The 57671-nt window shown below is 58.6% G+C and carries 48 protein-coding genes and 4 pseudogenes (2 of these 52 only partly in view); 32 read left to right on the top strand and 20 right to left on the bottom strand.

Annotated features, from left to right (window positions below):
• From AC0IXS_RS18790 to AC0IXS_RS18775, 4 genes are all read right to left on the bottom strand, one after another.
• Positions 1–371 carry the 5' portion of an HsdR family type I site-specific deoxyribonuclease gene (locus AC0IXS_RS18790; protein ID WP_471825424.1) on the bottom strand. 2761 nt of this gene lie to the left of the window's left edge, so 371 of the gene's 3132 nt are visible here — the first part of the coding sequence; the start codon lies at positions 369–371; its stop codon lies off the left edge, out of view.
• Positions 364–1599 carry an AAA family ATPase gene (locus AC0IXS_RS18785; RefSeq protein ID WP_471825422.1) on the bottom strand — a complete coding sequence of 412 codons (1236 nt, stop codon included), beginning with the start codon at positions 1597–1599 and terminating at the stop codon, positions 364–366. Before AC0IXS_RS18785 ends, AC0IXS_RS18790 begins: the two co-directional genes overlap by 8 nt.
• Before the next feature lies 1 nt (position 1600).
• Complete coding sequence (locus AC0IXS_RS18780) at positions 1601–3826, bottom strand: type I restriction-modification system subunit M (protein ID WP_471825420.1); 2226 nt, start codon at positions 3824–3826, stop codon at positions 1601–1603.
• Positions 3827–3919: 93 nt separating this feature from the next.
• Positions 3920–4123, bottom strand: coding sequence for a helix-turn-helix domain-containing protein (locus AC0IXS_RS18775; protein WP_471825418.1), 204 nt, complete (start codon positions 4121–4123; stop codon positions 3920–3922).
• Positions 4124–5523: 1400 nt separating this feature from the next.
• Between AC0IXS_RS18775 and AC0IXS_RS18770 the strand changes: the two genes are divergently transcribed.
• From AC0IXS_RS18770 to AC0IXS_RS18755, 4 genes are all read left to right on the top strand, one after another.
• Positions 5524–6072: a hypothetical protein gene (locus AC0IXS_RS18770; protein ID WP_191957563.1), complete on the top strand. Its 549-nt coding sequence runs from the start codon at positions 5524–5526 to the stop codon at positions 6070–6072.
• Positions 6073–6161: 89 nt separating this feature from the next.
• Entirely contained in the window at positions 6162–6497 is a 336-nt protein-coding gene (locus AC0IXS_RS18765) for a YceK/YidQ family lipoprotein (protein WP_122563487.1), read from the top strand.
• A gap of 329 nt (positions 6498–6826) precedes the next feature.
• Positions 6827–7968, top strand: a protein-coding gene (locus tag AC0IXS_RS18760; protein ID WP_241088835.1) for an IS3 family transposase whose coding sequence is annotated in 2 segments (ribosomal slippage) — positions 6827–7079 and positions 7079–7968 — 1143 coding nt in all. Because the reading frame shifts where the segments join, the coding sequence is not laid out codon by codon here.
• 269 nt (positions 7969–8237) lie between these two features.
• Positions 8238–9215, top strand: coding sequence for a DNA replication terminus site-binding protein (locus tag AC0IXS_RS18755; protein ID WP_063625696.1), 978 nt, complete (start codon positions 8238–8240; stop codon positions 9213–9215).
• A gap of 435 nt (positions 9216–9650) precedes the next feature.
• Here the strand turns inward: AC0IXS_RS18755 and AC0IXS_RS18750 are convergent, their stop codons facing one another.
• Together AC0IXS_RS18750 and AC0IXS_RS18745 are read right to left on the bottom strand one after the other, a co-directional pair.
• Complete coding sequence (locus AC0IXS_RS18750) at positions 9651–10436, bottom strand: methyl-accepting chemotaxis protein (protein ID WP_370454373.1); 786 nt, start codon at positions 10434–10436, stop codon at positions 9651–9653.
• Between the two features lie 120 nt (positions 10437–10556).
• Positions 10557–11531, bottom strand: a pseudogene (locus tag AC0IXS_RS18745) (PDC sensor domain-containing protein); the annotation flags it as partial.
• A gap of 505 nt (positions 11532–12036) precedes the next feature.
• Here AC0IXS_RS18745 and AC0IXS_RS18740 point away from each other — a divergent pair.
• Positions 12037–12921, top strand: a pseudogene (locus AC0IXS_RS18740) (methyl-accepting chemotaxis protein); the annotation flags it as partial.
• Positions 12907–13824 carry a methyl-accepting chemotaxis protein gene (locus tag AC0IXS_RS18735; RefSeq protein WP_370454372.1) on the top strand — a complete coding sequence of 306 codons (918 nt, stop codon included), beginning with the start codon at positions 12907–12909 and terminating at the stop codon, positions 13822–13824. The pseudogene AC0IXS_RS18740 and the gene AC0IXS_RS18735, both read left to right, overlap by 15 nt.
• A 78-nt stretch (positions 13825–13902) precedes the next feature.
• Here the strand turns inward: AC0IXS_RS18735 and AC0IXS_RS18730 are convergent, their stop codons facing one another.
• The gene (locus AC0IXS_RS18730) at positions 13903–14523 is read right to left on the bottom strand and encodes a hypothetical protein (RefSeq protein ID WP_137202809.1); all 621 of its coding nucleotides are present in this window, start codon (positions 14521–14523) and stop codon (positions 13903–13905) included.
• Between the two features lie 230 nt (positions 14524–14753).
• On the opposite strand from AC0IXS_RS18730, the gene AC0IXS_RS18725 reads away from it, so the two are divergent.
• From AC0IXS_RS18725 to AC0IXS_RS18715, 3 genes are read left to right on the top strand one after another with little or no spacing between them, the layout of a single operon-like run.
• The gene (locus AC0IXS_RS18725; protein WP_217663965.1) at positions 14754–15752 is read left to right on the top strand and encodes a glycosyltransferase family 2 protein; all 999 of its coding nucleotides are present in this window, start codon (positions 14754–14756) and stop codon (positions 15750–15752) included.
• The gene (locus AC0IXS_RS18720; RefSeq protein ID WP_004883318.1) at positions 15742–16095 is read left to right on the top strand and encodes a DMT family transporter; all 354 of its coding nucleotides are present in this window, start codon (positions 15742–15744) and stop codon (positions 16093–16095) included. Before AC0IXS_RS18725 ends, AC0IXS_RS18720 begins: the two co-directional genes overlap by 11 nt.
• Positions 16096–16126: 31 nt before the next feature.
• Positions 16127–18142 (top strand): DUF7657 domain-containing protein, encoded by a 2016-nt coding sequence (locus AC0IXS_RS18715; protein ID WP_471825414.1) that lies wholly within the window; start codon positions 16127–16129, stop codon positions 18140–18142.
• Positions 18143–18147: 5 nt separating this feature from the next.
• Here AC0IXS_RS18715 and AC0IXS_RS18710 read toward each other — a convergent pair whose 3' ends face one another.
• From AC0IXS_RS18710 to AC0IXS_RS18700, 3 genes are read right to left on the bottom strand one after another with little or no spacing between them, the layout of a single operon-like run.
• The gene (locus AC0IXS_RS18710) at positions 18148–22506 is read right to left on the bottom strand and encodes a glycosyltransferase (RefSeq protein WP_471825412.1); all 4359 of its coding nucleotides are present in this window, start codon (positions 22504–22506) and stop codon (positions 18148–18150) included.
• Positions 22493–23863: an ABC transporter ATP-binding protein gene (locus AC0IXS_RS18705; RefSeq protein WP_471825410.1), complete on the bottom strand. Its 1371-nt coding sequence runs from the start codon at positions 23861–23863 to the stop codon at positions 22493–22495. Before AC0IXS_RS18705 ends, AC0IXS_RS18710 begins: the two co-directional genes overlap by 14 nt.
• Positions 23853–24683, bottom strand: coding sequence for an ABC transporter permease (locus AC0IXS_RS18700; RefSeq protein ID WP_412778840.1), 831 nt, complete (start codon positions 24681–24683; stop codon positions 23853–23855). Before AC0IXS_RS18700 ends, AC0IXS_RS18705 begins: the two co-directional genes overlap by 11 nt.
• A 783-nt stretch (positions 24684–25466) precedes the next feature.
• Between AC0IXS_RS18700 and AC0IXS_RS18695 the strand changes: the two genes are divergently transcribed.
• Positions 25467–26414 (top strand): IS110 family transposase, encoded by a 948-nt coding sequence (locus AC0IXS_RS18695; RefSeq protein WP_057409210.1) that lies wholly within the window; start codon positions 25467–25469, stop codon positions 26412–26414.
• A 92-nt stretch (positions 26415–26506) separates the two neighbouring features.
• On the opposite strand, the gene budC is transcribed toward AC0IXS_RS18695, so the two are convergent.
• Positions 26507–27271, bottom strand: coding sequence for a meso-2,3-butanediol dehydrogenase (gene budC / locus AC0IXS_RS18690; RefSeq protein WP_471825408.1), 765 nt, complete (start codon positions 27269–27271; stop codon positions 26507–26509).
• A gap of 480 nt (positions 27272–27751) precedes the next feature.
• Between budC and AC0IXS_RS18685 the strand changes: the two genes are divergently transcribed.
• The 8 genes from AC0IXS_RS18685 to AC0IXS_RS18650 all read left to right on the top strand — a co-directional run bounded on the left by AC0IXS_RS18685 (position 27752) and on the right by AC0IXS_RS18650 (position 35838).
• The gene (locus AC0IXS_RS18685; RefSeq protein ID WP_029242055.1) at positions 27752–29020 is read left to right on the top strand and encodes an OprD family porin; all 1269 of its coding nucleotides are present in this window, start codon (positions 27752–27754) and stop codon (positions 29018–29020) included.
• Positions 29021–29198: 178 nt separating this feature from the next.
• Complete coding sequence (locus AC0IXS_RS18680; RefSeq protein ID WP_004883300.1) at positions 29199–30026, top strand: NAD-dependent epimerase/dehydratase family protein; 828 nt, start codon at positions 29199–29201, stop codon at positions 30024–30026.
• Positions 30027–30071: 45 nt separating this feature from the next.
• On the top strand, positions 30072–30956 hold the full coding sequence (locus tag AC0IXS_RS18675) for a glucurono-1,5-lactonase (protein WP_449125513.1): 885 nt from the start codon (positions 30072–30074) through the stop codon (positions 30954–30956).
• Between the two features lie 81 nt (positions 30957–31037).
• Positions 31038–32060: a TRAP transporter substrate-binding protein gene (locus tag AC0IXS_RS18670; RefSeq protein ID WP_004883294.1), complete on the top strand. Its 1023-nt coding sequence runs from the start codon at positions 31038–31040 to the stop codon at positions 32058–32060.
• 63 nt (positions 32061–32123) lie between these two features.
• Positions 32124–32651, top strand: coding sequence for a TRAP transporter small permease (locus AC0IXS_RS18665; protein ID WP_057410692.1), 528 nt, complete (start codon positions 32124–32126; stop codon positions 32649–32651).
• On the top strand, positions 32652–33932 hold the full coding sequence (locus AC0IXS_RS18660; protein ID WP_122208556.1) for a TRAP transporter large permease: 1281 nt from the start codon (positions 32652–32654) through the stop codon (positions 33930–33932).
• A 90-nt stretch (positions 33933–34022) separates the two neighbouring features.
• Positions 34023–34994, top strand: coding sequence for an EamA family transporter (locus tag AC0IXS_RS18655; protein ID WP_122668780.1), 972 nt, complete (start codon positions 34023–34025; stop codon positions 34992–34994).
• The gene (locus AC0IXS_RS18650; RefSeq protein WP_471825403.1) at positions 34969–35838 is read left to right on the top strand and encodes an aldose 1-epimerase; all 870 of its coding nucleotides are present in this window, start codon (positions 34969–34971) and stop codon (positions 35836–35838) included. The genes AC0IXS_RS18655 and AC0IXS_RS18650 overlap by 26 nt, the downstream gene beginning before the upstream one ends.
• A 9-nt stretch (positions 35839–35847) precedes the next feature.
• Here AC0IXS_RS18650 and AC0IXS_RS18645 read toward each other — a convergent pair whose 3' ends face one another.
• Positions 35848–36417 carry a hypothetical protein gene (locus AC0IXS_RS18645; protein ID WP_449124355.1) on the bottom strand — a complete coding sequence of 190 codons (570 nt, stop codon included), beginning with the start codon at positions 36415–36417 and terminating at the stop codon, positions 35848–35850.
• Positions 36418–36713: 296 nt separating this feature from the next.
• Between AC0IXS_RS18645 and AC0IXS_RS18640 the strand changes: the two genes are divergently transcribed.
• Together AC0IXS_RS18640 and AC0IXS_RS18635 are read left to right on the top strand one after the other, a co-directional pair.
• Positions 36714–37226 carry a sigma-70 family RNA polymerase sigma factor gene (locus AC0IXS_RS18640; protein WP_025994245.1) on the top strand — a complete coding sequence of 171 codons (513 nt, stop codon included), beginning with the start codon at positions 36714–36716 and terminating at the stop codon, positions 37224–37226.
• Positions 37226–37882, top strand: coding sequence for a ChrR family anti-sigma-E factor (locus tag AC0IXS_RS18635; protein WP_043303291.1), 657 nt, complete (start codon positions 37226–37228; stop codon positions 37880–37882). Before AC0IXS_RS18640 ends, AC0IXS_RS18635 begins: the two co-directional genes overlap by 1 nt.
• 22 nt (positions 37883–37904) lie before the next feature.
• On the opposite strand, the gene aroA is transcribed toward AC0IXS_RS18635, so the two are convergent.
• From aroA to AC0IXS_RS18620, 3 genes are all read right to left on the bottom strand, one after another.
• Positions 37905–39161, bottom strand: coding sequence for a 3-phosphoshikimate 1-carboxyvinyltransferase (gene aroA / locus AC0IXS_RS18630; RefSeq protein WP_471825401.1), 1257 nt, complete (start codon positions 39159–39161; stop codon positions 37905–37907).
• Positions 39162–39256: 95 nt separating this feature from the next.
• On the bottom strand, positions 39257–39736 hold the full coding sequence (locus AC0IXS_RS18625; protein WP_025994242.1) for a PAS domain-containing protein: 480 nt from the start codon (positions 39734–39736) through the stop codon (positions 39257–39259).
• A gap of 4 nt (positions 39737–39740) precedes the next feature.
• Positions 39741–40748 (bottom strand): response regulator, encoded by a 1008-nt coding sequence (locus AC0IXS_RS18620; protein ID WP_122668775.1) that lies wholly within the window; start codon positions 40746–40748, stop codon positions 39741–39743.
• A gap of 318 nt (positions 40749–41066) precedes the next feature.
• Here AC0IXS_RS18620 and parS point away from each other — a divergent pair, with 318 nt between their 5' ends.
• The gene (parS, locus tag AC0IXS_RS18615) at positions 41067–41516 is read left to right on the top strand and encodes a type II RES/Xre toxin-antitoxin system antitoxin (RefSeq protein ID WP_004883269.1); all 450 of its coding nucleotides are present in this window, start codon (positions 41067–41069) and stop codon (positions 41514–41516) included.
• Positions 41513–41986 (top strand): RES family NAD+ phosphorylase, encoded by a 474-nt coding sequence (locus AC0IXS_RS18610; RefSeq protein WP_057410681.1) that lies wholly within the window; start codon positions 41513–41515, stop codon positions 41984–41986. Before parS ends, AC0IXS_RS18610 begins: the two co-directional genes overlap by 4 nt.
• A gap of 501 nt (positions 41987–42487) precedes the next feature.
• Here AC0IXS_RS18610 and mltA read toward each other — a convergent pair.
• Positions 42488–43651, bottom strand: coding sequence for a murein transglycosylase A (mltA, locus tag AC0IXS_RS18605; RefSeq protein ID WP_122550765.1), 1164 nt, complete (start codon positions 43649–43651; stop codon positions 42488–42490).
• A gap of 219 nt (positions 43652–43870) precedes the next feature.
• Here mltA and AC0IXS_RS18600 point away from each other — a divergent pair, with 219 nt between their 5' ends.
• Positions 43871–44344 (top strand): Dps family protein, encoded by a 474-nt coding sequence (locus AC0IXS_RS18600; RefSeq protein WP_004883263.1) that lies wholly within the window; start codon positions 43871–43873, stop codon positions 44342–44344.
• A gap of 128 nt (positions 44345–44472) precedes the next feature.
• On the opposite strand, the gene AC0IXS_RS18595 is transcribed toward AC0IXS_RS18600, so the two are convergent.
• The 3 genes and pseudogenes from AC0IXS_RS18595 to AC0IXS_RS18585 all read right to left on the bottom strand — a co-directional run.
• Positions 44473–45720, bottom strand: coding sequence for a TerD family protein (locus tag AC0IXS_RS18595; RefSeq protein WP_471825396.1), 1248 nt, complete (start codon positions 45718–45720; stop codon positions 44473–44475).
• 199 nt (positions 45721–45919) lie between these two features.
• Positions 45920–46354: pseudogene (locus AC0IXS_RS18590) on the bottom strand (methyl-accepting chemotaxis protein); the annotation flags it as partial.
• A gap of 153 nt (positions 46355–46507) precedes the next feature.
• Positions 46508–47143: pseudogene (locus AC0IXS_RS18585) on the bottom strand (PAS domain-containing protein); the annotation flags it as partial.
• A gap of 352 nt (positions 47144–47495) precedes the next feature.
• Between AC0IXS_RS18585 and gmd the strand changes: the two are divergent.
• Both gmd and AC0IXS_RS18575 read left to right on the top strand, forming a co-directional pair.
• Positions 47496–48527, top strand: a complete 1032-nt coding sequence (gene gmd, locus AC0IXS_RS18580; RefSeq protein ID WP_004883246.1) for a GDP-mannose 4,6-dehydratase — start codon at positions 47496–47498, stop codon at positions 48525–48527.
• Entirely contained in the window at positions 48527–49423 is an 897-nt protein-coding gene (locus AC0IXS_RS18575) for a GDP-mannose 4,6-dehydratase (RefSeq protein WP_029242035.1), read from the top strand. Before gmd ends, AC0IXS_RS18575 begins: the two co-directional genes overlap by 1 nt.
• 96 nt (positions 49424–49519) lie before the next feature.
• On the opposite strand, the gene AC0IXS_RS18570 is transcribed toward AC0IXS_RS18575, so the two are convergent.
• The gene (locus tag AC0IXS_RS18570) at positions 49520–50320 is read right to left on the bottom strand and encodes a DUF6694 family lipoprotein (RefSeq protein WP_471825393.1); all 801 of its coding nucleotides are present in this window, start codon (positions 50318–50320) and stop codon (positions 49520–49522) included.
• 248 nt (positions 50321–50568) lie between these two features.
• Here AC0IXS_RS18570 and atzF point away from each other — a divergent pair, with 248 nt between their 5' ends.
• The 7 genes in view from atzF to AC0IXS_RS18535 are tightly spaced (at most 24 nt apart) and all read left to right on the top strand, a layout consistent with a single transcriptional unit that may run on beyond the window.
• Positions 50569–52377, top strand: coding sequence for an allophanate hydrolase (atzF, locus tag AC0IXS_RS18565; protein WP_471825391.1), 1809 nt, complete (start codon positions 50569–50571; stop codon positions 52375–52377).
• Between the two features lie 15 nt (positions 52378–52392).
• Entirely contained in the window at positions 52393–53502 is a 1110-nt protein-coding gene (locus AC0IXS_RS18560; protein ID WP_191954517.1) for a BMP family ABC transporter substrate-binding protein, read from the top strand.
• Positions 53503–53512: 10 nt separating this feature from the next.
• Positions 53513–54622, top strand: coding sequence for an ABC transporter permease (locus AC0IXS_RS18555; protein WP_122668769.1), 1110 nt, complete (start codon positions 53513–53515; stop codon positions 54620–54622).
• On the top strand, positions 54615–55535 hold the full coding sequence (locus tag AC0IXS_RS18550; protein ID WP_004883229.1) for an ABC transporter permease: 921 nt from the start codon (positions 54615–54617) through the stop codon (positions 55533–55535). The genes AC0IXS_RS18555 and AC0IXS_RS18550 overlap by 8 nt, the downstream gene beginning before the upstream one ends.
• A 24-nt stretch (positions 55536–55559) precedes the next feature.
• The gene (locus tag AC0IXS_RS18545) at positions 55560–56579 is read left to right on the top strand and encodes a formamidase (RefSeq protein WP_122668768.1); all 1020 of its coding nucleotides are present in this window, start codon (positions 55560–55562) and stop codon (positions 56577–56579) included.
• Positions 56580–56581: 2 nt separating this feature from the next.
• A complete protein-coding gene (gene biuH / locus AC0IXS_RS18540) occupies positions 56582–57268 on the top strand; it encodes a biuret amidohydrolase (RefSeq protein WP_191954519.1) in 687 nt (228 codons plus the stop codon).
• A 2-nt stretch (positions 57269–57270) separates the two neighbouring features.
• Positions 57271–57671: the start of an ABC transporter ATP-binding protein gene (locus AC0IXS_RS18535; RefSeq protein ID WP_471825387.1), read on the top strand. 1135 nt of this gene lie beyond the right edge of the window; 401 of the gene's 1536 nt are visible here — the first part of the coding sequence; its start codon is at positions 57271–57273; its stop codon lies off the right edge, out of view.

The raw sequence follows: 57671 nt of genomic DNA, 5'->3' as shown, positions 1-57671 counted from the left end.
AGCAGATATATATTTTGGATGCTCCCATCGTCAAAGACGAAGTCGTGAATATAATCGTCGTGAATCTTACGCGTTTTCTCGACGATGCCATCGCTGGGCTTGTCCAGCCAGGTTTCAACAAATCGCAGCCACTCACCCTCCGCAAACTGCACGTTATTGAGCGCTTGCAGTTGCACGCGCACATTGACCAGTAAAGCCTCCGGCGTGGTTACGCTCTGCAAAAATTCATAACCCTGATTTTTCAAGTCTTGGATGAATTCGCGCTCCAGATCGCCTTCACTCTGGTAGCTTTCTGCGACGCTCCATTCTTTGTTGTATTTATCCAGAACGATAAAACTGTTGGATTCAGCAATAGCTTTGTAATTAGTCATTTAGTGCTTCCTGCTTCCTGAATCCGTAGGTATCAATTAAATACTCCACCAACTCCTCCAGTTTCTTCTTGTCTTTTTCTTCAACATCTGAAACTTCCTCACCTGCATGGGCGGAGTGGCTAGAAAGATTCATAATTCTGCTAGCAAACGGGTTGGGAGTGCCTTCAGCTGTTTTATCGAGAAGGCTCTCCCAGCGATTATGGCCTAGGAATGTGGCGGTTTTTTCCAAGATATTCCTTAAAAAGCCAAAGTGATACTTTTTAACTTGATCTGATTTTATTGCTTTCCTGACCTCTGACAATAAAAACAAATGATAAGAAAATGGATGATCATTAGCTGTGGCAAGATCAAAAGTTCCGTCAACCCTTTTATCTAACCTGTATTTTTCTGATTGGCCGCGCTTATAAATCCACGCAGAAGCTCCATCCTGGCCGAGCTTTTTAAGATCGTTATTCAATTCATTGTGTAAAACATTATAAAATAGCGGGCTATGTGTTGTGATGACAAACCTTAACCCATTGCCTTCAGTGTAGGCACTGCGCTTTATTAAGCTTGCTAAATCAACAGCCAGCTCAATCAAGTGGGTATCGTCGAGCGAGCTCACTGGATCATCAATAAAAACGTACTCTAAACTATCAAACTGATTATCATCACGTTTAGCAGGAATGGGCTCATCCAGGATCGATGTAACCTCCTCCAACAGCGTATAAAAAATACTCCAGACAAAGTTACTTTCTTCGCCTTTAGAGATTTTTATGCTGCCCGTTCGCTCTGTTCCACGATCATAGGAGAACGCTACTTCTGGAAAGGTTTTTGTTACTAACAACTTCCCATCTTTACTTATTTGCTTGTCATGCTCTATGAAAATTGGCGTGAGCTTGTCATCCGTATAGCGCTGAAAGTTCTCAATGATATTTCTATCCTGTCCGCGGTCTCTTAGAATCCAATCCGTAAATGAATTTGGCTGAATTCTCAGTATTGGCTCAGCGTCTTTTTCCAGATCGTTATCCCAATAAAACAAGTCTTCAGTGAAGGCATTGTAATAGAGGATTTTATTGCGCGACAACTCAGACTGATCGGCTCCTCCGCCATTTTCTTTGGGTGCGATTAGCTGCTTGAATTCCCGCGATAGGCGTGTCTTGCCCGTACCATTGAAGGCGTAGATCAACTGCACCTTCTTGTTGGTATCTTTCAGTTGCTGGGCAATTACTGTCAGCGTCTTGCTCATATCAGGCTATCACCTCTTCTGACCTGGGAAGTTTCAACAGTAGATCGCGGTAATACTCGTATTGTTTTTTGCGGATTGTGAGCTCGGTTGTAAGCTCGGTTGTAAGCTCGGTTTTGATCGCTGTAAATGCGTCCAGAATGCGGACGATTTCGGCTTGGCTTTCCAGCGATTTTTTGGGGTTCTCTGGACAGGGAATGGGGATTTTAAAATCCTTCACCTTTGCATCTGAAATAGCGGGATACGCTGATCCACTTTGGTGTTCCTCAACATAAGCCTTGAAGTCAGAAGAGGCAATCCAATGCAAAATCCATTTAGGTAATACTTCTGCTTTCTTTGCGCGCAAAACGCAGTACCCGGTGCTTGCAACTTCACCGGCGTACTCATCATCGATTAAGCAATAGCGTTGTTGGGCTGGACGAGTTGTTGCGAAAATCACGTCATCTTTTTCAACAAGCTTTTGCGCCCGACTTGGTGCATTGCTATGCGTCACTTCGGGTGTTTCGGTTATTGTCTTCGTTTCAATATTTACAGAGGTGAGATCAATATATCGGTAGGTACGATTTGCCTCGCGCCACTTAATATTGATCGTGGGCAGCGTTAATTCCCTCAGCGTTTTCCACTTCACATCAACGCCATCCAGCAGCTTGTCCAAAAAATTCCTGCCGCTCATGCCTCCGGCTAGCTCCTCGCCTTCAATCTCGGCGACGGTGGCGTCAATGTCTTTGCGTAGATGGTCAATTTTGGCGACGGTGGTTTTCAGTTCGGCATTGAGTTTTGCAATATCCACCACCTCGCGGTTGTCCCTGACTTCGATGTAGTTGCTGACCGACAGGTTGTAGTCGCTTGCGGCCACCTTCTCGAACGGGACGGATTGGGCGAAGTGTGCCACGTTCATCTTGCTATCGAAGGCCTGCATGATCTGTTCGATGTGTGCGTCCAGCAGCACGTTGTTATTGGTTTCCTTTTTGAACAAGCTGCTGGCGTCGATGAACTGGGTAGTGGTGTCAGTCTTGTGTTTGGAGAGCACCAGAATATTCACTGCGATGGTGGTACCGTAGAACAGGTTAGGTGCCAGCGAAATCACGGTTTCGACATAGTTGTTATCCACCAGATATTGGCGAATTTTTTGCTCTGCACCGCTCCGGTAGAAGATGCCGGGGAAACAAACAATAGCGGCGCGGCCCTTGCTGGAGAGGTAGCTGAGTGCGTGCAACACAAAGGCAAAGTCGGCCTTGGATTTTGGTGCGAGCACACCCGCCGGAGCAAAGCGTTCGTCGTTGATCAGGGTGGGGTCATCCGAGCCGATCCACTTTACCGAATACGGTGGGTTGGAGACGATGGCATCGAAGGGCTTATCGACACCAAAATGCGGATCGATGAGGGTGTTGCCGAGCTGGACGTTGAACTTGTCGTAGTTGATGTTGTGCAAGAACATGTTCATCCGCGCCAGGTTGTAAGTGGTGTGGTTGATTTCTTGCCCAAAGAAGCCGTCTTCGATGATGTGCGCGGCGAAATGCTTTTTGGCTTGCAGCAGCAGCGAACCGGAACCGCACGCGGGGTCGTAAATTTTGTTGACGCTGGTTTGCTTGTGCATAGCGAGCTGCGCAATCAGCTTGGACACATGCTGCGGGGTGAAGAACTCGCCGCCGGATTTGCCGGCATTGGCCGCGTAATTGGAGATGAGAAACTCGTAGGCATCGCCGAACAGGTCGATGTGGCTGGCATCAAAATGCCCGAAATCCAGTTCGGCCACGCCTTTGAGCACAGCAGCGAGGCGGGCGTTTTTTTCTTTGACGGTATTGCCGAGGCGATTGCTGGTGGTGTCGAAGTCGGCAAACAGGCCTTTGATGTCATGCTCCGATGGGTAGCCGTTGGCGGAGCGCTCAATAGCGGCAAAGATGGAGGCCAGGTCGGTATTCAGGCTCTCGTTGGTGTTGGCACTGGCGGCAATCTTGGCAAACAGCTGGGTGGGGTAGATGAAGTAGCCCTTGGTCTTGATGGCGTCGTCTTTGATGTCTGCGGTGATGACGCTGTCGGGCAGTTCGGCATAGTTGATGCTGTCGTCACCGCCTTCAATGTAGCTGGCAAAGTTTTCACTGATAAAGCGGTAGAAGAGGGTACCGAGCACGTATTGCTTGAAATCCCAGCCATCGACGGAGCCGCGAACATCGTTGGCGATCTGCCAGATCTGGCGTTGCAGGGCGGCGCGTTGTTGGTTGCTGGTCATGCATTCTTCCTGTTAATTTTCTAGGCTTTAGTCGTTTACTGAGTGTCGCTAAGGGCCTTGCTGTGTGATTTGGAGTCGCGGCAGCTGCGCTGCCTATCCTTGTGTCAGCTCAAATAGGTCGCCTACTTGACATTCAAACAGTTGGCACAGCTTCTCAATGGCCTCCAGATCCACTTTCTGCGCCGTTTCTTTGTAGAGCAGCGTTACCGTAGCGCGGCTGAGCCCCGTTTCTCTGGCTACGTCAGCTATACGCATCTTATGCTCGCCCATTATGCGGGCGAGATGGCAGCGGATCATGACTATGCCCCTGACAATTTGTCTTCTCGTGAAACCCTGAGAGTAACACGACGCTTTTCTTAGCGTGACATTTTGTCAGTCAAACTAACATTTTTTAATGAAAACTAACTTTTAATTGGCTTTGGGCTTGCCTGGAGATCGAGCCCAAGCAGGCGATCGGCTCCAGCCGATATTAGGCAAGCGCCTTCGTGGGTTATCCCCGATCCAAGAAGCCGTAACCGACCATGCCACGCGAGACGCTGAAACCTGCGCAAGCACGGGTCGCTGTGCAGCGTATTTATGGCGTGGTAGTTCACACTTTATGACATGACATGATGGCGAGTCGCCCGAGCACCCTAAGGGCTAAAGCGATGTCCCACATTCAGCAGCCTAAACTAAGGCAACTCCCTTCCTTGCGTTAACCGGCAAGTTCGAAGTAGGGATACACCTTGATTATTAGTAGGCACCAGGAGCCTTCTTCTCGTTGATCGGTGACGCGCTTACGTCACCCGAAACCGTCCTGAAGGAATAGCCTCAAAAATCTGTATTCCAAACAGTATTCCATGAAAATTTATTAACAGAAATATACTATTTATATCAGCAAGTTATATTTCCAATTCAGATTACCCCGGCGCAACACCACGCTCAGGTGCTTTCGAAACGCGTTTAGGCTGCACACCAACTCGAAATCAAGCCCTGCCCTCTCCCCACCCACCAAGCCAGCACCAAGCCGCTAGCACATCCGAGCTATAGCCTCAGACGCCCCCATCCCCTACTTTTATCACTGCCGCTTGCCACAGGCGGTCATCCTCAAAACGTATAGGGACTTGTCATGAATAAGCTAACTCGATGGCTAGCCGTCAGCGCAGTTCTGAGCCTGCCGGGCATTACCGCTGTGCAGGCGAGTACAACTCGCGCATCAGTGATCGTTGCTGAGAAGTCTGCGACAGACCATGTCGCTGCCACGCAGGCCGCAACAAGCCCGTTTGTCACTGTGAGTCAGATAGAAAGCGCTCAACCTCTCAAAGTCGCCATTTTCCAAGACAGTTGCCAAGACCCGGATCCTTGGTACATGTTCAGTGGCATTCAAGCCATGACGTGCCTGCTCACAGGGCAGTGGTAGGTCACTGCCCAGACATGCGAGAAAGGTCTTCTGACCTCCAACATCTTCAGATTGGAAAGGCATGTGTTGATGCAGATGAAAGCCGACCCGCCCCGTTGATCGAACTCGACGTGGGCGGGCCGCACTGAATCAATGGTTCAACTGCTTGCGGAAAGCCTTGTACAACACGCCCACCACAACCTTCTCATCAAATGCCAAAATAACGGAGCCAGCGATACACGCCAGAAGCCTGCTACCTCGGTCGAGAAATTGAAGGTCGATATCGCTGACGCACTTCCCACTCGCCAGCGGACACGCCATGCACCCAAGAGCCCTCACCCTCGCCCTGTTCATCACCTTCCTCGCGTCATTCCAAGCCAACGCCGCCGACAAATCCTGCGCCGAGGCCATCGGTCAAAAACGCGCTGAGTCTCTGGTCAAACAATGCATCAACGTCTCCCCAGCAACCCATCCGCCATGCAACGCGGCCAACAGCTGCGGGATGATCAACAGTGAGGTCGACCGCGGTTGTGGTTTGTTGGCCGATGATCCGAACGCGCCTGCCTATTGCCACTTCAACCTGACCAAACCGGAAACCTTGCAGGGCGCGTTGATTACTGGCGGTGGCATCGATGACTACACCATCACGGTGCTCGTCGATGACGGCCGACGGTTCACGGCCTATTGCGATGGGCGATGCGGTGACTGGTTTGTTACCAATGATGAAAGCGAAGCGACCTTGCTGCCGCCCCTGGTTGGCAAGGCTGTGAAGGTCACTGTTGCCAGCGAGCCCAACAACGACCGCATCGCCGGGCCTGCTGCCGAGGACTCGTTGATCTTCGTGAGGAAGATTGAGTTTGTGAAGTAGTCACCGGAGCGCGGCGGCAGCTGGTATCTGTGATGGTCGGCAGAGGCCTGATCCGTTAGCCTTGGAAAAAATCAAAGCAGGACGCTAACGTGAAAACCCTTTGCGCCATCATTTTTTCTGCCGGCCTCGCAGGCTGCGGAACCATCAACACGACCTTCAGCAGTGACTCCGTGGCAGCCAATAAATTGGGCCGCTGGAAATCGAACTGCTCTTACATCCCGCGCGTTTACAGTGGCGTGTCGCTCGATTTCTGCGCGCTTAATGGAGAACCCAGAGCCTTTAGGGGTCAGGAGTTGAGACCCAGTGTGTCGCTGATACTTGCCGATATGGTGCTCTCGGGCGTGGCAGACACGCTGGTTCTGCCCTACACCATTTACCTGCAATCGGAACGTGGATCCGTCGTCGCCAGTCGGTTAAGTGACTGATCGAGGATCAGCCTGCTGATGTATGGAGACAGTAATCTCTCGGCTGATCAACGAAGCTGGCTGTACCATGCCTGATCAATACGAAGGCTTCCCGCTTAGCTGCGGGGAGCATGGTGAAAAGCAGACGCATCGCTCGCCTCGCCAGCAGCCCCCAAGAGATAGCAACCCATGCCCCAAGAAAAACTAGACCTCCTGCGACTCCAGAAACCCATCCGCGATCAGATGAACGACCTCCTCCGCGCCTTGAACGCCACCAGCACTGATGTGGCCTAATCATTCCGGACACACCCAAAGGAGCGGTACCCTACCGCTCAACGATGAGGTGTCCGATGTCAAAACGTCAGTTTCCAACCGAGTTCAGACTTGAGGCTGCGCGCCTTGTTCTTGATGCCAATTATTCAACCGCACAGGCCTGCGAGGCTATGGGTGTAGGGGCGACAGCACTGCGCCGTTGGGTTGAACAGTTAAGACAGGAGCGCGGGGGAGTAACGCCCCAGACAGCTAATGCCATGACCGCTGAACAGCAACAGATTCAAGCTCTGCATGCCAAAATTCGCAAGCTTGAAATCGAGAAGGAAATCCTAAAAAAGGCTACCGCTCTCTTGATGTCCGATTCCCTCGATCGGTGACTCTGATCGAGAAATTGAGTGAGCGCTTTACTGTGACTGACTTGTGCCGCGTGTTTGGAATGAACCGCAGCCGGTATTACGACTATCTGAAGCAGCGGGATCGAGTTGATCCCGACAGAGAACGGCTCAAGGCCGAGGCGATTCGGTTACACGCTCAAAGCCGCGGATCAATGGGCGCTCGCAGTTTGTCAGCAGCCTTGAAGGCCCTGGGCGAGTCGGTTGGCAGGTTTCTGGCAGGTCGCCTGATGGCCGAGACGGATTTGCAAAGTTGTCAGCGTCGGCCAAGGCCTTATCGGCATAGCGTCGTGCAATCCCGATTCGCAGAGAATGTGCTGGATCGCCAATTTGAAGTGTCAGCCCCCAATCAGGTCTGGTGCGGAGATATAACGTATATCTGGGCCGGTACGCACTGGGTGTATCTGGCGGCTGTACTTGACCTGTACGCCAGGAGGATCGTGGGTTGGGCGATTTCCAGCACGCCGGACTCAACGTTGACTTGCAAGGCGCTGGCATTGGCTCACGAAGCTCGAGGAAAGCCACACAAGGTCATGTTTCACTCCGACCAAGGCTGCCAGTACAGCAGCGAAATGTTCCGTACCAAACTTGAATCGCTCGGTATACAGCAGAGCATGAGCCGTCGCGGAAACTGCTGGGACAATGCCCCGATGGAACGTTTTTTTGGAAGCCTGAAGTCCGAATGGATACCCAAAAAGGGCTATCGGACCGAAGAAGAAGCCCGCCCCGATGTGCTTCGTTACGTGATCCATCACTACAATCAGGTCAGGCTCCACAGTTACAACGAATACCGCACGCCGGTGGATCAGGAAAAAATGGCGGCGTAGCTTCTATAACAGTGTCCGGAATCGGTTGACCAGATCACACTCGCGAAGACCTGGAAGCCGAGCGAGCCATCCAGATCGAACTCATCCAAAGCCTGGAAAGCACACGAAAGCTGCGCTCGTCAGACGCTGAGGCGTTGTTCATCATTTTCGATGACGCTGTGGAGGCCAAGTTGGACGAACTTCCCAAGGACTGATCCCGTCCCATACTCCATGCATGTACAAAATCACGCGCTACACTAGGGGTGGTATTAAATTTTTCGGAGATCACCATGTACGTCGATATAACGACTGTCCACGCCCGTCTGGTCAGTAAGATAACGGCATTCAATCAGATGTGGCCTCAGTGGGTGGTTCATGGTCAGGTGTGGCAGTTGCCGGTGCTGGCGCAGCAGAAGGCGCTGGATCTGATCGAGGTGCAGCCGCTGGAGGGTCAGGCGGCGATTGAGGCGGCAATTCGGGCGATGACGTTGTTTGAGCGCCTTCCCGGTCAGGCGCCGGGGACGGTGATGCGCTTGCCGGGTTATTTTGCGTTGAGCCGCAGCGTGTTGCCTTGGGTGAAGGAGATCAATCAGCTGAAGGATGACTTGATGGCGGCGGTCGAGCAGACGCGCATCGAGCTCAATCTGGCGACCACGGCGCGGTCGAAGATTCTGCGTCAGGCATTGGGGCCGATGTTCAGCATGAAGCAGTTGGGGCGTCATACGCAGGTGTTCGATATCTGCCCTCGCCTGATCGTGTTCACCTGGGCTGGCCACACGACCGGCGGCGAGCGGGTGGCGGTGAGCAAGGTTCGGGAGCAGTTGAGCAAGGCGGCCGAGCAGCAGGCTTCGAAAGACCGCGTGGCCATCGAGCAGACGTCGGCGGGTGCCGAATTGCGGCGCATCGTCAATCTGTCGGATCAGGCCAGCCTGATCAAGTACAAGAAAGTGGCGCCGCATCCCAGAGCGATGGTGTATTTCTCGGCCAGTTCCCGTTACGACGCGATGATCCACAGCAACCTGCCGATGTTCGTGCTAGCGGGCGAGGAGCCCATCGACGTGCATGAGCTTCGTCACTTCAACCGACATACGCGCCAGGCTGAGCGGCCTGACAAGAAGCCGCGTATCGAGGTGATTCCGCGCATGAATCTGTTTTTGAATCCGGATGATCTGGTGGGTCAGCGCAAGTCGGCTGCGGTGGTCAGCAAGCCGAGCGCGGTGGCGTCGACTTACTCGGATCGGAATCAGAACAAGTCGGAGGATGAGTAAACCCGGGGACGACTCCTGCCATGGATACATGAGTTGTCTGGCAGGAGCGACTAATAAAAAGAAACCGCTGGTTATTAACCTGCTCGTTCAACAAACATAAAAATCCGATGAACAGTGGTTGCCTTTCTAATTATTGAACAGTTTTGAACGAATACATCTACGATATCTTGATCCATTTTTCCAACTACATCTGGCGAGATGAGCAAAGCCATTTTTAAATACGGCCAAGAGCACAGTAATAAGTCAGACTTTTCAAGTCGTTAATTACCTTCACGAATAACGTTAAAACAACCTTCACTTCCCTCGAAATTCACCCAGTCGGTACTCGATAACGGTCAGTTCCACACTTGATTTCCATACAGAACGTTATCACCACTAACCAACAAAAAAGGGCCGTCACATGGACGGCCCTTTTCGTTACGATGACGGCTCGAGTTATATCTTGAAGCTGGCCACCAGCTGTTTCAAACGTCCGGCCTGTTGGGAAAGTGCCGCGCAATCCTTGAGGGTTTCGTTGAGGTTGGCGACGCCCTGCTGGTTGAGCGAGTTGATCTGGTTGATGTCGATGTTGAGCGTTTCCACCACGGCGGTCTGCTCTTCGGTCGCGGCGGCAACCGACTGGTTCATGCCGTCGATTTCGCCGATGCGGCGGGTCACATCGCGCAGGCGGTTGCCGGCCTGGTTGGCGACTTCGACGCTGCCCTGGCTGGATGCCTGGCTCTCGTTCATGTTCACCACCGCGTCCTGCGAGCCGGTCTGCAGCTCGCCGATCATCTTGTGGATCTCGTCGGCAGACACCTGAGTGCGGTGCGCAAGGTTACGCACTTCATCGGCCACCACGGCAAAGCCACGACCGGCTTCACCGGCGCGCGCAGCTTCGATGGCGGCGTTGAGGGCCAGCAGATTGGTCTGCTGCGAGATGCCTTTGATCACGTCCAGAATCTGCCCGATGTTGTCGGTGCTGGCGTTGAGCTGGGCGATCTGGGTGCAGGAATCGCTGATCTTGGTCGACAGCTCGCTCATGGCATGGATGGTTTTTTCCACCACCACCTGACCGTCTTCGGCCTGGGTGCGCGCTTCGCTGGCCTGGATGGAGGCATCCGAGGCATTGCGGGCGATTTCCTGGGTGGCAGCGCCCAGTTCGTTGATGGCTGCGGCGACGCTGTTGGTGCGCGCGCTCTGCTCGTCGAAGCCGATGATCGATGAGTTGGACGACTGCACCACGCGCTGCGACAGGTCATGCACCTGCAGCGTGGCGGAGGACACTTCCACGATGGAGGCGTGGACACGCTCGACGAACTGGTTGAACGAGCTGCCCAGATCGGCGAACTCGTCGCGGCCCTGAATGCTCAGGCGACGGGTCAGGTCGCCCTCGCCCTGCGCGATGTCCTGCATGGCACGGCCCATGTCGGTCAGCGGGCGCATCAGCGCACGAATCAGCAGGCTCAGCAGCATGGCAATCACGATCACTGCGATCAGGCCGGCAACGATGGCAGAGCTGCGGAACTGGCTCAGAGGTGCATAGGCCTTGTCCTTGTCGATCGACAGGCCGATGTACCAGTCAGCCGATGGCAGGCCGGTAATCGGGGTGAACGACAGGATGCGTTGCTGGCCATTCAACGTGACCTCACGCATACGCTTGTCCAGGCTCAGCGTCTGGCCGGGGTAGATGTCCTTCAGGTTCTTCATGACCTGTTCCTTGTCTGGGCTGACGATCACCTGACCGTCGCCGCTGACCAGGAACGCGTAGCCCATGCCGCCGAATTCCACCGAGTTGATGATCTTCACCAGCGTATCGAGGCTCAGGTCGCCGCCCGCGACACCGGCCAGTTGGCCGTTGACCTTGATCGGGCTGGCGATGGTCACGACCAGGCCGCCCACCGAGGCCAGATAGGGTGCGCTGATGATGGTATTGCCAGCATCGACCGTCGATTTGTACCAGGGACGCTGACGGGGATCGTAACCGGCCGGCATCTCGACATTGGGACGCTGGGTGAAGGTGCCCTTGCTGTCACCGACGTAAGTGAACTGGAAGGTCGAGACCAGCGACGACTGGGAAACCAGCCCGCTCAGGTCCGAGCCAACGCCTTGATAGGCCACGTCCTGGGTCAGGTTTTCCAGGACCAGAATGCGTCCGCTCAACCAGTTCTGCACGCTGCTGGCGGTCAGTTGTCCGGCCTGCCCCACTGAGGATTCGAGGTTCTGGTTGATGGTCGCGCGTTGCAGATAATCGTTGTAAAGCGTGAACAGAACGAACGCCAGAACGACAACGCCCGATGCCGCCAGCAGGATTTTATGACGAAACTTCAAAGTCATTTCAAAGCATCTCTAAGATATAGGCAGGTCCGAAGACTCGGATAAGGGGCCATACAAAGTTGTTTTCCATGAACACTCCATGTGTTCAAACTTCTACAGCCTTTTCACGGTGCGAGCACAGGCAGCATTCTGGCGACTGTTTAATGACAGGGCCAGGCTGTTTCAATGTTCTCGAGGCGCCCTTTATAGCCGCGTCGGGCAACGAAAGAAAGCCTGTGAAAGGGGGACAGACGGTTTTAATTAATTGTATTTTTTAATTTCAGCTTGGCGGGATGCTGCCGATAGGGTCTGTATCCAATGCCTCGGCGGTCGTATTCACGTTAAATCCCCCAAAGGCCTTACTTTTTACAATGTTGTACTGGAGAACATCATGAACAGCTGGTTCGCGAACATCAGCGTGAATATGAAGCTGGCCCTCGGATTCGGGCTTGTACTTGTTTTTACTGGCATTCTTGCGCTCACGGGATGGAGCAGCCTGAGTGGGCTGATCGACCGCAGCAACTGGATGAGCGACATCACGTCGCTCAACGCGCAGCTGACCAAGTTACGGGTAACACGCCTGCAATACATGGTGGCCGATGGCGATGAAAAGGTCGCCGAAACCGTTCAGGTCTCGCTGGACGGCTTCAAGGCCTATCAGGAAAAGCTGCTGACCTCGTTCAAGAGCCCCGCGAACGTGCAAATGCTCCAGCAGCTGGGTGTGGTGATCGCTGATTATCAGAAATCCCTGAACAACATGCGCAGCGGCTACAAAACCAGCATCGCATTGCGCAAGGATCTGACGGTTCATGCCACCAAGGCCACCGAAATGCTGGACCGGATTCTGGCCGACGTGAAGAAGCTGGACGCCACCGATGAAAGCCGTTTCGACCAGTACGAGCTGATTGTCGGTGCCAAGGAAGATCTGATGCAGGCGCGCTATGAAGTCCGCGGTTACCTGACGGACATCTCGCCGGAAAACGAGCAGTCTGCCGCAGGCAAGCTGGATGACGCGATCAAGAACCTCGATCAGTTGAAAGCAACATTCGGCGCTACCCATGCCGACGCGCTCAAGCAACTGGAAACGTCCCTGATGGCCTATCGCACCACCTTGCAGAACTTCAAGACGTCCAGCGGCGACATCGCCCAGGCGCGTAAGGAAATGACCGTACAAGGACAGGACATCGTCAAGCTCAGCGAGGCCATGTATCAGCTGCAACTGGATCGTCGCGACGTGGAAAGCGCTCAGGCCCGCAACATGCAGATCGGCTGCACACTGCTGGCGATGATTCTGGGCATCATTGCCGCTGTGATCATCACGCGTCAGATCACCCGTCCTCTGCAGGAAACCATGGCGGTGGTCGACCGGATCGCGTCGGGCGACCTGTCGCAGACCATGGTTGTGACCCGCCGTGACGAACTGGGCGTGCTGCAACAGGGCATCCAGCGCATGGGCACAACCCTGCGCGAGCTGATCGGCGGTATCCGCGACAGCGTGGTGCAGATCGCCAGCGCCGCCGAGGAATTGTCGGCCGTGACCGAACAGACCAGCGCCGGTGTGAACAGCCAGAAAGTCGAAACCGATCAGGTGGCGACAGCCATGCACGAAATGTCGGCCACGGTCGCCGAAGTGGCGCGTAACGCCGAACAGGCTTCCGAAGCGGCGTCGACCGCCGACAAGGAAGCGCGTGCAGGTGATCAGGTGGTGAGTGAAGCCATCGGCCAGATCGAAAAACTGGCCGCCGAAGTGGTGCGTTCCTCTGACGCCATGACGTTGCTGGAGCAGGAAAGCGACAAGATCGGCAAGGTGATGGACGTGATCAAGGCGGTCGCCGAGCAGACCAACCTGCTGGCACTCAACGCCGCCATCGAAGCCGCGCGTGCCGGTGAAGCAGGACGTGGTTTCGCAGTGGTGGCGGACGAGGTGCGTGGCCTTGCGCAACGCACTCAGCAGTCCACCGAGGAAATCGAGAATCTGGTCGCCGCGCTGCAGAATGGTACACGCCAGGTGTCCAGCATCATGCTCAGCAGCCGTGATCTGACGGTCAGCAGCGTGCAGCTCAGCCGCAAGGCCGGCACCTCGCTGAACAGCATCACGCAGACGGTTTCCAACATTCAGGCGATGAACCAGCAGATCGCGGCAGCCGCCGAAGAGCAGAGTGCAGTGGCCGAGGAAATCAGCCGCAGCATCATCAACGTTCGCGACGTGTCCGAGCAGACCGCTTCGGCCAGTGAAGAAACCGCCGCCTCCAGCGTCGAACTCGCACGCCTGGGCGGACAACTGCAGACGATGGTCAGCCACTTCAAGATTTGAGGAAAGTTGCAAGTTCAATCAAGCCCGGTTTAGCCGGGCTTGATTTTTTCCGGATCAGAATTTTATGCGTAGCATTCATTAACGCGATAACCGCTCAATATAATCAACCACCGCAATATGATCGGCCTTCCTTTTCCCCGCCTCCAAAAAAGCACGGTAATAATCGCTGACCATCAACTGATCGATATCCTGCCGGATCTTCTTCTGTATCGAATAAGGAATATCAGGTCCTTCATGGTGGATGGCATAAGCGCTTTCGAGCACGTCTATCAAGCGGGATCGAAACTTGTCCAGACCCCGTCCGCTGGCCACTCGTTTGTAGGTCGAAAGAAAGAACGTTTCACCACGGCCCGGTCCCGGGCGGGTCACGTAGGCCACGGCGCACAGGCCGACCCCGCTGCGCTTGCGCCAGTGCACGGCCGCGTGCTCGTTGAGCTGCAGCACGTCCTCGCGCCGCCAGGCGTGGCCGCTGTGGATCAGGTGAATGATGGCTGCGTTCAGCGCCCGGCGGGTGCCGCTGTAACGCAAATCCGGAAAACGTGCGTAGACCTGCACCTGTTTGTTCTTCAGGACACGGACGATCCAGACACGACCGCGAGCCTCTCGGGTAATGCCGCGTGGAACGCTATAGGTGACAGCTTCGACAGTTTTGTCGTAACACCTCAGACCTGAAATATCGATTTCAGACGATGTGTTCATGGGTAGCTTCGACTTGAAGTTTAAAAATCTGACGCAGGAAGCCTGATAAACCGAGCCGGCAACAACCGACCTGCGCTGTTATATAAATGGACACTGTTCCATCGATGAACGAATCAAACAGTGTTCAATTCTTTAACACTGCTCAGCTCTGGAACTTCGTCGCGCACTGTACTTAACTGTAGTCCATCAGCCGTACCCGCTAATGCTTCCTGAACAGTCAGGTTCATTTCATGATGGCGAATACGATCACCCTTGATGCATTGAAGGTTGCCGTAGTCATTCCTTGCTTCAACGTAAGAAAGCATATAAACGACGTCATTAACGGTATTGGCAAGGAAGTCGATCGCATCTACGTAGTCGACGACTGCTGCCCCGAGCGTTCCGGCAAGGAGGTCGAGCAGCACTGCCGCGACGCACGTGTGGTCATTTTGTTCAACACCGCCAATCTGGGTGTGGGCGGCGCGGTGATGGCTGGTTACGCCGCTGCACTGGCCGACGGCATGGACATCATCGTCAAGCTCGACGGTGACGGCCAGATGGATCCGGCCCTGATTCCTGCGTTCGTCGCCCCGATCACCACCGGCGAAGCGGATTACACCAAGGGCAATCGCTTCTTCAACCTCGAAGAAATCAGCCGCATGCCGGGACTGCGCATCGCTGGCAACGCGACCCTTTCGCTGCTCAATAAGCTCTCTTCCGGGTACTGGGACCTATTCGACCCGACCAATGGCTACACCGCCATTCATCGAGACGTTGCCCGTCAGTTACCGATGAGCAAGATCAGCCAGCGTTACTTCTTCGAGAGCGACATGCTGTTCCGTCTGGGCACCCTGCGCGCCGTGGTGGTGGACATCCCGATGCACGCCCTCTACGGCGACGAGGTCAGCAACCTCAAGGTTTCCCGCGTTCTTGGCGAGTTCATGGCCAAGCATGCCCGCAATCTGTTCAAGCGCCTGTTCTACAACTACTACCTGCGGGATATGTCACTGGCGTCGTTCGAACTGCCTCTGGGCATGTTGCTGTTGATATTCGGCAGCGTATTCGGTGCGTTTCACTGGGTGCATGCCTGGCAGACCGGCGTCGCCAATTCGGCAGGGACCGTGATGGTCTCGGCGCTGCCCGTTCTGGTCGGTATCCAGCTGATTCTGGCCTTCATCGGACATGACGTTCAGGCGGTGCCCAGACGCCCCATTCACCTCCAGACCCGGTACCTGAACAGTGGCGCCTGATCGGGCGGTGTACCTGGCAGCCCTGCTCTGCGTGCTGGGGATTTCCATCGGGCAAATTCTGTTCAAGGTCACTGCGCGGACCTATGACAGAAGCGGCGACCTGCTCGACCCGGTCATGCTGACCTGGTTCTTTCTGTCCCTGGCGCTCTACGGCATCACCACCCTGGGCTGGATCTGGGTGTTGCAGAAAGCCGATCTGGGAAGAATCTATCCGCTTATGGCGCTGGCCTTCGTGCTGGTGCCGATCGGCAGTCATTTCATCTTCGGCGAACGCTTCCACGTTCAGTACTTCGTTGGCGTGATCACCATCATGGTCGGCATCGTGATCACGGCCTCCTCGTGATCGCTCATGCCCTACACGCAAGGACCGGCCCTTGATCAAGTTCATCATTCTGACTGCGTTGCTGGGTGTGGCGATCAGTTTCGTTCGCACCGCCTGGATCACCCGGACGATCAGCGCCAGACTGAAGATAGGCATGAGCGAGCCGACTTCCTTCAGTCTCTGCGTGGTGCTTGTCTTCCTGCTGTTCACGGCACTGGGGCTTACCGGTTCGTCCTTGAACCTCGGGCTGCGTAACACGCCGTTCGTGGATGCCGACATGACACGCATCCGGGGCCACGAGCGCCCGATTCGCAGTGACGAATGGCTGGTGCTGACGCCCATGGCCATCGCCCAGCACAACCATACGCCGCGTTATCCGGTGCTCAACACGTCGCTGGGCCTGGACGGACAGAACATGCTGGTTGTCGGTATGGCTGGGGTGCCTGTAGCGCACGTGTCGGCACTGGCCAAACCGGCGACGTGGGGATTCTTTGTTTTCGACCTGAAACGGGCGCTGGCCTGGTACTGGTGGTTTCCAGCATTCGGCTGTTTTCTGGCGCTGGCGCACCTGTTGAACGCGCTGTCGCCGGGCCGCTGGCGACAGGGTTTTCTGTTTGCCCTGCTGTTTGTCGCTGCGCCTTATGCGGTGGCCTGGTCGTTCTGGCCAGCGTATGCCGTGTTCTTTCCCTGCGTCGCGTCGTTATGCCTGCTGAAAATTCTCAGCGCGCGCAGCACCTGGCTCCTGTTGCCAATCGGTGTGCTCACCGGACTTGCGCTCGCAGGTTTTGTGTTGCTGCTGTATCCACCCTGGCAGGTCTCGGTGGGCTACGTGTTCATCGCGCTGCTGGCAGGTCTGGTCTGGCGCGACCGGTTGTACCGGGGCATCAGACTCGAGCATCTCCTGGCCATTCTGCTGGCCATTCTGCTGGCAGTGCTGATCGCAGGCATCGTGCTCATCAGTTGGTGGCTGAGCGCGCAGGACGCCATCCACGCCATGATGCGCACGGTGTACCCGGGCCAGCGTCATATCGAAGTGGGCGGCGATATACCGTGGCGCATGCTGCTCAAGGGTTTTACCAACCTCGTCGCGTTGCAATACGCTGAAAACACTTCGGTGAATCAGAGCGAGATCGCCTCATTCCCGTATTACCTGTTGCCGCTGGCCGCACTGTTTTTCATGCGGGCCAGACAAGGCGGGCTGACTGCCGTCGAGGCCGCGCTGGCGGTCATGGCGGGCCTGATTCTGATTTATATGCTGATCGGCATCGGCACTACGCTGTCCACGTTTTCGCTGTGGTCGTACGTGACGGCAAAACGCGCGGATCTGGCATTGGGTTTGACCAGCATCCTGCTGACGCATCTGATGATCGCTCCCGCACGCCCGCTGTCCGTCAGGCACGAAAGCCAGGCTTTTATCGCATGGAGCGTTGCGCTGATCTGGACGGCGCTGGTGTATGACAGTTTCCGGGCAATCGAAGGTTCCGCCTTGTCGGCCTCTGGCACCTCAATCACCCTGGGCCTGATGCTGATAGTCCTCGCCAGCAGCTATTTCATGCTCACCCGGCAAAGCGCAGCCTTCCTTGGGCTCAATCTGGGCTTGTCGCTGGCAGCAACGCTAGGCTTCCACCCTCTGTCGATAGCCCCGACCAACGTGAGCGCCAGCACCAGCGAACCGGCCTTGCCCGTCCTGACGCTGGGTTCGCAGATCCCGGCGATGATGCTCGCCGCGTCAGGCCGACAGGTGGTCAACGGTATTTTCTATTACCCGCAGCCCACGCTGTGGAAACGACTGGACCCGGACGGTTTGCAGGTTGAACGCTACAACCGTTATCAACACCTGATCTTCCTCAGCCGCCCATCCGTCGGTCACGATGCTCAAATCGAGGTGCCGCAGCCTGATGTGGTGAATGTGCTGGTCAGCACTCGACATCTGGACTTCACACGAACCGGCGCCGGACTCGTTGTCGCACCCGACAGCGACAAACCACAACTGAGCCTCAACCCGACGCTGTCACTGCAACACAGCGAAAAAGGCTGGTCATGGTTCAGGGTCCACGCCGCGCCCTGAACCCTCTAGTCAGAAGCACGCGGAGGCCAGGCCAGCCCGAAATCAATGTCGTCCAGCGTCAGGTTGGGGTTGTAGGCATAGTCGCTTTTGATCTTCGGCCAGCGCCGGGCCATGTAAGCCACTTCATCATTGAAGCGTTCCTGTTTTTCCGGCGAGTCCTCGAAACCACGGGTCGCCGACTCGTAGTGGTACAACTCGGCATACGGCGTCCAGACGTTGACGTACCCGGCCTCCTGAACCCGCAGGCAGAAGTCGACATCGTTGAACGCTATTTTCAGGTTGACCTCGTCAAGCCCGCCGACCTGCTCGAACACTTTTTTCCTGATCACCAGACAGGCAGCCGTCACCGCAGAAAACTCCTGAATCAGCACGGCACGGGCGAAATAGCCGTATTGGCCTCGGGGCAAAAACTTGTGCGCATGGTTGGCGATGCCGCCGATACCGAGAACTACCCCGCCATGCTGCAGGCGATCATCGGGAAACCACAGCCGCGCGCCGACGGCCCCGACGCCTGGCTGCAACGTCAGCGAGACCATCTCATCCAGCCAGTCCGGTGAAATGACCTCGATATCGTTGTTGATCAGCCCGACCAATTCACCGCGCGCCTGGCTGACCGCCCGATTGTTCAAGGCTGAATAATTGAACGGCCCGTCGTCCCGCAGAACGCGGATATCGGGCTGCTGATCGATCTGGGCAAAATACGCCAGCGACTCGGCTTCGTCCGAGCCGTTATCGATCACGATGATTTCATAATGCGGATAGGTGGTCAGGCGCTGGATGCTGTCGATGCATTGCTTGAGCAAGGCCCACGCATTGCGGGTCGGGATGATGAGGCTCACCAAGGGTGCGGGCTCTGGCAGCGAGTAATGCACCCGATACATGCCAAAGGGCAACAACTCCACCTCACCTTTTCGTCCCGTGCGATGCAAATGATCGTTCAATGCTTTCACAGCGGCATGGACCGCGTATGGCTTCTCATCCGACGCCACAGCCGTGCTGCCTGCATGGATACGCCAGTGATAAAGCACACGGGGAATATGGATGATCTGCGCGGGGCTCAGTTTTTCCGTGCAGCGCAACGCCAGATCGTAATCCTGCGAACCTTCGAACCCTTCCCTGAAGCGGCCCACACGATTGACCAGATCGCGCTGATAGACGCCCAGGTGAGAGATCATGTTCTGTGAACGGAACAGAAAGGCATTCCAATCGGATTTGAAATACGGGGCACTTCGGGCTCCCTGCTGATCGATCTTGTCTTCGTCCGAATAGATCACCCCGGCATCCGGGTTGTGGACGATGGCGCGAGCCACCCAGTACAAGGCGTGCTCCGGCAGCAGGTCATCATGGTCCATCAGCGCGACATAGCGCCCGCTGGCAAGGTCCAGAGCGCAATTGCTGGCCGCGGAGATGTGACCGTTTTCGCTGCGCAGCATGATTTTGATCTGTGCGCTCTGACGCTGCACTTTCCTGAGAAAGTCGCGTACGGCGGGTTGCCGGGAAGCGTCGTCGGCAATGCACAGTTCCCAGTGCGGATAGACCTGCTGCCTGACGCTGTCGATGGCCTCACGGAGCATATCCAGCGGCGGATCGAAGACCGGCATGATGACCGAGATCAGCGGAGGATTTTCCCAGTTACCGATCTCTTCCAGCATGGCGTTACGAGCGCTGTCATTCAGCGTGTCGTAGCGTTTGATCCACGCCGCGTAATCATGACGGTCAGGTGCATCGTTTTCAGGTGCCGCAGCGTGACCCACGGTATTGAACCAGCGCACGCGCTCGATGAGACCACGCACACCGTGCTCGCGCAGTACCGTGGTGGCGCGCCGTGTGGTGGCCTTCAACCCGCCGCCCCGGCGAATCAGCGCAGGCAGGCGCCGCGAGGCTATGACCAAACGATGTGTGCTCAACACGGTATGCCGAATCGGCGCAGCCAGCCTGCGGCTGTAGGAATTTTCCAACTCATGGATGCGCAGATTCAGTTGATGAATGCGCGTGTCCTTTTCACGCTGCAACTCGAGCATCGCATTCTGCAGCTGCCTGATCAGGTCCTCACGCTCGCGCAGGTCATGACCATTTTCATTCAGCAACCGCTCGACGGTCTGAATCGTGCCGATCTCGCCCTCGATAACATGCCGTTCGATCAGTTGCGTGGCGCTGTCCAGTTCACTCACCCGCCGCGTCAGGGCCTGAATCTGATCGGACAGGGGCTGCACGGCCGTGCGCAACGAGGTCTCGTGCTGCTGGCTCCAGTTGAGTCCCTGACTGATGCGGCGGGCAATGACTTCATCGGTGTACAGCACCAGATCGAGGGTCAGCACCAGCTCACGAATGTCGTGACGTTGCGACAGGTCGACGGGCAGTTGCAGATACGGATCATCGTCAAGGCTGACGAACAGCAGAGAAGATCCGGTGCGCTCCACCTCTTGCAGACCTGATACCAAAGGCAGCGCTGCGATCTGGCCATCCCACTGCCAGATCACTGTCTGTTCCTTTTCAAGCCGCAGGTTGTCCAGCGAAAACGTCATGCGCCGGTCGACCGGATCGAGCCGCAATGATCGAGGTCGGGTTTCAATGCTGCTCAGCGAAAACCGCAGACGCTGGTGACCGGGCAGCACTTCAAGGTTAAGGGCTGCCTCCTCTTTAAAGTTGCCCGCGTCATCGCTGTAATACAGCCGGGCCTGAATTTTGGGAGCGGTCGGCGACACCCGCTGATTGATGATCCGGTCCGCCTCCCAGTTGAGAAAACGGCTCGCCTCAAGGTCGGTCACGAAAGCCTGAAAATGCGCTTCCTGTTCGATGAAACCGTCCAGTTGCGCCAGGGTGATTTCCAGCCCTGCGTGAAACAGTGTTTCGGTGACGAACTGCCTGCGCGTCAGTGGCATCACGCTGCTGCAGAACGGCGAGGCACTGGCGATCAGCAGCAACAGCGCGCGTATCAACAGATGTCCCAGTTCGATACCCGCAGCGGCCTCCCATTCAATGTCGATCAGTGTGGGCCGGTCGTCCGCCTCGAGAATTATGTTCTGCGGTACGGCATCGATGAGTACGCCAGGCAGCCGTTCATCCAGACGCTGCAATGGCAAATCGTGGCCCTGCCCGGCCAGCAGATCCCTTAACGCCTGACAATAGCGCGCCACAAACGCACCGAACTGTCTGACGGTCCAGTTGGGCGTGCTGGCGATGTCGAGAAACTGTTGGCTGAGCACGCTGCCGCGTCGATAGGGATCGACACGCGAGAGCACATGGCGAAAGTCCTTGTGGGGCGCACCGTCCGAGCGCAACGGCTCATGCCGCACTTCGATGTCGTCCGGTGTTTCGATGAACAGGGTTTGCTTGCAGTAGCCGGGCTTGCGGCTGACGTTGTAATGCCCCGCCAGCAGGTTCGGCATGGCCAGCGGCGTCAGCGAACAGGACGCGGCAATCAGAAACGAATTGGCCAGATCCATGCCCAGCCCGTTGTCGACCACCACGGGCCAGGCACGCTCCAGATTGAACAACGTGGCTCCCGGCAGTTGTGGGTCCTTGCGTACGTTCTGCCAAAGCAACGCGGCGGCATCGAAGTCCGGGTGCTCAAAGCCACGCTGGGTGACGATGGAATTGGGCAGTTTGTAATCAGGGGCGGGAAACAGAAATTCCGAACGGCTGAAACCGGCCCGCTCAAGAAGGTGGGTCAACCGCTTGCGTCCGAATGTCTGCGGGCCATGGGGCGGATATCGCCCCTCGACGCCAGCCATGGGAACGGCCAGATGATCCTCTGGCGCGCCCGCGAAGTATTTCAGCCCCAACTGGTTTTCAATCGCCAGCAGCAGGATGCCGTCGGGCTCCAGCAGTTCGCGAACCCTGACCAGCATGTCCAGCGCCGGATCATCGCCCTGATTGAACAGGCTGGCATATTCGAGCACGCCAATCAGGGTGATGACGTCGAAGCGTTGCGGTGGCTGGAACTGCTCGAACCGCTCGGCAATCACCGTGACATTGTCCAGATCACGGGTGCGGCTGGCCGCGATCCGGGCCCGGCGCAGGCTGCCTTCAAGGCTCAGCACCGTAGCGCCGCACTCGCCCAGATACCGGCTGATCGCCCCGCAACCGGCGCCAATTTCCAGCACCCTGCCCGTCAGGCAATGCTCGAAGGGACGCAGCAGATTGCCCCGCGCACGGCCCAGGTGATAAAGCGACACCCAGTCGGTGCAGTGCTGACCCAGTTCGGTTGAAAGCACGCTCAGGTCTTGCGCCTGGCGCACGATGTCGGCCAGACGTTCTTCATGCTCGTCGCCATCGCTGTAAGCCAGCCCTTCGTAATCGGGACGTGCCCACACGCCCGTACGCCGGTCCAGCCTGTACCCGCTCTGCTCAAGGTGACTCATTGTGCTGTTCCTGATCGAAGTCCATGGTGAGGGCCAGGTCGACCAGTCCGAACAGCGTGGGGGTCGGGGCCACGACAATGTGAATGGCGTCGTAGCGACGATCGTGGGGAACGATCTCTTCGCCCTCGCGAGAGGCAACGCCCAGAGAAATGAAGTAATCGCCTGCTGACAGCCGGTTCCTGAAACTCAGACACGCCCTGAGCTGCGAACCCGGCTCGTAGAGTTGCCGACTGGCGGCGCACTCCAGCAGCCAGGAATTGCTGCCATAGACCGTGACGCCCTCCTTGGTCTTGACCGTGAAGCCCAGCACCGGATGGCTGATGAGCCGGTTGAAACGGATGGCCACCTGCAACAGCACCTCGGCACCCGGCTCGATACCGAGCGGAAACTCCCGCCCTTCCACGGACAGGTGAAAGTCCATCAGCATCGCCGCACCATCGCCCCAACGGTACTCATGCGGATTGAAACCGGGGCGCGACTCGAAGGCATCCTGCTCGAAGTTCAATACCGGTCTCTGGACGCTTAGAGCGGGCTGCCGAACGGGAGACTCGTTTGTCACAGGGCTCGGCGATGCCTGTGTCATCTGGCGATTGCGGCCGAACAGAATGTCCATGTAGCGATTGACGACAGCACGCGGCGCGCCGCTCGTTTCCACCCGGCCCCCCTCCAGCAGAATCGCCCGGTTGCAATGGGTGACCACCTGTTCGCTGGCATGCGTGACCAACAGGATGCTGGTGCCGTTCTGCTTGAGCTGTCGCAACCGCTCGAAGCATTTGGCCTGAAATTTTGCGTCGCCGACCGACAGCGCCTCGTCGACGATCAGGATCTGCGGATCGACCTGCGCCTGCACGGCGAACGCCAGACGCACCGCCATGCCACTGGAATAGGTCTTGACCGGCTGATCGATGAAGTCACCAATGTCGGCAAACCCGGCAATGGCGTCGAAGCGCTGATCGACTTCGTCGCGGCTCAGCCCCAGTACCGAAGCGTTCAGGTAAACGTTCTCCCGACCGGTGAATTCGGGGTTGAAGCCAGATCCAAGCTCCAGCAATGCCGCGACACGCCCCTGGGTATGAACCGAGCCGCCGGATGGCCGCAGGGTGCCGCAGATGATTTGCAGCAGCGTCGATTTGCCTGAGCCGTTGCGACCGACCAGCCCGACGGTTTCTCCGCGCCGCACTTCGAAATCGACATTGCGCAGCGCCCAGAACGCCTGCCCGTAGCTCTTCACCGGCATGCCAAGCCGACGCTGCAGTCGCGGCACAAGCGAGTGCAGGACTCGATCCATGGGCCGGTCGTAGCTGTAATAGCATTTGGAAATATCACGGACGCTGATCGCGATTTCGTCAGAGGACATCGGCGAACCCCCTGCGGGCTTTCTGAAAGAAGCCGAAGCCTGCCGCCGCGATTGCAGAGGCGATCAGCATCGCCAGGGCCAGGCTTTGCCAGTCCGGCCAGTTTCCGAACAGCAGCACGTTGCGGCTTTCTTCAATGATGTAGGTCAGCGGGTTGAGCTTCAGCCAGGGTTGGTAGACCTGAGGCAATGCCGCCACCGGATACAGCACCGGCGAGAGGAACAGCAACACGGTGGTCAGCACGCCAATGACCTGACCCACGTCGCGCAGGTACACGCCCAGCGCGGCCAGCAACCAGCTGAAGCCCAGGGTCGCGATGGCCAGCGGCAGCAGCACCAGCGGAAACAGGAACGCCGTCCAGTAGAGGGTTTGGGTCAGAATGAACTGCGCCAGCAGCAGTACGACAAGGCTGGTGCCCGCATGAAAAATGGCCGAGCCCAGCGTCACGACGGGCAGCACCTCCAGGGGAAACACCACTTTCTTCACGAAATTGCCGTTGCTCATGATCAGCGACGGCGCGCGGTTCGCACATTCGGCGAACAGTCCATGCACGATCATCCCCACGAACAACAGAATGGCAAACCCGCCCTTGCCGGTGTCCTGCCCGACCCAACGGGCCTGGAAGACTTCGGAGAACACAAAGGTGTACACCGCAAGCATCAGCACCGGGTTGAAAAACGACCAGGCGATACCGATCACCGAACCGCGATAACGGCCAATGACTTCGCGCCGGGTCATAGTGATGATCAATTGTCGGTGACGCCACAGGCTGCGCAGCAGATCCAGAGGACCGGCAGCCGGCGCCAGATGAGCGCTCAACATGATGGCTCCTGCATGTCGGGAGAGGATCAAGGCAACGGGGAATTCAGATCGCCACGAGCATGGCTACCGCCCCTGAGACAGACTCAGAGGCGTGAAACGCAACGAAGGGGCCGAGGCGTCGGAAGGGCTCGCGCAGACAGTGCTGCGAGGGCATTTCCGAAAATCAGTGTGGCAGCCAATACGCGGGACATACGTGTCGGGCGATGAATGGTTGCAGGTGTTTCGATGGGTTTACAGCTCGGATCGCCCGCAAGCCGCTTCTTATCAAACAACCTGTAACTCATTGAAGAAAAACGATTTGTGGGAGGCGCCACCACGTCTTCGACGTAGCGCTGTCGCGCAGCAAACACGGCCCGTAGGAGCGCGCTTGCCCGCGATTGCGTCAGTTCAGTCGCTGATTTTCTGTCTGTAAGATCCTATCGTCGGATTGCCGCCCAGACCAAGCGCGCTCCTACAAAAAAATCGCGTTTCTTCAGTAAGTTACAGGTTGTTTGATAAGAGCGGACTTGTCCGCGAATACCGTAGTTCAGTCGATGAATATTCGTCGGATGTACAGCCTTTTCGCGGACAAGTCCGCTTGTATGGTAGGACTTGAAGGGAGGAGGAGGGACTCAGTTCGCTTCTGACTGTTTGCGCAGTACAGACCTGTGGGAGATTTCACCCCTCCTCCTTTCACCCAAGCGCCGATAAAGAATGCTTATGGCTCGCGACCTACGATAGAAACAAGCCTGCGCCTCTGGGTGGTCCCTTCAAGTTCTCAAACCTTATCCCGGAGATTGCGCCATGGCAATGCTGGTTGCCCAGACTAAACCTGTCGTCGGAGTAGACGTCGCCAAAAATGAGCTGGTGATCTATCAGGACCAGTCCGACCGACTTGAAGCGATTCCCAACACCAAGGCGTCTATCAGCAAGTGGTTGCGTACCTTGGCTGGAACGGTGTCAATCGCTGTCGAAGCCACCAATACCTACCACGTACTGTTCGCCGACATGGCTTATGAGGCCGGCTGCACCATCTATATGATCGATGGTTACCAACTGAGCCATTACCGAAAAGGCGTCAATGTACGCGCCAAGACGGATGCGCTGGACGCTCGTTTGCTTGCCCGATATTTGAAGAAAGAGGCTGACGAGCTGCACCCTTGGGTACCGCCGTGCCCGCTTTATCGTCAGTTGCTGAGCCTGTTTCGTCGTCGTGCGGCGTTGGTCCAGGCGCGTACCGGACTGGTTCAGAGCTGGTCCAATGAGCCCCTGTTGAAAACAGCGTTCGCGGCGCAGATCAATTCGATGAAGCGCCTTGAAGCGCTGGTCGAGAAGAAGATCAAGGATGTCCTGCAGCGAGCCGAGTTGATGGGACAGGTCAGTCGTTGCATGAAAGTAGAAGGTATCGGCTTTCTGACGGCGGCCCGGCTGGTCACTACTTTTCAGCGAGGCGAATTCAGCAACGCCAACGCCTTCATCGCCTTTTTAGGCCTGGACCTCAGGGTGTCCAAATCCGGACAAAGTGACGGGCCGCGCCGCCTGACCAAGCGTGGCGATCCGGAAGCCCGTCGGCTGCTTCATAACGCGGCCATGTCTGGCAGCCGTACAGCCGCGTGGAAGCCGTTTTATGAAGAGCAGAGAAAGCGTGGCTTCAGCACCACTCAAGCCTTGGTCATGCTGGCAAGGAAGATGGCTCGAGTCGTATTCGCCCTGTTAAAAACCCAGAGCGAATATCAATCAAAGGCGGCTTGAGGGGTTTCCCAAAACCATAGAATCTCCCACCAAGTTTGCCGCGCGACAGCGCTACGTCGAAGACGTGGTGGCGCCTCCCACAGTCCGGTATATCAAGCCTGCGGCGGCTGTCCGTTGGAGGCCGACAGACCGCCATCCACCGGCAGGTTTACGCCGGTGACAAAGCGCGCGTCGTCGCTGGCCAGGAAGGCAATCACGTCACCGATGTCTTCAGCCTCGGCAGGACGGCCCAGCGCGATGCGTTCCTTGAACTTGGCCATCAGCGCGTCGTTGTCCATCATGTCGTCGGTCAGTTCACTGCGGGTCAGCGACGGGCATACCGCATTCACGCGTACGCCGTCGGCACCGTGATCCAACGCCAGCGCGCGGGTGAAGTTGGTGATCGCACCTTTGGCCGCGTTGTAGAAACTCATGCCCCAGTCCCCACCCATGCCAGACACCGACGAGACGTTGACGATGTTGCCCTTGCTGGCAATCAGGGCGGGCATGGCCGTGCGGGTGCAATAGAAGACGCCGTCCAGGTCCACCGACATCAGCTCTTTCCAGTCCTGCACTTCAAGTTCGGTGACCTTGCCGGACTTCACGATGCCCGCATTATTGACCAGCACGTCCAGACGGCCGAAGTGACTGGCGACTTCCTTGAACAGCGCCTCGACGTCGCTCAGGTCCGCCACGTCGGCCGCCCTGACCAGATGACCCTCGCCCTCCAGCTGCGCGTGTACTCTTTTCAACTTCTCTTCGTTGCGGCCGACCAGCACAACGCTGGCGCCTTCTCTGGCAAAACGCTTGGCAGTGGCTTCGCCGATTCCGGAACCGGCGCCTGTGACCACAACGACTTTCTGGGTGAAACGATTCATTGAAAATGCTCCGAAAAAGTGAATACGTGTCTGGTGGACTGTGAGGCCCCCGGCCGCGTTCACTCTCATTCACGTGAGGCACTTTCAGGTCATTCCAAACGGTCGATATTCGACTAATCGTGCGTTGACAAACCCTTCACACCCTGTAAATAATCGGCGAAGTTGTACGACAACCTATGACGCCAAAACAATAAAAACAAAGCCGGGGCCCATTACATGAAGACTCGCGTCCGTATGCCCGCTCTACCTTGCGTAACCCCCTGGATCGCCGTCGCCGCGGCAAGGTTCAATCCTCTCGCAGCATTCCAAGACACACGTGTTTTATAGATTTCGCTGACTGTCAGCGAACGGTACCCGGCTGTCTTTCAGCCGGGGCCATGTCTGGAGACAGGCATCACATAATCCTCGTCGGTGTCGGCTCTTGCCTGTGCAAGGCCAGAAAAGAGGACGGTTTCGTTAAACCAAGGGAGCACAACAATAATGACATCTCACACCACCCGTTCGCGCATCCTGATGGGCGTTGGCAGCATGACGCTGCTTTGCCCGCTGATGAGCATGGCCGAAGGCTTCGTGGACGACACCAAGGCCACGCTCAACCTGCGTAACGCCTATTTCAACCGCAACTTCACCAACCCCGCGTTTCCCAACAGTGCGGCCCCGCAAAGCAAGGCTGAAGAGTGGACGCAAAGCTTCATTCTCGATGCCAAGTCGGGCTTCACCCAAGGCACGGTCGGGTTCGGTGTCGACGTGCTCGGGCTGTATTCGATCAAGCTCGATGGCGGTCGTGGCACGGGCGGCACGCAATTGCTGCCGATTCACAGCGACGGGCGTCCTGCAGATGATTTCGGTCGTCTGGGCGTGGCGGGCAAGGCGCGTTTTTCCAAGACCGAACTGAAGGTCGGCGAATGGATGCCGGTGCTGCCTATCCTGCGTTCCGATGACGGCCGCTCGCTGCCGCAGACTTTCCAGGGCGGACAGATCACCTCCAAGGAAATCGACGGCCTGACGTTGTATGGCGGTCAGTTCCGCGGCAACAGCCCGCGCAACGACGCCAGCATGGAAGACATGTCGATGAACGGTCGCGGTGCCTTCACCTCCGACCGCTTCAACTTTGGTGGCGGTGAGTACGTCTTCAATGAAAAGCGCACACAGGTCGGGGTCTGGTACTCGGAACTGCAGGACATCTATCAGCAGCAGTTCTTCAACCTGCTGCACAGCCAGACCTTCGGTGACTGGACCCTGGGCGCGAACCTGGGCTACTTCATCGGCAAGGAAGACGGTAACAAGCTGGCCGGCGATCTGGACAACAAGACCGCTTATGCCCTGCTCTCGGCCCGTTACGGCGGCAGCACCTTCTATGTCGGTCTGCAGAAGCTCAGCGGCGACACGGCCTGGATGCGCGTCAACGGCACCAGCGGTGGCACTCTGGCCAACGACAGTTACAACTCCAGCTACGACAACGCCAAGGAAAAATCCTGGCAGCTGCGTCACGACTATAATTTCGCCGTATTGGGCGTACCGGGTCTGACCCTGATGAACCGCTATATCAGTGGCGACAACGTGCACACCGGCAATATCACTGACGGCAAGGAATGGGGCCGGGAGTCGGAACTGGCGTACACCGTACAAAGCGGCACGTTCAAGAACCTGAACGTCAAATGGCGGAACTCCAGTTTGCGCCGCGACTTCAGCGCCAACGAGTTCGATGAAAACCGTGTCTTCATCAGCTATCCGCTGTCGTTGCTCTGATGCATCGGACCAGGCCCTTCCGCTGGTCGGGCCTGGTCATGCGCAAGCGTCCAGACGGCGGTTCACCCACCGGCCACTTAATACTTTGGGCGCGTTGACAAGCAGCGCGAGGGCTGCTGATAATCCGGCAAGTCATACGACAACAGATGACAAAAAATAACAATCAGGAAACTTCCTCATGGCATCGGCTCACACTACGCAGACTCCCTTCAATCGCCTCCTGCTGACAGGCGCGGCAGGCGGCCTGGGCAAGGTATTGCGCGAAACGCTGCGTCCCTACGCGAACATTCTCCGACTGTCCGACATCGCCGAAATGGCGCCGGCGGCTGGCAGCCATGAAGAGGTCCAGGTCTGCGACCTCTCTGACAAGAACGCCGTTCATCAGTTGGTCGAAGGCGTTGATGCCATCCTGCATTTCGGTGGCGTTTCCGTAGAGCGGCCGTTCGAGGAAATCCTCGGCGCAAACATCTGCGGCGTATTTCACATCTACGAAGCCGCCCGCCGTCATGGCGTGAAGCGCGTGATCTTCGCCAGCTCCAACCACGTCATCGGTTTCTACAAGCAGGACGAAACCATCGACGCCCATTCGCCGCGCCGCCCGGACAGCTACTACGGCCTGTCCAAATCTTACGGCGAAGACATGGCCAGCTTCTACTTCGATCGCTACGGCATCGAAACCGTCAGCATCCGCATCGGTTCCTCTTTCCCGGAACCGCAGAACCGCAGAATGATGAGCACCTGGCTCAGCTTCGATGACCTGACCCAACTGCTCGAACGCTCCCTGTACACGCCCAATGTCGGCCACACCGTGGTGTACGGCGTATCGGACAACAAGACCGTCTGGTGGGACAACCGTCTGGCCAGCCAGCTGGGCTATGTTCCCAAGGACAGCTCCGAAGTGTTTCGCGACAAGGTTGAAGCCCAGCCGATGCCGGCCGCTGATGATCCGGCCATGGTCTATCAAGGCGGCGCCTTCGTGGCCTCCGGGCCGTTTGGCGACGAATAAACATCGCTCATTTACAACCTGAACAGCCTGGAGACACGAGCCGTCATGGATGCCGAACTGATTCTGGATGCGCAAAACGCTACGGGTGAGAGCCCTGTCTGGAGTGCCCGCGATCAGGCGCTGTACTGGGTCGACATCCCGGCAGGCCACCTGCATCGCTGGAGTGCACGCGATGGCAGCACTCGCCACTGGAAAGCCCCGCAGATGCTGGCCTGCATCGCGGCCGACGGCAAAGGTGGCTGGGTGGCAGGCATGGAAAGCGGCCTGTTCCACCTGCAGCCCGGCGACGGTGAAAACCTGGCCGCTACGCCTCTGCTCGAGGTCACGCACGCACAACCCGGCATGCGCTTCAACGATGGTCGTTGCGACCGTCAGGGGCGCTTCTGGGCAGGCACCATGTTCATGGACATGAGCGCAGGAGCCGTGGTCGGCGCGATGTATCGCTACAGCGCAGGGCAGCAGACGCTGGAACCGGTGCTGAAAGACTTCATTGTGCCCAACGGCCTGGCGTTCAGCCCGGACGGCAAAACGATGTACCTGTCCGACTCGCACCCCAGCGTGCAAAAGATCTGGGCCTTCGATTACGACACCGACAGCGGCACCCCGCACAACCGCCGCCTATTCGTGGACATGAACCACTATCTGGGTCGCCCGGATGGTGCAGCCATCGACGCCGATGGCTGCTACTGGATCTGCGGCAATGACGCCGGTCTGATCCATCGTTTCACCCCACAGGGCAAGCTCGACCAGTCACTGGTCGTGCCCGTGAAAAAACCCGCCATGTGCGCATTCGGCGGCCCGGACATGGACACCCTGTTCGTGACGTCTATCCGCCCTGGCGGCGATCTGAGCGATCAACCACTCGCCGGTGGTGTGTTCGCTCTACGGCCCGGCGTCAAAGGCCTGGAGGAGCCTGTTTTCCGGGATTGATCCACACACTGAGCCACAACACTGAAGCAACAGCACTGAACCCAATAGCACCGACCAAAAACAAGAAAATCGGAGATATCCATGGACTTCAAACGCACACTTCTCATCGCTGCACTTCCGCTCGCGTTCTGCATGTCTGGCATCGCGCAGGCTGAAGTAAAAATCAAGTTCGCCGAAGTGCACCCCGCCGGCTACCCGCCGGTCGTGGCCGAGCAGAACATGGGCAAAAAACTGCAGGAAGAAACCAAGGGCGAGATCAGCTTCAAGATGTTCGCCGGCGGCGTGCTGGGCTCGGAGAAGGAAGTCGTCGAGCAGGTGCAGTCCGGCGCCATCCAGATGACCCGGGTCAGCCTCGGCATCGTCGGCCCGGTGGTACCGGACGTCAACGCGTTCAACCTGCCGTTCGTGTTCCGTGACCAGGCGCACATGCGCACCATCATCGATGGCGAAATCGGTCAGGAAATGCTCGACAAGATCACCAACTCGAACTTCAACATGGTCGCGCTGGCCTGGATGGATGGCGGCACGCGCAACCTGTACACCAAGAAGCCGGTACGCAGCATCGCCGACCTCAAGGGCATGAAGATTCGCGTCCAGGGCAACCCGGTGTTCATCGACACCATCAACGACATGGGCGGCAACGGTATCGCCATGGCTACCGGCGAGATTTTCAGCGCCCTGCAGACTGGCGTGATCGACGGTGCGGAAAACAACCCGCCGACCTACTTCCAGCATAACCACTATCAGAACGCCAAGTTCTACACCATGACCGAGCACCTGATCCTGCCTGAGCCTGTGGTGATGTCGAAAACCACCTGGACCAAGCTCACGCCCGAGCAACAGACCCTGGTGAAGAAACTGGCGCGCGAAGCGCAGATGGAAGAGCGCAAGCTGTGGGACGCCGCATCGGCAGCCGATGAAGCCAAGCTCAAGGCCGCAGGTGTGGAGTTCATCACCCTGACTGCCGAGCAGAAAAAGGCGTTCTACGACGCAACCCAGGCCGTGCGTGACAAATACGGCGCGCCATACAAGGATCTGATCAGCCGTATCGAAGCGGTCCAGACCGATCCTGCGCTGATGGCAAAAACCCAAGCTGCCCAATAAGACAGTCCGATAACGCCGCGGGGGCGAGCGAGAGCTCGTTCGCCGCCGCTGTGGTGAGCCTCCATGAAAAATACGTTATTGCGCATCAACGACACGCTTTACCGGGTCTGTATCGGGATCGCGGGTCTGTCGGTCCTGATCATGACCCTGATCATTCCCTGGGGCATTTTCGCCCGTTACGTGCTGGGCAGCGGCTCCAGCTGGCCGGAACCGGTCGCCATTCTGTTGATGGTGGTGTTCACCTTCTTCGGCGCTGCCGCCAGTTATCGTGCTGGCGCACACATGGCCGTGGCCATGGCGGTCGACCGCATGCCGTTGCAGGTTCGCAAAGTGGCAGCAGTGATCGTGCAGATCCTGATGGCCATCGTTGCACTGTTCATGATCGTCAAGGGCTTCAAGCTGTGCGCCACCACCTGGAATCAGTTTCTGGGTGAAATCCCGTCCCTGCGGGTAGGCATCTCTTATCTGCCGATTCCCATCGGCGGCATCGTGACCCTGATTTTCGTGCTGGAAAGGATGTTTCTGGGTGACCAGAGTCACCGCTCCGTCATGCGGTTCGACGTCATTGAAGAAAGCGAAGGTGCCGCATAAATGGACGCATTAGTACTGTTGGGCAGCTTTATCGCATTGATCCTCATCGGCATGCCCGTGGCCTACGCGCTGGGCTTGTCGGCGCTGATCGGTGCATGGTGGATCGAGATTCCCGCCGATGCCCTGATGATTCAGATCGCGGGCGGCGTGAACAAATTCTCGCTGCTGGCGATTCCGTTCTTCGTGCTCGCCGGTGCCATCATGGCCGAGGGCGGCATGTCACGACGGCTGGTGGCCTTTGCCGGGGTGCTGGTGGGCTTCGTGCGCGGCGGGCTGTCACTGGTCAACATCGTGGCCTCGACCTTCTTCGGAGCCATCTCCGGCTCGTCCGTGGCCGACACCGCTTCGGTGGGCTCGGTGCTGATCCCGGAAATGGAACGCAACGGTTACCCTCGTGACTTCTCGACCGCCGTAACGGTGAGCGGCTCGGTGCAAGCCCTGCTGACGCCACCCAGCCACAACTCGGTGCTCTACTCGCTGGCCGCTGGCGGCACCGTGTCGATCGCCTCGCTGTTCATGGCCGGAATCATGCCGGGCCTGTTGCTCAGCGCGGTGATGATGGGCCTGTGCATGATCTTCGCCCGCAAGCGCAACTACCCGAAAGGCGAAGTGATCCCGATGCGTCAGGCGTTGAAAATCGCCGGTGAAGCACTGTGGGGCATGATGGCGCTGGTCATCATTCTGGGCGGGATCCTGTCGGGCGTGTTCACAGCGACCGAGTCGGCCTCCATCGCCGTGGTCTGGTCGTTCTTCGTGACCATGTTCATCTACCGCGACTACAAATGGCGCGACCTGCCCAAGCTGATGCACCGGGCGGCACGGACCATTTCCATCGTGATGATCCTGATCGGTTTCGCTGCCAGCTTCGGTTACATCCTGACGCTGATGGAAATCCCGATGAAGATCACGACAGCGTTCCTGACGCTGTCGGATAACCGTTACGTGATTCTGATGTGCATCAACGTGATGTTGCTGCTGCTCGGCACCATCATGGACATGGCACCGCTGATCCTGATCCTCACCCCGATTCTGCTGCCAGTGGTCGCCAGTGTCGGCGTCGACCCGGTGCACTTCGGCATGATCATGCTGGTCAACCTGGGTATCGGCCTGATCACACCGCCGGTGGGTGCAGTGCTGTTCGTGGGCGCGGCGGTGGGTAAAGTCACCATCGAAGCGACTGTGAAAGCCCTGCTGCCGTTCTACGCCGCACTGTTCATGGTGCTGATGCTGGTGACTTACGTCCCGGCTATCTCGCTGTGGCTGCCAGGCGCAGTGCTCTGAATCCTCGTTACTGACTGTCAGCCCTCGTGAACGCTTGTTCGCGAGGGTCATGACAGCGCTGCTTTTTCCAGCCAAGGAGGCTGGTCCCGCATGTCCGCCCCTGCCCTTTTTCCCCGCCACATCGCCGTATTGATACTGGCGCTGCTGGCCTGCTCGTTCGCCGGCAATCACATTGCCGCACGCATTGCCTTCGACCATGACACCGGCCTGCTGCTGGCGATTCTGTGTCGCTCCGGTGTCACCCTGCTGGTGCTGGTCAGTCTGGTGCTGCTGCAACGCGAACGGCTCAACCTGCCCGCCAGCACCTGGCGCTGGCAACTGCTGCTGGGCCTGCTGATCGCGACCCAGAGTTTCTGCATCTACTCGGCCGTGGCCCGTATTCCGGTGGCACTGGCTCTGCTGGTGGTCAACGTCTCACCGATCCTGCTGGCGCTGCTGACCTGGGCGCTGGGCGGTGCTGCACCGACGCGCCGCGCCGCTGCGTTGATGGGCCTGATCCTGTTCGGTCTGGTGCTGGCCCTTGATGTGCCGCACCGGCTGTCCAACCCCGGCAGCAGCGAGCCCCAGTGGCTGGAAGGCATTGCCTACGCCTTTACCGCTGCGGTGGTATTCGCCTTCGCGCTGTGGATCACCGACAACAAGCTGTCCAGCATGCGCGGCACCGTGCGCAGCATGCTGACCATGGTCGTGGTGTTCATCGCTGCCGCCGTGGCCGGTGCCAGCGGTCTGCTGCCCGGCGGCGTGGACCTGCCGACCAGCCGTATCGGCTGGACCGCGCTGGCCAGTCTGGTGTTGCTGTACGGCGTCGGTTTTTCGCTGCTGTTCATCTGCATGGCGCGCCTGGACATCGCCCGCAATGCGCCGGTCATGAACATCGAACCGGTGGCGAGTCTGCTGTTTGGCTGGCTGATTCTGGATCAACTGCTCAGCAGCGGTCAGGTCATCGGTGGGCTGATCGTCGTCAGTGGTATCGTCCTGCTGACCTGGCGCCGCGCCACACCGCCTAAATCCGTCACTACCGAAGAGGCTCCGCACCATGCCCGCGAACGTTCTGACCCTTGAAGACAGCCTGACCCGGCTGACCCTGGCACCCGAGACAGGCGGCAGCATCGTCAACTGGACAGCCCTGAGCAGCGGCCAGCCATTGCTGCGCCACAGCTCCGACGAAGCCGTGGCTGCGGGCACACCTCGCAAACTGGCGCTGTACCCGCTGGCGCCCTGGTCGAACCGGATCGGCGACGGCGGCTTCGATACACCCGACGGCTGGCTCGCCCTGTCGCCCAACAGCGCCAACGATGCGTTGCCCATTCACGGCAGCGCCTGGCAACAGTCCTGGGACGTGATCGAGCAGACGGACACACACGTTTGCCTGCAGCTCGACAGCCGGATTCCCTTCGCCTACCAGGCCCGACTGCACTACACGCTGCTCGACGGCCGGTTGAGCATCGAGCTGAGCATCACACATCTGGACAGCCGCGCCGCCTGGCACGGCCTCGGCCTGCACCCTTACCTGCCGCGCACGCCCGAGACATATCTGCAGGCCAAGGCTTCGCAGATCTGGCTGTGCGACGAGGCAGGCCTGCCCACCGAGCTGCGGGACCTGCCCGACGAATGGAATTTCCGAGACGGCAACAGCCTGCCGCACGCCAAGCTGGATAACGGTTTCACCAAATGGGATGGCCGCAGCGTCATCCGCCAGCCCGATCTGGGCTACGAACTGCACTGTGAGGCCAGCGGCAGCGAATACTTTCTGGTCTTCTGCCCGCCGGGGCTGGATTTCTTCTGCTTCGAACCGGTCAGCCACCCGGTCAACGCCCATCATCTGCCGGGGCATCCAGGGTTGAAGCTGCTGCAGCGCGGAGAATCCATGACGCTGGGGTTCAGCCTGCTTTATCGGGCGCTTTAGTCTGTTGATTCATTCTATGACCAGCACCGACCGGCCACTCATCCTTACAAGACCGGCGGGGCTGGCACAGTCGCCGTCGATCATTGAATCGATGTCTCCCAGCACGAAGACAGTCACCGCCTTGGCCCCCTGGTAGCGGCCGTCCACGATGTATCCGGTCCCTACGACAACCGACCCCTTACCCTCTACCTCCTGAAGCGCCGTGTTGAACACGTAAGTACTGGTCGTCCGGTCGTCCCAATTGATCACCCATGTGATGGGCGAAGCCAGATTGCGCAGCCGCGGGCAGGACAAATCCGCCTGAAACCTCTGCTCGGCCGAGGCGCTGAAACTCAGGGAAGAGGAAGGCGACTCACAAGGCCCCCAGTAGCTTTTGGTGGTGATATCAACCGGCCTACGGGTATTGGTCAGGCCCGGAGACCACTTGGCGATGTGCGCGCCGTTCACGCAAGTGACCTGATTCTCCGGTTCAGCCTCAGCCCGCTCGGGCACGATGAGCAGGGTTGTGCCCACGCAGATGAAAACAACTGTGGCCAGACAAACCAGACCTGATAAAAACCGCTCGGCAGTGAGAGGCATGATCGGCTCCGTGAACGTGATGATGTTCAGCTACCGGTGTATCAGCCCGCATCGTCGGTTTCTACTGTCATAACTGACAGGAACCGGCGAAATCAGACCAGTAGAGAACACACTATCCCCTGTGATCCGTTCCCGCTTCGCCTGCGTAACACACAGGCGCACCGAACCAAAACCAGACAACGACGATCAGAAGGTGGATCATGAGCATAACTGCCAGTCTCAGGACCTTCTGTCACTTGTCCACCCCATCCAGCGATTCGCCGATAACCCGACTTTGGATCAATGAAGTCAATGCCGTGGCCCGCCAGCAGGACCGCGATAGCTTCATGCGCATTTACGATCACTTCGCGCCGCGGCTGTTGCGCTATCTCACGGGACTGAATGTGCCTGAAGGTCAGGCCGAGGAGCTGGTGCAGGAGGTGCTGCTCAGGTTGTGGCACAAGGCCGATACGTTCGACCCGAGCAAGGCGAGCCTGGGCACCTGGCTGTTCCGGATCGCGCGCAACCTGTACATCGACAGCGTGCGCAAAGACCGAGGCTGGGTGCAGGTACAGAATTCGCTGGAACAACTTGAACGCCTGGAAGCACCACAGGACCGAACGCTCGATTACAGCCAGCGTCAGGAGCAACAACTGGCTTCGGCCATCCAGAACCTGCCGACTGATCAAGCCAAGGTGCTACGCATGTCTTATTTCGAGGCGCTCAGCCATCGCGAAATCTCCGAACGTCTCGGCATGCCGCTGGGCACCGTCAAGTCCTGCCTGCGATTGGCCTTCCAGAAGCTGCGCTCCCGGATCGAGGAGTCCTGATGAACAGGTTAAGACACCCGGATGATTCGACACTGATCAGCTACGCTGCTGGCGCGCTGGCACAAAGCATCGCGCTGGTCACGGCCGCGCATCTGGAGCGTTGTCCGGTCTGCCGGGCAAGGTTGAGGGAGGCCGAACAGATCGGCGGCGTGCTGATGCAGCAGCACAGCAGCACCGTAGTGCCGTTGCGTGGACGCGCCGCGATGCTTGAAAGGCTGAATGAGCCGGCTTCGCGCCAGAGCCCGGTGATCAACCCATTACAGGCCTCCAACGAAGACTCCGACTTGATGCCCGCGTGCCTGCAGGCCCATTTCGGCCAGTACCTGAGTCAGTTGAAGTGGAAAACGCTCGCGCCCGGCGTACAGCGCGTGCGGGCCGAAGGTATCGCGCAGGGCACTCTCATGCTGCTCAAAAGCGCGCCCGGCGTCAGCATGCCGATGCACAGTCACAGCGGCAGTGAAATGACCATGGTCCTCAGGGGGTCATTCCACGACGAAATGGGCGATTTCAAGGCCGGTGACATTGCCGATCTGGACAGTGATGTCCATCACCAGCCTGTCGCCTACGGAGAGTGCATCTGCCTGCTGGCCACCGATTCACCGCTGCGCTTTCACGGCCTGTTTGCGCGCATCATGCAGCCGTTCATCGGTATCTGACCGAGCGGCTGCAACGCAGCAGTCAGCGCTGAATGCCGACACCCAGCGAGGCCAGCGCATCCCAGTAGCCTGGGTACGTCTTGCCGACACAGTCCGGATCCAGAATGCGGATACCGGCGATCTTCAGGCCCGCCAACGCAAAGCACATCGCAATGCGATGGTCGGCATGAGTGTCGATCAAGGCGTCGACCGTCGTGCCCGAAAGTGCCGGATTGGCGTTTACTACCAGATCATCTACCTCCTCGACCGCCAGCCCCGGCGCAATCGCGCACAGGCCGTAGGACAGCGCCGAAATGCGGTCGCACTCTTTCACACGCAGGTTGGCAATGCCGACGAAACGCACGGGCTGATTGTTGAATGCGGCCAGCACGGCCAGGGTCGGGATGGCGTCCTGCATCTGCGAGCCGTCGATCACCGACGGCATGTTCGGGAAACGGGCGATGATGTGGCTGGCCAGCGCGTCAGGCTGAGTGAACGCATCGGTGGCGACACCGAGATCGATATTGCCTTGGGTCAACGCCTGAGCGGCCCACAGGTAGGTCGCAGCGGACGCGTCCGGCTCGATGTGGAAATCCGTGGCGCGGTAGCCGGTGGCCGAAACTTTCCAGGCGGCGTCGCCGATGGCCTGAACCTCGGCACCGAACGCCTGCATCGCCGCGAGGGTCAGGTCGACGTAACCGCGTGCACCGATTTCGCTGCCGGTCAGGGCGACTTCCAGAGGACCTTTGCCGCAGGCACCGGCCATCAGCAGCGCCGAGACGTATTGGCTGGACAGATTGCCGTCGATCTCGATGCGCCCGGCGGCCAGACCGCCCTTGCCTTTGATGGCGACCGGCGGGCAGCCGGTCGGTGCGCTGACTTCAACGCCCATGCGCTGCAAGGCGTCGACCAGCGGGCCGATCGGGCGCTTGCGCATGTACTCGTCGCCATCAACCACAAAGTCGCCTTCGAAATTGGCCAGCGCTGCGGTCAGAAAGCGCGTCGCGGTTCCGGCGTTGCCCAGGAACAGCGCCTGCTGCGGCGCCTGCCAGTGACCTGAACTGGTGACCACGAAGGTGCTGTCATCCGGTTCATCGACCTGCACGCCCATCAGACGCAGGGCTTCGGACATCACGCGGGTGTCGTCACTTTTCAGCGCGCCAGTCAGGCGGCTGGTGCCTTTGGCCAGACCTGCCAGCAGCAGGGCACGGTTGGTGATGGACTTGGAACCGGGCGGGCTGACACGCCCGACCAGCGGGCGCTCGACAGGCAAAACAGTGAGAGTGGCTTGAGATCGCATGATGTCCCTGAGCGTCAGCGGAAAAATGGCGATCCTAGCACGAGCAAGGTGCCGCGTTCATGGGTGAACGCAGGCCTTTTGGCAAGAACACAGCCTCAGCCCTGGTCGCCTGACAACTTCTGCAACTGAGCGTTGACCGCCTGCAGTTGATGACGGTTGGTGGCTACGTCGGTGACGTCATAGATCACCAGACACACATGGCTGATTTCGCCAGTGGTCGAGCGCAGCGGAAACAGCGTGGTGTTCTGGTACATGAATTCTTCCTGCCCGGTGATGGGCTGGTAGTTCTTGAACCTCACCAGATAAGGCCGCTGCTCCCAGATCGTGAAAGCTGGCGTGCCCAGGGTAACGACGTTGTCGATTTTCTTGCTGAACCACGGCTGGTTAACGTCGGGGAACAGTTCGAAGAAGGTCTTGCCGATGGCCACGTAAGGCACCACGCCCGAACGGTTCTCCATGAAGGTGTTCCAGACCGACACCTGATAGTTCAGGTCGAGCACCACGATGCCCACGTCGATGTTTTGCGTGACGGCCAGCAACCAATGCAGCTCGTTGATTTCGATAGCGTTGCTCATGGGGTCAGCTCATCAGGTAGGCAAGTTTTTTGGTCAGCAGATCGACCGAGTCTTCGGTGAACAGCATCAGCAGATCAAAATGAATGTTATGGCCTTCGACGCTGTAGCTGATCTCCACCGCCAGAGTCTTTTTCCAGCGCTGGCTGTTGATCCGGATCAACTCGTCGATGCCGCCTTGGGCACCCAGCAATTGCGGATGGCCTTGCGAGAACGCGATATCGATCTGCTCGGCAATCCCGCTCAGGCAGGCACCAATCAGGATCGTGGACAAGTCCAGCAGCATTTCCATGTCGGAAGAGTCGGGGGAGTTGCCGCCCATCAGCTTCGACACGCCGGAGATTTCCGAGTCGTGGAAGATCAACAGCGCCTCACCGGCGATGCCGCCACCGATGTAGCCCTGACAGACCGCAGTCAGACGCTGATCACTGTGTGCATCGGCGAGCGCCATGTGCAACTCGCCCACTTCGAGCATGTTCACGTTCGGCACCGGCAACTGCACGAATACACCCAGCACCTTGGCCAGCAATGCGGCGGCCCGGCCCATGGCGACGTTGACCGTTTCGCGGAACGCATCCTGAAAACTGATGATGCCTTGCCCTGCCGTGTGCTGCGCGGCAACAGTAGCAGGCAGCGCAGAAGGCTTGCCCAGCAGACCGAGGCGTTCGAGCGTGCTTTTGAGTTCGTCCGGATCGGCCGGCTTTTTCAGGAAGGCCAGCGCGCCCAGTTCCATGACACGGCGTACGGCCTCATCCTGCACGTCTCCGGAGACCACGATAACCTTGGCGTCCAGGTGCTCTTCACGAATCGCCGCCAGTGTCTGGTAACCGTCCATGACCGGCATGGTCAGGTCCAGCAGCACGACCTTGCCCAGCCCACTGCGGATCGCCTCCAGGCCTTCCTGACCTTGGGTCGCCATCGTTACCGACACATCCCAGTCGGCAGGCAAGGCCCGCATCAACTGCTTTCGCGCCATGTTGGAGTCGTCGCATATCAATAGCGCAAGAGTGGACATCGTGTAGTTCTCACTGCAAAAAATCAGGCTGCCAGAGGCAGATAGCATCGGTACGGCAACAGGGCTAAAACGACTACAGATCAACTGGCTGCAAGACTTATGTCATGATAGATATCATATAGGCATCACTCCCGCCACATCTCGACGTGACACGTTGTCATACTAGAAGAGTTTCATAAGCCGTCACGTATTGAAACCGATCGTTGTCAGCAATGATCTGCCGCCAGTAATTTTTTTGGATGCCTTTCACTTCGGCCGGAATGGTCCTATGATCAAATGATAGATTTACAAATAATCATTCGATAGTAGAGGTGAATCATGTCTCTCGCCATACGCGACTATCATCCGGCAATGATCCAGAAGCAGGATTTCTGGCAAAAGCTGGGCATTCCGCCGCGCGGCGACAGCCTGTACACGGCGCTGCGCAATGGACTGCCCTATGAAATCTTCGAACGTCTGGCGCAATACACCGACCTCAACCGCTCGACCCTGGCCGAGCATCTGGGCATTGCGCCCGCGACGTTGCAACGTCGGTTGAAGGTGCGTCAGTTCAATTCAGAAGAAAGTGACCGTCTGTTTCGTTTGGCGGCGGTGTACAAGGCGACGCTGGATCTGTTCGAGGACGATACCGAAGCCACTCGCCTCTGGCTGGCCAACCCGGTCCATGGACTGGGCAATCGTCGCCCTCTGGAAATGCTCGCAACGTCTGCCGAAGCACAGGCCGTGCTCGACCTGATCGGTCGCCTGGAACACGGGGTCGTGGCTTGATTCCTGTCTATCGTCTGGTCAAGCGCAAATGGCTGGCCCAGGCATTCGATGGCGAAGGCGCAAAACTCTATGGAGGGCGCTGGAACAGCAAGGGCAATGCCTGCGTGTATTGCGCGGGCAGCGAGTCACTGGCGTTGCTGGAAGTGCTGGTTCACTTGGGCAATGCCGCAGTTGCACAGCATTACGCAATGCTTGAACTGCAGATCGCTGAAGAACACATCCTCAATGCGCGCCTCGACACCCTGCCGCCCGACTGGCGCGAGGAACCGGCGCCACCCGCTACCGCGTCGTTCGGCGATGCCTGGCTGGCGTCCAATGACAGCCTGGCGCTGGCAGTGCCCAGCGTGATCATTCCGCGAGAATCCAACTACCTGCTCAACGTGCGGCATCCGGCGTTCGCAACCGTCGTGGCGACCGCGCGGGACCTGGATTTTGCAGTGGATGCGCGTTTGGGTCGACTCACACCCTGAACAAGCGCGGAGACCTGCTTCTGCCCGGAGGGCGTAGGAGCTCTCGGAGGTTACGACGGCAGCGATGGGCTGCGCAGCAGCCCCCGAATGCATCTGACACAACGCCTGCGTCGACTTTTATCAAACAATACGTAATCTGCTGAAGGAACACGTTTTTGTGAGAGGCGCCACCACGTCTTCGACGTAGCGCTGTCGCGCGGCAAACACCGGACCGTAGGAGCGCGCTTGGTCTGGGCGGCAATCCGACGATAAGTTCTTACACACAGAAAATCAGTGACTGACATGACGCAATCGCGGGCAAGCGCGCTCCTACAAAAAATCGCATTCCTTCAGTGGCTTACAGGTTGTTTGATAAGAGGCGGCTTGCCGGCGATAAACGATGACGCGATTTTCCTGACATACCGCGTCGACTGCATCGCTGGCAAGCCGCCTCCCACAGTCCGATATCAGCTGCGCGACAGCGTGATGTCGGAGACACGTGCCTCTCTTATCCAGCAAACCTCACTCAGTCACCGGCAGCGGCATGTTCTTCGGCCACAGCAGCCAGATATTACCCTTCTGCTTCATGTCACCGGCCAGCTTGCCGGCTTCTTCACCCGTTCCCCAAAACAGGTCAGCGCGCACTTCACCCGCGATGGCACCGCCCGTGTCCTGCGCCGCCACCGGACGCACGATGCTGCTGCCGTCAGGTCGAGTGGTCGACAGCCACAACAGGCTGCCCAGTGGAATCACCTTGCGGTCGATCGCCACACTGTAGCCAGCCGTCAGCGGCACGTTGAGCGAACCGCGCGGGCCTTCGTTACTGTCAGGGTTACGGCCGAAGAACACATAGCTGGGATTGCTCGCCAGCAGCTCGGGAACGCGCTGAGGATTGGCCTTGGCCCAACCGGAGATGGCACCCATGGTGACCTCCTCCTTCTTCAACTGGCCCTGCTCGACCAGCCAGCGTCCAATGGCCCGATACGGCCGGCCGTTCTGATCGGCGTAAGCCAGACGCACTTGCGAGCCATCGTCCAGACGCACACGGCCCGAGCCCTGGATCTGCAGGAACTGCAGGTCCATCGGATCAGTCAGCCAGGCCACAACCGGCGCATTCAGGCCCTTGGCGCCAATGGTGGCGGCATCGTCATAAGGCTTGAGCACCCGGCCTTCCAGACGACCGCGCAGGCGCTTGCCCTTGAGTTCGGGATAGATACTGTCCAGATTGACCACGATCAGATCATCCGGGACGCCGTACACCGGCACCTTCGCCGCTTCAGTCTGAGTCAGGCTGCCGGGATAGACCGGCTCGTAATAACCCGTAATCAAACCGTCGGCGCTGCCGTTGTCAGCCCGCAGGCTGTAGACCTGCAACTGGTCGTGCAGAAATGTCTGGATCTGCTCGACACTCGGCGCAGGCGTAAGGCCGGCTGCGGCCGCACAGGTCGGTCCCCAGACGGCGTCGGCTTTCAAGCGGGTGCATGCGCTACGCCATGAAGTGAAACCGGCCTGCAGATCAGCATCGGACACTGCGGGCAGCGCTTCCCAACCGGCCTGAGCATACGTGGTGTGAGGCGGTTTCGGCGCAGTGGTCGGCTTGTCGGACTTGTCACACGCAGCCAGCATCACCGCCAGCGGCAGGACCAGCGCCAGGCGCCGGTGCCAGGGTTTGAAAGAGAACGTCATCAGCGCGAATCCTTGTACAGCCGCATCAGGCTTGAGGTGAAAAAACGCCATTGTGGCCCAGGCGGGCGCTGTGACCTAGAGCCTGATGGACAGTTATACGAATCCTTCATCTCATAGGTTGTGTAGATGATTGCCATTGCCAACAGTGATTTCCGCTGACGATCCGCACTTTCTAGAATGAACCCAACTTTTGAATACATCCGACCTTTGAGGACTGATATGCGTATTGAAATCGGCATCAACGAGCAGGACCGCCAACAGATCGTCGACGGCCTGTCACATCTGCTTTCCGACACTTATGTGCTGTACCTGAAAACCCATAACTTCCACTGGAACGTCACCGGCCCGATGTTCCGCACCCTGCACCTGCTGTTCGAAGAGCAGTACACCGAGCTGGCAACCGCAGTGGATTCCATCGCCGAACGTATCCGCGCACTGGGCTTCCCGGCTCCAGGCACCTATTCGACCTACGCTCGCCTGTCTTCAATCAAGGAAGAACCGGGCGTGCCTGATGCTGCCGAGATGATCAGGCAGTTGGTGGAAGGTCAGGAAGCCGTGGTCCGCACCGCACGCGGTCTGTTTCCGCTATTGGAAAAAGTCAGCGACGAACCCACCGCCGACCTGCTGACCCAGCGGATGCAGGTGCATGAAAAGGCTGCGTGGATGTTGCGTACGTTGCTGGAAGGAAATTGATCGGAAAAGCGCTATCCGACACTACGAGAGAGTGAATTCCACAATTTTTCTGCTGCGCCTTTGGCACACACGCGAGGATCGCTAGCTCATCAAGCGCAGGTTTTTAAACACTGCGCTTGATGATGAGGTTAGACGTATTTCTTGCCGCCATTGGCGACCAACGGCTCGCCCTTGAACACCTCAGGACCGTCCATGGTGAGTTCCAGTCTGCCGTTGTTCCATGAAAGCCAGGGCGTTGCCTCACTGCCGCAATCGGAGGTCTCGCCGGACGGACTAAGCGCAATGCAGTCCTGATCGATCTCGATCAAACCGATGACATAGGTATAAATCCCTTCGTCTTCATCGAACGACCCCGGTTTGAAATCGAAAGCGCATTCCACCACCTGATTGCCGTACTCCATGCGCATTTTGGGTTTGAGCGACGCCACCGAAACGTCACCGTTATCGACGGCCGAGTAGACGCTGCACACCAGCGCCACCTTGCCGCCCATGCTCAGCGAGATCTGCGGATTGATCTCGACAGTCTCCATCGCAGGTTCCGACGCGCTGGCACTCACGACATCGCCGGTGTGGAACACAAACGGATCAAGGTCGAAATGGCCACGCTTGTCGGGCGCCTGAATGATGGACATGCGTCCGTCAGGGCGCAGAATGCCGATGCGCAAATCAAGATCGTCATTGTCCTCATCGTCACCATTATCAACCCAGGTCGCGCTGACCTTGATGACTCTGGGCGCGCCGGGGCCTTTCTCCAGCGTCACCTTGTGCGTGCAGCCGGGCTTGTCGAGCGTCACCAGCGATTTGGCGATACTCACCGGCGCAGCAGGCGGATTCGGTGCAGCAGGTGCCTGCTCTTCAACTTCAATGCCATACAGACCGCAAAGGCCTGCCAGCCCACTGGCAAAGCCCTGCCACACGGAACGGGCTTTGGACTGACCATTGCGCACGTACAGCTCAAGCACAATGATGCCGGTCTCCTGATTAAACGACACCGGCGCCAGTTCAAGCGTCTGCTCACCGACGGTGACACGCCCCACCAGATCACGCACTTGGGCGAAGCCGCCGCCAGGGCCATCCTGAGTCAGGGTAATTGCAATCCTGCTGATCGAGGCCGGCAACCGCGACAGGTCGAAACTGATGCTATGACTCACCATGCTGCCCTGAGTCACCGGCATCGCAAACGTCGCCGCTCCCGACCCGTGCTCAGGCGCATTGAAAAAGACCATGCCGCTGTCGTCGATGACCTTGCCACTGTCAGTCACCAGAAACGCCGTGAGGTTGACGTCCAGATGAGTATCAGCCGTGTGGCTGATCACGACCTGTCCTTTGGAAGTATTGAGGGTGGTGTTTTCGCCGGGTTTGAGGCTCTGGTTCACGCGAGTTTGCCTGTCCGTGATATGGGTTGTTCAAAGCCGTTTTCACGGCTCTGGTCGAGGCACACTGAATACACTCAAATCAGCTCCCAGGTGCCATTGACCTGTTTGCAAAATGTGTTTTCCTGTTTCCCGGCAGACCCACTGACCGACTTCAGACTCAAGCTCACTCTCGCCGCCTTGTCGGCCTTGCCGGAAACCGTCACTTCAACTGATTGGCAAACCGCCCCACCGCGCCCACCACCTGTTTCGCACCTTCCTGAATCTCGATAATCACCGAGCCCGCCTCGTTGGCCAGCATCAGGCCCTGCTCTGCCTGGCTGCGACTATTGGCCATGCCGCGTACGGCTTCGTCGGCCAGCGCCTGGTTCTGTTGCACAACGCTGACGATCTCTTCGGTTGCGGCGCTGGTACGGCCGGCCAGTTGCCTGACTTCGTCCGCCACCACCGCAAAGCCGCGGCCCTGCTCGCCGGCGCGGGCGGCTTCGATGGCAGCGTTGAGGGCCAGCAGGTTGGTCTGCTGGGCGATGCCGCCGATGGTTTGCACGATAGAGCTGATCAGCAGCGACTGCTTGCCCAGTGCCTCGATGCCTGACGACGCCGATTCCATCTCCTGGGAGATCTTGCGCATGGTCTGCACGGTGTTCTGCACCACCTCTGCGCCGCGCTGGGCGCTGACATCGGTCTGCTGGGAAATCTCGAAGGCCACGCTCGCTGCCTGGCTGACGTCTTCTTCACGCGAGACCTGATCGGTCACCACGGTCGCGAACTTGACGATCTTGTAGAGCTTGCCCTGGGCATCGTGAACCGGGTTGTAGGTTGCTTCCAGCCAGACATCACGGCCACTGCTGTCGACACGCTTGAACCGGCTGGCCACGAACTCGCCGCGATTCAACGTCGCCCAGAAATCCTTGTACGACGCCTGACTCACTTCGTGCGGATCGCAGAACAGGCTGTGATGCTTGCCCTTGATCTGCGCCAGGTTGTAGCCCATGCCGCGCAGGAACTGATCGTTGGCGGTCAAAACGTGGCCGCTCAGGTCGAACTCGATCACCGCCGTGGAGCGCAGCAATGCCTGAATAAACGCCGAGTTCTCGGCTGCGGTTTCAACGGTCTGGGTGATGTCCGAGCCGTAACACTGCAGGTTCATAAGCTTGCCGCTGTCATCCAGAACCGGCTGCCACATGGCGCGAATCCACGCCAGGCTGCCATCGGCACGCAGAAACCGGTAGTTGTCGATGACCGACTCGCCCTTTTGTACGGCAGCCCGCAAATTGCGATAGCAAGGGAGCTGCTTTACGTACGCGGGGATCAACTGATCCAGTTCACGACCCAACAATTGATCGCCGTCATATCCCAGCATTTTGAGGAAGTTGTCGTTGGCGTGTGCGATGCGGTAGTTGGCATCCAGCGTCAAAGCCACCATGCAGGCATCAATACCCTTTTGCATCTGCCGGTACATGGACAACTCGGCCTGCTGTGCCTGTAATTCCTTTTTCAAGCGGGTATTGAACATGACTGCACCGTTCGTGTGGGTTGTACGACGTTATCGGCACAAGCGTAGACGGGATTAGCCCGCTCTGTACGAAATGCGAAGCAGCTTCAGAACCCGGCAAATTTTCACGACTCGGGCTAACCTCTACCGGCATGGCCGTGATGGCCACCGGGCTAGGCGCGTCGTATCCAAGCCTTTCACCCTGAAACTCCCCCTCGCTTGAAGCGCAGGCAACCTCGAAAGCGTCGGGATACACGTTCCTTGCTGGAGTCAAACACCTCATATGAAAGCAATCATTACCGGCATCACGGGTCAGGACGGCGCCTATCTGGCGCAATTGCTCCTTGAGAAAGGCTATACCGTTTACGGCACCTATCGCCGGACCAGTTCTGTCAACTTCTGGCGCATAGAGGAACTCGGGATTCAGCACGATGCGAATCTCCATCTGGTCGAGTACGACCTGACCGACCTGTCCGCCAGTATCCGTTTGCTGCAAAACACCGAAGCCACCGAGATCTACAACCTCGCAGCGCAGAGTTTTGTTGGCGTGTCATTCGAACAGCCTCTGACCACGGCACAGATCACCGGCATTGGCGCGGTCAACCTGTTGGAAGCGATCCGGATCGTCAATCCGAAAATCCGCTTTTATCAGGCCTCGACGTCCGAGATGTTCGGCAAGGTCCAGTCCATTCCTCAGGTTGAAAGCACACCCTTCTATCCTCGCAGCCCCTACGGTGTTGCCAAACTCTACGCACACTGGATGACGATCAACTACCGCGAGTCCTACGGCATCTTTGGCGCCAGCGGCATTCTGTTCAACCACGAGTCGCCCCTGCGCGGCCGTGAGTTCGTGACACGCAAAATCACTGATTCGGTCGCCAAGATAAACATGGGTCTGATGGACTCCTTCGAGCTGGGCAACATGGACGCCAAGCGCGACTGGGGATTTGCCAAGGAGTACGTAGAAGGCATGTGGCGGATGCTGCAGGCTGAAACGCCGGACAGCTTTGTGCTGGCCACCAACCGCACCGAAACCGTCCGCAGTTTCGTGAGCATGGCGTTCAAGGCCACAGGCGTTACGGTCCAGTGGGAAGGCGAAGCCGAGTCCGAACGCGGGATTGATGCGGCCACCGGTAAGGTGCTGGTGTCGGTCAACCCGAAGTTCTACCGGCCTACCGAAGTGGAACTGTTGATCGGCAATCCTGCCAAAGCCCGTGAAGTACTGGGTTGGGAACCGAAGACCAACCTTGAGGAACTGTGCCGCATGATGGTTGAAGCGGATCTTCGTCGAAACGAAAAAGGTTTTTCCTTCTGATGAGCATCGCCGGTAAACGCGCATTGATAACGGGCATCCACGGCTTCACGGGAAGCTTCATGGCCACCGAACTCGCAGCCCAGGGTTGCGAGGTTGTGGGCATGGGCAGCCAGCCGTCGGACAGCGATAACTACCATCAGGTCGACCTGCTGGATGTGAACGGGCTGACTGCGCTGCTTGCCGGGATCCAGCCGGATATCGTTGTGCACCTCGCTGCGCTGGCCTTCGTGGGTCACGGATCACCGGAAGCGTTCTATCAGGTGAACCTGATCGGCACACGCAACCTGCTTGAGGCCATCGAAGCCAGCGGAAAAACGCCCGACTGCGTCCTGCTCGCCAGCAGTGCCAACGTTTACGGCAATGCTTCCTCCGGCATGCTGGATGAAACAACGATTCCCGCCCCTGCCAACGACTATGCCGTGAGCAAGCTTGCCATGGAGTACATGGCAAGCCTCTGGCACGCCCGGCTGCCGCTGGTGATCACGCGCCCGTTCAATTACACCGGGGTCGGGCAGGCCGAAAACTTCCTGCTGCCCAAGATCGTGTCCCACTTCACAAGAAGAGAAAGCACAATCGAACTGGGCAACCTGGACGTGTGGCGAGATTTCAGCGACGTACGCGCCGTCACCAGCGCCTATCGGGGTTTGCTGGAAGCCCGGCCTTTGGGGAAGACCCTCAACGTGTGCTCGGGTGTGACCCACTCGCTGCGTGAGGTGATCGAGATGTGCCAGGAAATCACCGGGCATGAAATCGAGGTTCGCGTGAACCCTGATTTCGTTCGCGACAATGAAGTGAAAACCTTGTGTGGGTGCAACGTCCAACTCAAACGATCAGTACCGGGATGGAGTACACCGCACCTGCGCGAAACACTGGAGTGGATGTTGTCTGCCCACTGATGATCAGCGACCTGAACAGGCCCGTTCGAGATGTGCAGCGCTGACTCTGTCAATCAGGCCCTGTAAAACCCGCAGACGCGGGCTTTACCAACCACATCATTTCGCTGCAAACCTGGACCGCATCTCCTGCAGTCGATTGCGCTCCTTCTCAGTCAAGCCGGATGCGTTGTAGATCGGCTGTTTGTCAGCGCCATCGATTCTGTAAGCCTCGACGGTAAAGTAGGCGCCAGCCGGTGCCCGGATCTTGGCCCAGTCGCTGAACATATTCATTTCCAATGTCCAGTCGGCGCCTTCGCCTGGCTGCAGGCCGCCACTGATCTCGTAATTGAAGCGCTCGGTAAACCAAGGCACCGGGCGGTCGGGGGAGGCAATAGTGCCGATGAAATACACTCGTGAGATCGCCTTGTCGGTGCCGTTGGTAACGGACAGGTCGATGTAGGGCTTCACATAGTATTTGTCTTTCTTCATGTAGAAGGCCGACTTGGTAACGCTGAACTTCGACAGGTAATTCTTGGCGATCTGGGCGTTCTTCTGTTTTTCCATCAACGCGTTTATCTCGGCGACCGCTTCGTCGTGCTGTTTCTGCGCACGCTCAAGCAAAATCCTGTCCGCCTCGACACCTACTTCATCAGCCGTCTTTCCGTCGAGACTGGACAACAGGTTCAGCTTGGATAACTCGGTCGTGGTCTGCCCGGCGAATATCGCTCTCAAGTCCAGATTGGTCATCGCAACGACCGAGAAATTCTCCTTGAACTGATTTTTCTCTTCCTCCGACATGCCTGCCACTACTTTTACAATCGACTTTTGCAGCGCTTCGTTCGAGCTTCCATCCAGCTTTGGCTTTCCACAGCCGGTCAAAATGATTGCAGATAAAAGTAGTACAGCTGCCCTGCGCATAAGTGTTGCCTCCTGTTATAAGCAATCAGAATATCAAAATGATGGCATGCGCGGGAGTCGACTCCTCAGGCTTCACTGACATGTTCTGTTTTCGTGCACCCCTTGCCATCGCGCTCGACAATGGCGCGCATACGTGCAACCCCAACAGCGATATGCTGATCTCAACGCCTCTAAAACAACGTTCCTGATACCCCGGCACGAATCCTGCTCTGGCACATTCAATCTTGTATACATGAATGAACACGCCCATGACTGCTCTCGATATCGCTGCCATTCAGACGTCAATCAGCACCGGCCAGACCTCACTGGCGACCTTCCTCCAGGACCTCCACGCGCAGATCGACGCAGACGACCGCCCGGAAGTCTGGATTCACCGCGAGCCGCTTTCCCGTTTGCTCGAAAGAGCAAAGACGCTCGGCGCTCTGGCGGAAGAACTGGGCGATGCGCTGTACGAAAGGCTGCCGCTGTTCGGCATTCCTTTCGCGGTGAAGGACAATTTCGATGTCGCGGGTCTGCCCACCACGGCGGCCTGCCCCGAGTTTGCCTATCAGGCTCAGACCACCGCGCATGTGGTGCAGCGGTTGCTGGACAGCGGCGCGGTGTTGATCGGCAAGACCAATCTGGATCAGTTCGCCACAGGCTTGGTGGGGGTTCGCTCGCCGTACGGCGCAGTGCGCAATGCCTGTGATCCGGCCTACGTCAGCGGCGGTTCGAGTTCGGGCTCTGCCGTGGCCGTGGCGCGGGGTCATGTGTGTTTTGCCTTGGGCACCGACACGGCCGGGTCGGGCCGGGTGCCTGCGGGTTTCAACGGGATCGTCGGGCTCAAGCCGAGCCTAGGGCTGTTCAGCAGTCGCGGTGTCGTTCCGGCCTGTCGCACGCTGGACTGTCCGTCGATCTTCGCCAACGACGTGGCGCAGGCCTGGCAGGTCGCGCAGGTGATGGCTGATTTCGATGCACTGGATTCGGCCAGTGTCGCGGTGCAGGCGTTACCGGTATTGCGTCGGGCGCGGCGGGTCGCCGCCCCGCAGCGCTGTGAATTCTTCGGCGATACCCAGACAGCCGCTGCGTTCGACAAGGCGCTGAAGTCACTCGAAAGCGATCCACAGGTCACACTGACCTACGTTGCGTTCGATGTCTTTGCCGAGGCCGCCGCCCTGCTCTATCAAGGCCCATGGGTCGCCGAACGGCGCGCTGCGGTCGGTGAGTTTTTCGAGACGCATGCGGCAGACATTCACCCGGTGGTGCGCGGAATTTTGCAGAGCGCCGATCAGTTCGACGCAGTGGACGCTTTCAAGGCGCGCTATCGCCTGGCCGGGCTGACTCGCGCCGCAGAAGCGTTGCTGGCCGAGGTCGATGTGCTGGTGGTGCCGACCGCGCCCTGCATGCCGACCATCGAGGCCGTGCTGGCCGATCCGGTCGAACTCAACTCGCAACTGGGTTACTACACCAACTTCGTCAACCTGATGAACATGAGTGCGTTGGCCATTCCGGCGCATCGTCGTGATGACGGTCTGCCTGCCGGTATCACGCTGATCGGTCCGGCGGGCGCTGACCAGCGTCTGGCTGAAATCGCAGCAGGCTGGCAGGCGTATTTCGGTGCGAGCGATCAGCGCGACAGCGTGGCGCTGGCTCCCCTGCCCTTCAATGTCGCGACCGTTCAGGTCGCCGTGGTCGGTGCTCATTTACATGGTCAGCCACTTAATTGGCAACTGCTTGAAGGCGGCGCTCGCCTGCGCAGCCTGACCACGACCAGTACCGACTACCGACTCTATGCGCTGGCCAACACCACGCCGGCCAAACCCGGACTGGTTCGTGTGCCCGAACAGGGCGCGCACATCGAAGTCGAGGTCTGGGAAATGCCACTCAGCCAGTTCGGTGCCTTCGTCGCTGCCATTCCCGCACCTCTGGGCATCGGCTCGTTGCAGCTCGCCGACGGCCAATGGGTCAAGGGTTTCATCTGCGAACCCGGCGGGCTTGCGGGCGCACAGGACATCACTGAATTCAAAGGCTGGCGCGCCTATTGCGCCGCGAACACCACGTCTTCCAAGACTCATTGATCAGGGGTAGCAACAATGTCGAATGTCGATCGTCGCAGTTTCATGAAACTGGCGGGCATTATCGGTCTCAGCGCGGCGCTGCCGTTCAGTCGGGTCTATGCCGCCGATGCCCCGCTGGTGGTGGGTTTCATCTACGTGGGCGCCCGCGATGACTTTGGTTACAACCAGGCCCACGCGCAGGCGGCCGCCATTATCAAGACGCTGCCCAACGTCAAAGTGATCGAGGAAGAGAACGTCCCGGAAACCGTGGCCGTGCAGAAAACCATGGAAGCCATGATTCGTCAGGACGGCGCGACACTGATCTTTGCGACCTCTTTCGGTTACTTCGATCCGCACGTGGTCAAGGTGGCGAAGAAATACCCGGACGTGCGTTTTGCTCATTGCGGCGGCCTGTGGAAAGCCGGCAGCGATCCAACGAACGCGGGCAGCTTCTTCGGCTACATCGACGAAGCCCAATACCTGAACGGCGTGGTTGCCGGGCACATGAGCAAGTCGAAAAAGCTCGGCTTCGTCGCTGCCAAACCGGTGCCGCAGGTGCTGCGTAACCTGAATGCGTTTGCCATGGGCGCGCGCTCGGTGGACCCGAGCATTGTCACCACCGTGATTTTCACCGGTGACTGGTCATTGCCGATCAAGGAAGCAGAAGCCGCCAACAGCCTGATCGATCAGGGTTGCGATGTGCTGACCTGCCACGTCGACGGCCCCAAGGTGATTGTCGAGACGGCTGAGAAACGTGGCGCGATGACCTGCGGTTATCACGCCAGCCAGGCGGCACTTGCGCCCAAAGGCTATCTGACCGGTGCCGAATGGAACTGGGAAACGCCCTACAAGGCTCATGTCGCCGCGATCCAGCACGGCGCGCCGATGATCAATTTCCTGCGCGGCGGTTTGCGGGATGGTTTCGTCAAGACGTCGCCCTACGGACCCGCCGTCAGTGCCGAAGCCAGGCAGAACGCCGACGCGATCAAGGCGCAGATGATGGCGGGCGGCTTTGTGATTTACAAAGGCCCGCTCAAGGACAACAAAGGCAAGGTCGTGATCGCCGAGGGCGTGGCTCAGGCGCAGAACGATATCGTGCTGGAAAGCATGAATTATCTGGTGGAAGGCGTTGTTGGCCAGATCTGAGGAGCGCCCGATGTTGGTCTCGCGAACCCTGCGGCGTATTGCCGTAGCACTGTTGCCGGGCCTGCCGACGCTGTTGGCGGTGCTGTCGTCGTGCGTGCTGTTTCTGCTGTTCCTCACGGTTCAGGGCAAGCCTGCGTGGCAGGCCCTGCATCTGGTCGGCGAAGGCGCATTCGGCTCCTGGTTTGCGCTGGAAAACACCCTGCAGCGCGCCGCGCCGCTGATGCTGACGGCGCTCTGCGTGGCACTGCCTGCGCGGGCCGGGCTGATCATCATTGGCGGCGAAGGTGCATTGGTGCTCGGCGGTCTGACAGCAGCGGTCACGCCGCTCTGGCTGCCGCCAGTGGCGCCCTGGCTGATGCTCGGCTGCATGGGCCTCGTCGCGATGCTGACCGGTGCACTGTGGATTGGCCTGAGCGGCTGGATGCGCCAACACCGGGGGGTCAACGAGACCATCAGCAGCCTTTTGCTGTCGTACATCGCGCTCGCGCTGTTCAGGCAAATGGTCGAAGGGCCGTTGCGCGATCCGGCGAGCCTGAACAAGCCGTCCACGCCGCCGCTGGATGAGGCCTATATGGTCGGCACCATCAGCGACAGTTTCGAAGTGCACTGGGGGCTTGTAGCCGGGGTCATTGCCTGTCTGCTCGCGTACGTATTGGTGCGCCACAGCGTCAAGGGTTTTGCTCTCGCGGTCGTCGGCGGCAACGTACGCACGGCGTTGATGATCGGCCTGCCGGTGGATCGACTGATTCTGCTGAGCTGCCTGCTTGGCGGTGCGGCAGCCGGTCTGGCAGGCATGTTCGAAGTCACGGCGGTACAAGGCAGCGCCAACGTTGCGATGATCGCGGGGTATGGCACCAGCGGCATTCTGGTCGCGTTCGCCGCCCGCCATCATCCGTTGGCGATCATCTTTTGCGCAATTCTGTTGGGTGGCCTGGAAGCCAGCGGTGGCCTGTTGCAGCGGCGTCTCGGACTGCCGGATGCCACCACGCTGATCCTCGAAGGACTGCTGTTCACCAATCTGTTGCTCTGGGAAGCCCTGAGCGGGCGGCTGGCGGCCTGGAAGATCAGGCTCGCGCAACCGCAGCCCGTCGTCGAAAAAGGAGCACTGCAACGTGGCTGATATCGACCTGAGCACCTTTTTGCTGGCGCTGCTGGCCGGTTCGATCCGCGTCGGCACGCCATTCCTGTTTGTCAGCCTGGGCGAATGCCTGACGGAAAAGAGCGGTCGCATCAATCTGGGGCTGGAAGGCATTCTGGTGGCTGGCGCGATGTCGGGCTATGCCGCTGCATGCCTGACGGGCTCGGCCTGGCTGGGCGTGGGCGCAGCCGCAGGCGTCGGCCTGCTGCTGGGCCTGTTGCACGGCATCGCCTGTTCGTTGCCACGCGTCAACGATATTGCGTTCGGTATTGCGTTGATTCTGCTCGGCACCGGTCTGGCGTTCTTTCTTGGCAAGGCGTTCATTCAGCCGCAGGCCCCCATGCTGCCGTCACTGGCGCTGGGTGCGTGGAGCGATGAAGAACGTTTGCGCTCGGCCTTGAACATCAACGTGCTGTTTTTCATCGGCGTGGCCCTGGCCTTTGCGTTGCATTGGGGCCTGCGCAGCACGCGCTGGGGCCTGATGCTGCGACTGGTGGGTGATCACGCCGAGACCGCTCAGGCGCTGGGCTATCAGCCGATCAAGGTGCGCATCGTCGCCACGGCCATTGGCGGCGCGCTGGCAGGCATTGGCGGTGCGTACCTGTCCCTGTACTACCCCGGCAGCTGGAACGAAGGCTTGTCCAGCGGTCAGGGCCTGATGGCCGTGGCGCTGGTGATTTTCGCCCGCTGGCGGCCGCTCGCGTGCCTGTGGGCATCGCTGTTGTTCGGCGCAGCCGGTGCGATTGGTCCGGCGCTGCAAGCCGTGGGCATCAGCAGCGGCTACTACCTGTTTGCGGCCGCGCCCTACGCGCTGACCCTTGGCGTGATGTACGCGACCTGCCGCCGTGGCCGAACGCTGAACGGCGCGCCCGGCGAATTGAGCATGACCCGATGAATACATTTCCAGAGGAGGCATGACATGGCCAGTGGTCTTGGTGGCTTGAACAAATCGCCCAACGGCGTGGTGATCGGTCTGGCGCAACTGGCGCTCCCCGACCCGCACACCCGCGAGGCACTGTGGGCGCAAACCGAAAAAGTGGTGTCGATGGTCGCCAAGGCAAGGCGCAGCAACCCCGGCATGGACCTGATCGTGTTTCCCGAGTACTCGCTGCACGGTCTGTCCATGAGCACGGCACCGGACATCATGTGCAGCCTGGACGGACCCGAAGTCGCGGCGCTGCGTCAGGCCTGCCGGGATCACCGCATCTGGGGCTGCTTCTCGATCATGGAAGCCAACCCGCACGGCAACCCGTTCAACAGCGGTCTGATCGTCGACGACATGGGCGAGATCCAGCTGTATTACCGCAAGTTGCACCCGTGGGTGCCGGTCGAGCCCTGGGAGCCGGGCGATCTCGGCATACCGGTGTGCGACGGTCCACGCGGCAGCAAGCTGGCGCTGATCATCTGCCACGACGGCATGTTTCCCGAAATGGCCCGCGAGTGCGCCTACAAAGGCGCGGACATCATGCTGCGCACGGCGGGTTACACCGCGCCGATTCGCCATTCGTGGAAGATCACCAACCAGAGCAACGCCTTCACCAACCTGATGCAGACCGCCAGCGTCTGCATGTGCGGCTCCGACGGCACCTTCGATTCGATGGGCGAAGCGATGTTTGTCGATTTCGACGGCACGATCATGGCCGAGGGCGGCGGACGCGCCGATGAAATCGTCTGCTGCGAACTGCGCCCGGATCTGGTCCGCGAAGCGCGGATCAACTGGGGCGTGGAAAACAATATCTACCAGTTCGGCCACCGCGGTTATGTCGCCGTCAACGGCGGCGCGCAGGACTGTCCCTACACCTACATGCATGATCTGGCCGCCGGGCAGTATCGCCTGCCGTGGGAAGCCGACGTGGTGCACACCGATGGTCGCGCCTGCGGCTTCGATACGCCCGAGCGTACGTTCAAACCCACTCCTACGACGTGGAAGGAGTCATAACGATGAGCGAACGTTACCTCGCTTCCGAGCCTTATCCTTGGCCGTGGAACGGCAAGCTCAACGCACGCAACACCGCGCTGATCGTGATCGACATGCAGACCGACTTCTGCGGCGTCGGCGGCTACGTGGACAGCATGGGCTACGACCTTGCGTTGACCCGGGCGCCCATCGAGCCGATCAAGGGGTTGCTGGCGCTGATGCGTCCGCTGGGTTTCACCATCGTTCATACCCGCGAAGGCCATCGCCCGGACCTCAGCGACCTGCCCGCCAACAAGCGCTGGCGCTCGCAGCGTATCGGCGCAGGCATCGGCGATCCCGGCCCGTGCGGCAAGATTCTGGTACGCGGCGAACCCGGCTGGGAACTGATCGAGGAACTCGCTCCGCTGCCCGGCGAGATCGTGATCGACAAGCCCGGCAAGGGTTCTTTCTACGCCACCGATCTTGAGCTGGTACTGCGTAACCGGGGCATCGAAAACCTGATCCTCACCGGCATCACGACGGACGTGTGCGTGCACACCACCATGCGTGACGCCAACGATCGCGGCTTCGAATGCATCCTGCTGGAAGATTGCTGCGGCGCGACCGACCCGGCCAACCATGCCGCTGCCCTGAGCATGATCAAGATGCAGGGCGGCGTATTCGGTGCGGTCGGGCATTCGTCGATGCTTCGCGATGTGCTGGGAGCGTGACCATGCGCGCCCTGAGTCTGGAAACCATCGGCGCCAGCAAAAGCTTCGGCGCGTTTCGTGCGCTGGATGACGTGTCGTTCAAGGTGCGGGCCGGGACGGTCCATGCGCTGTTGGGCGAAAACGGCGCCGGCAAAAGTACGCTGGTCAAAGGCATCATCGGTTACGGCCCGCTGCAGTCGGGCAGCATTCTGGTCAATAACCGCGAGCACGAAATCCGCAACCCACGCGACTCGCACCAGTTGCAGATCGGCATGGTGTATCAGCATTTCACCGTCGCGCCGGGCCTGAGCGTGGCGGAAAATCTGGTGCTGTCGCGTGGCGATCTGCCGTGGCGTATCGACTGGACCGCCGAGCACGAACGCCTGCAGGCCTTCATGGAACGCATGCCGTTTCGCCTCGACAT

It is taken from the genome of Pseudomonas sp. AC016, assembly GCF_979253365.1.
This window is presented reverse-complemented; position numbering and strand designations above follow the sequence as displayed.

Bases quoted from the DNA above. Each gene is read 5' to 3' on its own strand.
- AC0IXS_RS18785 (WP_471825422.1), bottom strand. From the start codon at position 1,599: ATGAGCAAGACGCTGACAGTAATTGCCCAGCAACTGAAAGATACCAAC.
- AC0IXS_RS18780 (WP_471825420.1), bottom strand. From the start codon at position 3,826: ATGACCAGCAACCAACAACGCGCCGCCCTGCAACGCCAGATCTGGCAG.
- AC0IXS_RS18775 (WP_471825418.1), bottom strand. From the start codon at position 4,123: ATGATCCGCTGCCATCTCGCCCGCATAATGGGCGAGCATAAGATGCGT.
- AC0IXS_RS18770 (WP_191957563.1), top strand. From the start codon at position 5,524: ATGCACCCAAGAGCCCTCACCCTCGCCCTGTTCATCACCTTCCTCGCG.
- AC0IXS_RS18755 (WP_063625696.1), top strand. From the start codon at position 8,238: ATGTACGTCGATATAACGACTGTCCACGCCCGTCTGGTCAGTAAGATA.
- AC0IXS_RS18735 (WP_370454372.1), top strand. From the start codon at position 12,907: ATGGTTGTGACCCGCCGTGACGAACTGGGCGTGCTGCAACAGGGCATC.
- AC0IXS_RS18730 (WP_137202809.1), bottom strand. From the start codon at position 14,523: ATGAACACATCGTCTGAAATCGATATTTCAGGTCTGAGGTGTTACGAC.
- AC0IXS_RS18725 (WP_217663965.1), top strand. From the start codon at position 14,754: ATGATGGCGAATACGATCACCCTTGATGCATTGAAGGTTGCCGTAGTC.
- AC0IXS_RS18710 (WP_471825412.1), bottom strand. From the start codon at position 22,506: ATGAGTCACCTTGAGCAGAGCGGGTACAGGCTGGACCGGCGTACGGGC.
- AC0IXS_RS18705 (WP_471825410.1), bottom strand. From the start codon at position 23,863: ATGTCCTCTGACGAAATCGCGATCAGCGTCCGTGATATTTCCAAATGC.
- AC0IXS_RS18700 (WP_412778840.1), bottom strand. From the start codon at position 24,683: ATGTTGAGCGCTCATCTGGCGCCGGCTGCCGGTCCTCTGGATCTGCTG.
- AC0IXS_RS18695 (WP_057409210.1), top strand. From the start codon at position 25,467: ATGGCAATGCTGGTTGCCCAGACTAAACCTGTCGTCGGAGTAGACGTC.
- budC (WP_471825408.1), bottom strand. From the start codon at position 27,271: ATGAATCGTTTCACCCAGAAAGTCGTTGTGGTCACAGGCGCCGGTTCC.
- AC0IXS_RS18685 (WP_029242055.1), top strand. From the start codon at position 27,752: ATGACATCTCACACCACCCGTTCGCGCATCCTGATGGGCGTTGGCAGC.
- AC0IXS_RS18680 (WP_004883300.1), top strand. From the start codon at position 29,199: ATGGCATCGGCTCACACTACGCAGACTCCCTTCAATCGCCTCCTGCTG.
- AC0IXS_RS18675 (WP_449125513.1), top strand. From the start codon at position 30,072: ATGGATGCCGAACTGATTCTGGATGCGCAAAACGCTACGGGTGAGAGC.
- AC0IXS_RS18670 (WP_004883294.1), top strand. From the start codon at position 31,038: ATGGACTTCAAACGCACACTTCTCATCGCTGCACTTCCGCTCGCGTTC.
- AC0IXS_RS18665 (WP_057410692.1), top strand. From the start codon at position 32,124: ATGAAAAATACGTTATTGCGCATCAACGACACGCTTTACCGGGTCTGT.
- AC0IXS_RS18660 (WP_122208556.1), top strand. From the start codon at position 32,652: ATGGACGCATTAGTACTGTTGGGCAGCTTTATCGCATTGATCCTCATC.
- AC0IXS_RS18655 (WP_122668780.1), top strand. From the start codon at position 34,023: ATGTCCGCCCCTGCCCTTTTTCCCCGCCACATCGCCGTATTGATACTG.
- AC0IXS_RS18650 (WP_471825403.1), top strand. From the start codon at position 34,969: ATGCCCGCGAACGTTCTGACCCTTGAAGACAGCCTGACCCGGCTGACC.
- AC0IXS_RS18645 (WP_449124355.1), bottom strand. From the start codon at position 36,417: ATGCCTCTCACTGCCGAGCGGTTTTTATCAGGTCTGGTTTGTCTGGCC.
- AC0IXS_RS18635 (WP_043303291.1), top strand. From the start codon at position 37,226: ATGAACAGGTTAAGACACCCGGATGATTCGACACTGATCAGCTACGCT.
- aroA (WP_471825401.1), bottom strand. From the start codon at position 39,161: ATGCGATCTCAAGCCACTCTCACTGTTTTGCCTGTCGAGCGCCCGCTG.
- AC0IXS_RS18625 (WP_025994242.1), bottom strand. From the start codon at position 39,736: ATGAGCAACGCTATCGAAATCAACGAGCTGCATTGGTTGCTGGCCGTC.
- AC0IXS_RS18620 (WP_122668775.1), bottom strand. From the start codon at position 40,748: ATGTCCACTCTTGCGCTATTGATATGCGACGACTCCAACATGGCGCGA.
- parS (WP_004883269.1), top strand. From the start codon at position 41,067: ATGTCTCTCGCCATACGCGACTATCATCCGGCAATGATCCAGAAGCAG.
- mltA (WP_122550765.1), bottom strand. From the start codon at position 43,651: ATGACGTTCTCTTTCAAACCCTGGCACCGGCGCCTGGCGCTGGTCCTG.
- AC0IXS_RS18600 (WP_004883263.1), top strand. From the start codon at position 43,871: ATGCGTATTGAAATCGGCATCAACGAGCAGGACCGCCAACAGATCGTC.
- gmd (WP_004883246.1), top strand. From the start codon at position 47,496: ATGAAAGCAATCATTACCGGCATCACGGGTCAGGACGGCGCCTATCTG.
- AC0IXS_RS18575 (WP_029242035.1), top strand. From the start codon at position 48,527: ATGAGCATCGCCGGTAAACGCGCATTGATAACGGGCATCCACGGCTTC.
- AC0IXS_RS18570 (WP_471825393.1), bottom strand. From the start codon at position 50,320: ATGCGCAGGGCAGCTGTACTACTTTTATCTGCAATCATTTTGACCGGC.
- atzF (WP_471825391.1), top strand. From the start codon at position 50,569: ATGACTGCTCTCGATATCGCTGCCATTCAGACGTCAATCAGCACCGGC.
- AC0IXS_RS18560 (WP_191954517.1), top strand. From the start codon at position 52,393: ATGTCGAATGTCGATCGTCGCAGTTTCATGAAACTGGCGGGCATTATC.
- AC0IXS_RS18555 (WP_122668769.1), top strand. From the start codon at position 53,513: ATGTTGGTCTCGCGAACCCTGCGGCGTATTGCCGTAGCACTGTTGCCG.
- AC0IXS_RS18545 (WP_122668768.1), top strand. From the start codon at position 55,560: ATGGCCAGTGGTCTTGGTGGCTTGAACAAATCGCCCAACGGCGTGGTG.
- biuH (WP_191954519.1), top strand. From the start codon at position 56,582: ATGAGCGAACGTTACCTCGCTTCCGAGCCTTATCCTTGGCCGTGGAAC.